Here is a 56,334-nt window from a genome sequence, read left to right as displayed (position 1 = left end):
CCATGCCCGCGAACCACTGCGACGTGGCGCGGTAGATGATCGGCGTCTTGTGACGCCAGCAGTGCATGTAGCTGTGCTCGTACTTGTGCGAGTTGAACAGGTTGCCCGACTCGCGCAGCACCTCGACGATCTTCGGATTGGCATCCCAGATCGACAGGCCGCCGAACAGCGGCAGCGTGCTGGCGTAGACGCCATCGCCCATCACGGGGCTGATGATGTCCGAATCCGGCATGCCGTGCGCCTTGCACGACTGGAAGTCTTCCACGCCGTAGGCCGGCGCCGAGTGGACGATGCCGGTACCGGTGTCGGTGGTCACGTAGTCGCCCAGGTAGACCGGCGACGTACGGACGTAGCCGGCATCCATTTTCGCCAGCGGGTGGTGGAAGCGCACTTCGGTCAGCGCGTCACCGCGCGCGGTGGCAACGATCGTGCCTTCCAGCGCGTAGGTCTTGAGTTGTTCCTCGACGCGATCCTTGGCCAGGATCAGGAAGCCACGCGGCGTGTCGACCAGCGCGTATTCCACCTCCGGGTGCATGTTCAGCGCCTGGTTCGACGGGATCGTCCACGGGGTGGTGGTCCAGATCACGATCCAGCCCGGCTTGCCTTCGAGCTGGGCCAGCGGCACATGGAATGCGTGAGCGATCTTGTCGGTCTCGGCGAACGGGAAGCCGACGTCGATCGACAGGTCGACCTTGTCCTTGTACTCGACCTCCGCCTCGGCCAACGCCGAGCCGCAGTCAAAGCACCAGTTGACCGGCTTCAGGCCGCGGAACACGTAGCCGCGCTCCATGATCTTGCCCAGCGCGCGAAGCTCGTCGGCCTCGTTGCTGAAGTTCATGGTCAGGTACGGGTTCTCCCAGTCGCCGAGCACGCCCAGACGCTCGAAGTCCTTGCGCTGGCGGGCGATCTGCTCGGTGGCGTAGGCACGCGCCTTCGACTGGACTTCCTGCACCGGGAGACCCTTGCCGAACTGCTTTTCGATCTGGATCTCGATCGGCATGCCGTGGCAGTCCCAGCCCGGCACGTAGACGGCGTCCAACCCGGTCAGGCCGCGCGCCTTGATGATCATGTCCTTCAGGACCTTGTTGACTGCGTGGCCGATGTGGATATCGCCATTGGCGTACGGCGGGCCGTCATGCAGCACGAACTTCTTGGCGCCATGGCGGGCGGCGCGGATCTTCTTGTAGAGCTGCTTGTCCTGCCATTGCTTGACCCATTGCGGCTCGCGCTTGGGCAGATCGCCGCGCATCGGGAACGGGGTATCCAGCAGATTGACCGGATACTTGCTTTTTTCAGGCTTGGCGCGTTTGTCGTCGGACATGGTTGATTCTCAAGGCAATTCGGTAGGGCGCGGCGCGTGCATGACCACCGCGCGTGTCATTCGGGGTGAGGCAGGGCGGGTCCCGGCCGCGGCTCGTTGATCGAGCGCGCTGCCGGCCGCTAGCTAATTCGGTCGGTGGCGGAGGTGGCGAAGTCGCGCCGGCCGGCATCCGGCGCGGTCTGGCCAAAGAATGCGCGCGCGTCGGCGGCGTCCTTGGCGATGGCCGCGGTCAGCGCTTCGAGCGTGTCATAGCGCTTCTCGTCACGCAGCTTCTTCATGAATTCCACCCGTATCAGCTTACCGTACAGGTTTTCGTTGAAGTCGAAGAGGTGCACTTCCAGCAGCACGCGGCCGGCGTCCTCGACGGTCGGCCGCACGCCGATGCTGGCCACGCCTTGCACCGGATGGTCGGCAATGCCATGCACCTGCACTACGAAGATGCCGTTCACGGCCGGGCGCTTGTGCGAGATCCGCAGGTTCAGCGTCGGAAACCCGAGGTCACGGCCGAGCTTGCGCCCATGGATCACGTGGCCGCTGATCGCGTAGCCGTGGCCGAGCAGCCGGCGCGCATGTTCCAGGTCGCCACCGGCCAGTGCCTGGCGCACGGCGGAGCTGGAGATGCGGATGCCGCCTTCGGAGACCGATCCCATCTGCTCGACATCGAAACCGAACTGCCGGCCGGCCTCCTGCAGATAAGAGAAGTCGCCGGCGCGCTTGGCGCCGAAGCGGAAGTCGTCGCCAACCAGCACCCATCGGGCGTGCAGGCCGTGCCAGAGCACGTTCTCGACGAAAGCCTGAGGTGACTGGGCGGCGAAATGCGCGTTGAAATGCTCCACCACCACGCGATCCACGCCGTTGCGGCGCAGCGCGTCAAGCTTGTCGCGCAGCAGGGCAATACGGGTGGGAGCGTGCTCGGGGGCGAAGAATTCGCGCGGATGCGGCTCGAATGTCATCACGCACAGCGGCAGGCCGCGTGCATCGGCGGCCGCGCGGGCGCGCGCGAGCAACGACTGGTGGCCGCGATGCACACCGTCGAAATTGCCGATGGTAAGCGCGCAAGGCGCCCGGCTTTCGGCATTGGGCAGACCGCGGAAGACTTTCACGAGGACGGCGGACGAGCGTTTTTGGGAAAGGGGGCATTATAAGGCGAACCACCGGTTTGCCGCCCGAAAAGCCTGCCGGCCGACCAATTTGACGCCGGTCTGGCGCGCGCTTTCGACACACGTCCCCCACAAACGTGGTGCTTTTGACAAATTTGTGGGTTATTGGGGTGCCTCGCAATGGCGCGGCGCCGCAAAAATCGGCATGATATGCCCCACTTGCAACAAAATTGCGCGATTTCTGCAACATCGGCAGACTTGTCTGATGCCAGTTGCAGCGACGAAGTACGTCGCCTTACGTGCCACGCCACACTTGAACGCGCTGCTCAACAAGATCCTGCCCCCGCCCGGGCCGCAACTGGACACCGAAACGCGAGCCAAGCTGCTCGTCACCGTTCATCGTGTCTCCCCCACGGGCATTGCATCCTCGGCCCTGCTGCCGGGACTGACCGCGTACACGTTCTGGAACGAAGCCAACCACGTGGCGCTGGTGATCTGGTGCGCCATCATGCTGCTGCTGACCATCGGCGGGATGTGGTTCTACCTCGGGTTCCAGCGCGATATGGGCAGGTTGAGCCGCTCGGCGCACACGCGCAAGTGGTGGAACAACATGCGCGCCATCGCGTTCCTGACGGGACTGACCTGGGGCAGTTCGGCGCTGCTGCACCTGTATTCGTCGTCCGTGGTGTTTTCGAGCGTGCTGTATCTGCTGACGCTGGGCGTGCTCGCGGGCGGCGCCACGTCGCAGTCGCCCATCCCATCGAACCTGGTCTTTGCCGGCGTGCCGATCCTTGTGCCGAATGTGCTGCTGGCCGACTTTGCCTTTCCGGGCCATGGCACCTATGTGCAATTGCTGCTGGCTATCTATGCGCTGATGCTGGCCCGGCATTCGCTGAATCTGCAGCACACGTTGGTGCGCGCCATCCAGCTCGAATCCGAAAGCCGCCGGCTCGCCAAGCAGTTTCAGGAAGAGAAGGAACGGGCACTTCATGCCAGTGAGGAGAAGTCCCGCTTCCTGGCGGCCGCGAGTCACGACCTGCGCCAGCCTGTTCATGCCCTGGTGATGCTGGTCGAAGCGTTGCGTGCGCGCAACCAATCGAGTTCGCTCCACCCGCTCGTCGAGCAGGTGGCCGCCGGGACGCAGACTATCGATCTGCTGTTCCGGTCCCTGCTTGACCTGTCCAAGCTTGAGGGGCGCAAGGTGTTGCCGACGCTGGAGCCATGCGAACTCAATTCGCTGATCCATGACGTGATGAGCCAGTTCGCTGCTGATGCGCGCGAAAGCGGTCTGACGCTGACGCCACGCGTGCCTGACGAACTGTTCGCCATGGCCGAGCCGGTGCTGTTGCGGCGGGCGCTGTTCAACCTCGTGCAGAACGCGCTGCGCTATACGAAGCGCGGCGGCATTCTGGTGACCGCGCGACAGCGCCGCAAGCACGTGCGGCTGGAGGTCTGGGACACCGGTGCGGGCATCACGCCCGAGCACCTGCCCGAGATCTTCTCGCCGTACTACCAGGTTCACAATCCGCAGCGCGATCCGTCGCAGGGTCTTGGTCTGGGGCTCGCGATCTTCCGGGAGTGCGTGCGTCTGATGCGCGGGACTTACGGCGTGCGCTCGGTGCCGGGCAAGGGATCGGTATTCTGGTTCGCGCTGGCGCCGGTGCCCGAGGAGACCGTAGCCAGTGTTCGGGCGATGCGGGCAAATGCGCAGGCGGAAGAAGCGCGGCACGATCGCTTGCGTGGCACCGTGCTGGTGGTCGATGACGATAGCCAGATTCGCAAGGCGTGGATCGCGTTGATGGAAGCCTGGGGCATTCGCGTGGCATGTGCCGCGCACGGGGGAGAGGCCGACCGACTCTTCGCCAAGGGTCTCAAGCCGGACATCATCTTCTGTGACCTGCGCTTGCCCGGCAACGAGAACGGGCTCGATTTGCTGGAGCGCTGGCAGACCTCGCAGCCTCAGGCTCGCAGTGCGCTGCTGACGGGCGATCTGAAGTCCGCGGCGCTGCAGGCCGCCGAGGAGGCAGGCTACTTTGTCCTGCCGAAACCGGTGGACCCGGCGAACCTGCGCATGTTGCTGCGTCGCTGGTTGCCCACGGCATGAACGCATGAATGACAACGCCGCCCTTGAGGCGGCGTTGTCATTCATGCGTGGCGATGTTCACTGCCTCACTGGCGCAGGCGGAAACGCTCCATGCGCGACATGACCTGCATGCGCGTGCGCACGCCCAGCCGTTGCAGGATGGCCGAGACGTGTTCCTTGACGGTGTTCTCGGTCAGCCCCAGCTTGCGGGCGATGACCTTGTTCGGCAGTCCTTCGAGCACCAGCGCGAGCACCGAGCCCTGGCGCGGCGTGAGGCCGAGTTCGGCCGGCGTGACGGGAATGCCGTGGGCAGGGCCGAACGATTGCGATCGGCCGGACAGGGCCTCATCGGATGGGAAACTGGTGTCGCCGGCCAGGACCTTGCGCACGGCCGCAGTGAACGCGTTGGCGTCCAGATGCTTGCCGACGAAACCGCAGGCCGATAGCGCGCGGGCGCGGCCCACGATCTCGGGTGTGGCCTCCGCCGACATGAAGATGAAGCGGGCGCCCGGGATCACGCTCTTGAACGACTGCATGGCATCGAAGCCAGTACCATCGTTCAGCCAGATGTCGAGCAGCACGATATCGGGACGGAGCCCCTGGTTCAGGGAGTGGAGGGCTTCCTTGGCGCTGCCAGCGGAATGAACGGCGACGTCGGGCATCACTTCCGCCAGGAAGGCGGTTGTGCCCGAGAGCGCCATAGGATGATCATCGACCACCAACAAAGTCGGTGCAGCGTTCAACATGCGTATTCCCGTCTAAGTTCCCATTTCGCCCTTGTTGTCACCGTCTTTTTGTGTCGCGGCGCGTGGGCGTAGGGCCCACTCTAACAGAGCGGGTTGCGCGTCACAATCCATCACACGGGGGTACCGGGATTGGTGGGCGCGCCTGTTTTTGTTGCCCCATGTGCGTTTGGCGGTAATTAAGTACCTAATGCGCATGGTTTGCAAGTGTTTGCACCACAGCTTGGTAGAATCGCGGCGATGAAGAATATTGTGATATTGATTTCCGGGCGTGGCTCCAACATGGAAGCGATCGTCCGGGCCTGCGCCGCCGAGAAATGGCCGGCGCGCGTGGCAGCGGTACTGTCGAACCGCCCCGATGCCTCGGGCCTGCAGTTCGCCTCGCGCCACGGTATTGCCACCGGTGTGGTGGACCACAAGCAGTTTTCCGGACGTGAGAGTTTCGACGCCGCGATGCAGGACGCCATCGACGTCTACCAGCCCGACCTCGTCGTGCTGGCAGGCTTCATGCGGATCCTGACGCCTGGCTTCGTCGAGCATTACGCCGGGCGAATGCTCAACATCCATCCGTCGCTGCTGCCGAGCTTCCCCGGCTTGCATACGCACAGGCAGGCGCTGGAGGCGGGCGTCAAGCTGCATGGCGCGACGGTGCATTTCGTGACGCCAGAGCTCGATCATGGACCGATCGTGTTGCAGGCGGCACTTGATGTTCTGCCTGGCGACACACCGGAGTCGCTGGCCGATCGTTTGCTCGATAGCGAACATGTCATTTACCCGCGCGCTGTGCGCTGGTTCGTCGAAGACCGTCTGCACGTGCAGGACGGTGTCGTTCAAGTAGTTCAACCGGCCGAGCCCCAATGGTTCATGGCCATCTCGCCCCAAGCGGCAGGAAAACAGCCATGAGTCGCAATCCCGCAACTTCCCAGGACAATCGTCAGCGCTCGCGTCCGAGCAAAGGCAAGGCCAGCCCGATCCGCAAGTCGCCCAACGCCCGGCAGCAGGGCGCTGACGGCGCGTCGCGCACGCCCGGCGGCCTGCAGGCTTTCCATCTGCAACATATCGACCGCCTGCTCGGCAAGGTGCTGTTGTTCGCGCGCCCGTCCGACGCGGTGGTCAGCCATTACTTCCGCGAAAATAGCAAACTTGGTCATCGTGACCGGGGCATCATCGCCGAAGCAATTTTTGCAGTGTTGCGCCGACGCGTCGAATTTGGTCAATTTGCCGAAAGTGGCACAGGTTCGGCCACGCGTCGCCTCGGGCTGCTGGGCCTGGCCGCGACGCTCGGCCGCGATGTGCTTTCGCCGTTCCTTCATCCCGACGAAGCTGTCTGGCTCGACCGCCTGACCACGATCGAGCGCTCCAGCCTGGCGCCACGCGTGCGCGCCAACCTGCCCGAGTGGCTGTATGACGATCTGGTGGCGCGTCATGGCGAGGCATTTACTGCTGCGCTTGGCGATGCCTGGCTGCGTCCCGCGCCGCTCGACCTGCGCGTGAACACCGCCAAGCTGTCGCGTGAAGAGGCACTGGCCGAACTCCAGACTGCCGGTATCGCCGCCGAACTGGCCCCGATGGCGCCGGCTGGCATCCGCCTCAAGGGCAAGCCCGCGTTGAACCAGCTCCCGCTGTTCATCAACGGTGGCGTGGAAGTGCAGGATGAGGGCAGTCAGCTGCTGTGCCATCTGCTTGCGCCGCGTCGCGGCGAGATGGTGGTCGACTTCTGCGCGGGCGCTGGCGGCAAGACGCTGGCGCTGGGCGTGGCCATGCGTTCGACTGGGCGGCTCTATGCATTCGATGTGTCGGAGAAGCGCCTGGCCAATCTGAAGCCGCGTCTGGCTCGTAGCGGCCTGTCGAACGTGCACCCGGTGCTGATCGACTCCGAGCGCGATGCCAAGGTCAAGCGCCTGGCCGGCAAGATCGATCGTGTGCTGGTGGACGCGCCTTGCAGCGGCCTGGGTACCCTGCGACGCAATCCCGATCTGAAGTGGCGCCAGACGCCGGAATCGGTTGTGGAACTCACAGCGAAGCAGGCGGCCATCCTCGATGCCGCGGCGAAGCTGGTGAAGGGCGGCGGACGTGTCGTGTACGCCACGTGCAGCGTGCTGGAGGCCGAAAACGAGGCGATCATCCGTGATTTCCTGGCATCCCACGAGAATTTCCGCCTTGTGCCGGTGGGCGAAGTGCTGGCCGAGCAGAAGATCGAGGTGCCGGAGTTGCCGGCGGAAGGCGGCATGTTGGCGCTTTATCCGCATATCCATCAGACCGATGGCTTCTTCGCCGCGGTGTTGGAGCGCACGCGCTGATGGCGGATGGCACGCTGATGAACCCCGATACGCTCGCCGAGCTGAAACGTTCGCACGCGATGTTCGGCAAGATGGTTCAGGACCTGATCCACGATGCGGGCGGCCCGGGGTTTTTCTGGCAGATCGGGGTACTGGCCATTTGCCTGTTGATCGCGTGGCCGCTGTCGCGGCGCGTGGTCAAGCGGCTGGAGGTTCGCCACCAGTCGGCAAGCTTCTCGCTGCGCATGGCCGCGGTCAGTCTGGAGCGGGCGGTGTTCCCACTCATCAGCTGGCTGCTGGTGTCGGTGGCGCGTTTCTCGCTGGAGTCGCTGATCCCGATCAGCGTTCTCCGGCTGGCGCTGGTGCCGCTGTTCGGCATCACCTCGTTGTATGTGACGTTCTACATCCTCCGCCGCGTAATTTCGGGACATGGCCAGCTTCACGGCATGCTTGTGCTGGTGGAGAAGGTACTGACAACCCTGACGTGGATCGCCATGGGTTTGTACGTGCTTGGCGTGCTGCCGGACGTGGTCGCATGGATGCGGGACGTGCGGTTCTCGATTGGCGGCAAGCAACATATCAACCTGGCCGATTCGCTGATGGCAATGGTCTGGATTCTCCTGACCGTGCTGGTGGCGATGTGGTTTGGTTCGTGGCTGGAAGAGCGCCTGATGCGCGCGACCACGCTCGATTCGAATCTGAAGGTCGTGCTGACGCGCATCACCAAGGCGCTGCTGTTGCTGGTGTCGCTGCTGCTGAGCCTGTCGCTGGTGGGCATCGACCTGACTGTGCTCTCGGTGTTTGGTGGCGCACTGGGCGTCGGCCTCGGTCTTGGCCTGCAGAAGATCGCCAGCAACTACATATCGGGCTTCATCATCCTGCTCGATCGCTCGGTCAAGCTTGGCGACCAGATCACGGTCGACAAGTACACCGGCATCGTGTCGCAGATTCGCACACGCTACACCGTTGTGCGCAATGGTGACGGCGAGACGCTTGTGCCGAATGAGCAACTTGTGGCCCAGTCGGTGCAGAACCATTCGTTCTCTGGAACGAATGTGCGCGTGGCCACCCGGGTGCAAGCGGACTATGCCGCCGATCCGGAAATGGTGATCGGATTGCTGCAGGATTGTGTGCGCAATTTGCCACGTGTGCTAGAAACGCCGGCACCCGCCGCGTTCCTGGTGATGTTTGCCGACAGCGGCATCGAGTACGAAACTGCCGTCTACATCGCGGATCCACAGAACGGCAAGCTCGGCGTGCAGTCGGCGATGAATCGGGCCATCTGGCGCGCGTTTCACGAAAATGGCATTTCGATCCCATATCCGCAGCGCGAGGTGCGGATGCTGAATCCGACGACGCCACTTGTCGTGGCGGATGCCGCACAGAATTGAACGTTTCCCGCGCCAGCCTCTCAAAGTCGGGGAAAAAGCGGATGTCTGACCCGCGTCGATCCGGTAGAATATCGGGCTGAACGCGGGTTGCAGACCAACCCGTCAGCCCCACTTCCAGACAACCGCCAGATTGCAGCGGTTCGTGCCTCGGCCCGGCTCCTGCCACCTACGCAGGATTGCGCCAGAAAGCTATCGCAATCGTTGAATTTGCAGTCTTTTTTCTGCGCGTTTGGTGCGTTGCATGGTAGTGCCGCACTGCATCCCTCGTTTTTTAGACGGAGAACACAGTTTGTTCGACTCAATTCTTGATTGGGCCGCCAACGGCCTCGCCAACTGGTCCTGGTGGGAGATCGTGATCTACACGCTCGTGATGACGCACATCACGATCGCCGGCGTGACCATTTTCCTGCACCGCTGCATGGCGCACCGGTCGCTGGACCTGCATCCGATCGCCCAGCATTTCTTCCGTTTCTGGCTGTGGATGACCACGGGCATGGTGACCAAGGAGTGGACCGCGATTCACCGCAAGCACCACGCCAAGTGCGAAACCGAAGACGATCCGCACAGCCCGCAGACCCGCGGCATCCGCAAGGTGCTGCTGGAAGGCGCGGAGCTGTATCGCGCCGAGGCCAAGAATAAGGAAACCATCACCAAGTTCGGCCACGGCACGCCCGATGACTGGATCGAGCGCAATCTGTACTCGCGCTTCTCCTGGCAAGGCGTGGCGCTGATGCTGATCATCGACCTGGCCCTGTTCGGCCTGGTCGGCATGTCCGTGTGGGCAGTGCAGATGCTCTGGATCCCGATCCATGCGGCCGGCATCATCAACGGCCTGGGCCACTACTGGGGCTATCGCAACTACGACTGCGAAGACGCATCGACCAACGTGTCGCCGTGGGGCTTCATCATCGGTGGTGAAGAGCTGCACAACAACCACCACACGTACCCGACGTCGGCCAAGTTCTCGATCAAGTGGTACGAGATCGACGTGGGCTGGTGGTACATCCGCGCGATGCAGTCGGTGGGCCTGGCCAAGGTCAAGAAGACCCCGCCCAAGGCTCGCCTGGTGGAGGCCCGTCCGGTGGATCACAACACGCTGGAAGCGATCATCGCTAACCGCTACGACGTGATGGCCCGCTACGCCAAGACGCTGAAGTCCGCCTACAAGGATGAACTGCGCAAGCACAAGGAAGGCAATACGCCCGAGTACTCGAGCTTCAAGCCGGCCCGCAAGTGGTTCCACCGCGAGGAAACCAAGCTGGCTGCGCCGCAACGTCAGCAATTGGCGACCATCGTCGAGCAAAACAAGATGCTGAGCACGTTCGTGGAAATGCGCCGCGAACTGGCTGTGATCTGGGGCCGCTCGAACCTGACGCGCGAGCAACTGCTGGCTCAGCTGCAGGCCTGGTGCCATCGCGCCGAAGCCAGCGGCATCCAGGCGCTGCAGGAGTTTTCGCTGCGCCTGCGCCGGTACGCCTGATACAATCGCCGACGCGCCCGTCATGGCTATAAAGCCCCGCCCCAGGCGGGGCTTTTCTTTTGGCTAAACTTCTCCATGTGATGGCACAGACCGCGCGTCCACAGCGCGGCAGCCAACGGTGCGCCGAGGAGTACTGCAGAGATGACCCCACAAACGATCAAGAGCGTCGAGTTCGAGAAGCCGAACCTGACGGACCCTGACGCGGCCGCCGGTGGTAGCTGCGTCGCGCACGCCTGGGCCAAGGTGCCCCCGGCGCTGACACCCGATGAGCGCCAGGCGCTCAAGTCCCGCATTCGCAAGTTGCTGAAAGAGCGCAATGCGGTGCTGGTGGCGCATTACTACGTCGATGCCGACCTGCAGGATCTTGCCGAGGAAACCGGCGGCTGCGTGTCCGATTCGCTGGAGATGGCCCGTTTCGGGCGCGATCACGAGGCCAAGACGCTCGTGGTGGCCGGCGTGCGATTCATGGGCGAGACCGCCAAGATCCTGAGCCCCGAGAAGACGATCCTGATGCCGGATCTGGACGCCACCTGCTCGCTGGACCTGGGCTGCCCGGCCGACGATTTCGCGGCATTTTGTGATGCGCACCCGGATCGCACCGTGGTGGTCTATGCCAACACCAGCGCGGCGGTGAAGGCGCGCGCCGACTGGATGGTGACGTCGAGCATTGGCCTGAAGATCGTCGAGCATCTGCACGCGCGCGGCGAGAAGATCCTGTGGGCACCGGACAAGCATCTGGGCAGCTACATCCAGCAGCAGACCGGCGCCGATATGCTGCTGTGGCAGGGCTCGTGCCTGGTGCACGACGAGTTCAAGGGTATCGAACTCGATCTGCTGCGCCGCGAGCATCCGAAGGCCAAGATCCTGGTCCACCCGGAATCGCCGGCCAACGTGGTTGCGCAGGCTGATGTGGTTGGCTCGACCAGCCAGCTGATCGCCGCGGCCCAGCAGTTGGACGCCAACGAATTCATCGTCGCCACCGATAACGGCATCCTGCACAAGATGCGCATGGCCGCGCCGGGCAAGATGTTCATCGAGGCTCCGACCGCCGGCAACAGCGCCACCTGCAAGAGTTGCGCGCATTGCCCATGGATGGCCATGAATGCGCTGACCAACCTGGCCGAAGTCCTCGAGACCGGCCGCAACGAAATTCACGTCGACGCCGACATCGGACGACGCGCCGTAACGTGTATCAACCGGATGCTCGATTTCGCCGCGCAGCAGAAAGCCAATGTTCGCCCCGCAGCCGATCTCGCCAAGGAATCGGCACTGTTCAGCGGAGTCGGCCCGGCATGAGCGTGAACTCTGTATTCGATAGCTACGGCCCTGCGCTGCGTGTGGCGCTGGCCGCCAACGTCAAGGCAGCGATTGCCGAGGATGTGGGGACTGGTGACCTGACCGGTCTGCTGGTGCCGGCCGACAAGCCCGTGCACGCCCGCGTGATTGTTCGCGAAGCTGCGGTGCTGTGTGGTCGCCCGTGGTTCGACGCCTGCATGCAAGCCATCGATGAGAGGCTGCTGGTGACGTGGCAAAAGGAAGAGGGCGCGCGTCTGGCGCCGGACGACGTGGTCTGCGAAATCGCCGGGCCGGCACGCGCGTTGCTGACCGCCGAGCGGCCATCGTTGAATTTCCTGCAACTGCTCTCCGGCGTGGCGTCGGCCACCCGCCGTTACGCCGATCTGATCGCCGATACGCGCGCACGCGTGCTCGATACGCGCAAGACGCTGCCGGGCCTGCGTCTTGCGCAGAAGTATGCGGTGAGGGTCGGGGGTGGGGAGAATCAGCGCCTGGCCTTGTACGACGGCATCCTGATCAAGGAGAACCACATCGCGGCGGCGGGCGGTATCGCGGCGGCGATGGAAGCGGCACTGGCGCTCGGCACCGAGGCTTCAATCCAGATCGAGGTCGAATCGATCGCCGAACTGGAAGAGGCGCTGGCGGCAGGCGCGAAGTCCGTGCTGATCGACAACTTCTCGCTCGAAATGATGCGCGAGGCCGTGACGATCAACCGTGAGCGCGCGCTGCTCGAGGTGTCGGGCGGGGTGAACTACGAAACGATTCGCCGCTTCGCCGAAACCGGCGTCGACCGGATCTCGGTCGGCGCCCTCACCAAGGATGTGCGCGCGACCGATTTCTCGCTGCGCATCGTCGGCTGAGCCTGGTCCTGGGCTGTCGCCGGAGGTTCAGACCTTCCTGCGGCTTGCCGCACGGCCCGTCAGCGGTTGCAGCACGGTAGGCAGCGCCTTCGGCAGCGTTTCCGGATAGTCACGGCTAAAATGCAGGCCACGGCTTTCGTGGCGTGAATAGGCGCTGTCGACGATCAGCGATGCCACTTCCACCAGGTTGCGTAATTCCAACAGATCGCGGGTAACGCGGAAATTCGCGTAGTACTCGGCGATCTCCTCGCGCAGCATGCCGATCCGGTGCTGCGCGCGCTCCAGCCGCTTGTCGGTGCGCACGATGCCGACGTAGTTCCACATCAGGCGGCGCAGCTCATCCCAGTTGTGCGAGACGACGACTTCCTCGTCGGCATCCGATACGCGGCTCTCATCCCAGGCCGGCAGCGTGATGTCCGGCGCGTCGGCCTTGCCTTGCGAGGCAATGTCCGCAGCCGCGGCACGGCCGATCACCATGCATTCGAGCAGCGAGTTCGACGCCAGGCGGTTGGCGCCGTGCAGACCCGTGCAGCCCGTCTCGCCAACCGCGTAGAGATTGCCGAGATCGGTGCGGCCCGCCGTATCGGTGACCACGCCACCACAGGTGTAGTGCGCGGCCGGCACCACGGGAATCGGCTCGCTCGCGATATCGATGCCGAGTTCCAGGCAGCGGGCGTAGATCGTCGGGAAGTGTTCCTTGAGGAACGATACGGGCTGATGCGTGATGTCGAGATACACGCAATCCAGGCCGCGTTTTTTCATTTCGAAGTCGATGGCGCGAGCTACCACGTCACGCGGCGCCAGTTCGGCGCGGTCGTCATGCTCGGGCATGAAGCGCGTGCCATCCGGCAGCCTCAGCAGGCCGCCTTCGCCGCGCACGGCTTCCGAGATCAGGAACGACTTCGCGTAGGGGTGATAGAGGCAGGTCGGATGAAACTGGATGAATTCCATGTTCGACACCCGGCAGCCCGCGCGCCAGGCCATGGCGATGCCGTCGCCGGTAGCCGTGTCGGGGTTGGTCGTATAGAGATAGACCTTGCCCGCGCCGCCGGCGGCCAGCACCGTATGCGTGGCTGTGAGCGTGCGCACTTCGCCCGTTTCCGCATCGAGCACGTACAGGCCATAGCAACGGTTGCCGGGCAAGCCGAGCTTGGCGGACGTGATCAGGTCGACTGCGAACTGGTCTTCGAGGATCGTGATGTTCGGATGCTGGCGGGCCTGCTCGGCCAGCGTGGTCACCACCGCATGGCCGGTGGCGTCGGCAACGTGGATGATGCGGCGACGGCTATGCCCGCCTTCGCGGGTGAGGTGGAAGCCGAGTTCGGCCTGTTCGTCGCGCGTGAACGGCACCCCGCGGTCGATCAGCCATTGGATCGCTTCGCGGCCATGCTCCACGATAAAGCGCGTCGCTTCCTCGTCGCAAAGGCCTGCACCTGCAACCAGCGTGTCCTGCGTGTGTTCGTCGTGACTATCGCCCGAGTCGAGCACCGCGGCGATGCCGCCCTGGGCCCAATCGCTTGCCCCCGTTGTCATGGCGCGTTTGCTGAGGATGACAACCCGGTGGGTATCGGCAAGCTGCAAAGCGACGGTAAGGCCGGCCAGCCCGCTGCCGACGATCGCGACGTCGTAGTTCATGGTGCAGGGATCGCGCGAGCGCGAAAGAGCGTTGGGGGAAAGCTCGCAAGTCTACACCCACCCGCACCAGACTGTTACACCTTCCCCTTGGCCGGCAAGGTTTGGCGGCGATTGCCGGACGGTCGCCCAGAAACAAAAAGCCCCGCAAGTGCGGGGCTTTTGGCTGAAGACCGTAGATCAATTACTTGATCTTGGTTTCCTTGTAAGGCACATGCTTACGGGCGACGGGATCGAACTTCGAGATCTCCATCTTTTCCGGCATGGTGCGCTTGTTCTTGGTGGTCGTGTAGAAATGACCGGTACCTGCGGTCGATTCCAGCTTGATCTTGTCGCGTCCGCCTTTGCTGGCCATGGTGTACTCCTAATTAGACTTCGCCGCGTGCGCGCAGGTCTGCGAGCACGGCGTCGATGCCTTTCTTGTCGATCAGGCGCAGACCGGCGTTCGAGACGCGCAGGCTCACCCAGCGGTTTTCCGATTCAACGAAGAAGCGGCGGTTCTGCAGGTTGGGCAGAAAACGGCGCTTGGTCTTGTTGTTTGCGTGGGAAACGTTGTTGCCGACCATCGGCGCTTTCCCGGTCACTTGACAGACGCGTGCCATGAAGCACTCCTAAATCTTATTCGTGGACAATGTTCGCAACAGATCAACAAAAGGCGCGCGGGCCCGGACTGCAGCGGATTGGTACTTCAGCGAAACGAACATTATAGACCGGAAACGAGCGACGAATCAATGCCTTCCGACAGATTCGGAAGCGGGCCGTTGCATCGTGCTGCTTGCGTCACGTCATGGGCTGACGGATGGGCCGGTCATGTTCTGCCGTCGACCGGAGATCGACGGGGCCCACAATGTAACGGCCCCGGCGAGTGCTGTCCAGTCTCTTCCGGGATGCGCTTCCTCAAGGTTTTCCGAGTTGCCAGCACGAGCAGCCCAACGGCGGATGGTCTAGTCGCATACAATGGCGGCTGTTGACCGGTTGACTCCCATGACTTTGCAATCTACTGCGGCCCAGGCCGAACGTGACGCCGCGCCTGCGCGCAAGACCGTCCAGGCAGACTCCTTCCTGACGCTTCATTACAGCATCGCCCTCGAGAACGGCACCGAAGTGGTGAGCACGTTCGAGGAAAAGCCCGCCACGCTGCTGCTTGGCCAGGGTCAGCTCGTTCCGACGCTGGAACAGGCGCTGCTGGGGATGGCCGAAGGCGAGCGCACCCTCTATCGCCTGGCCCCCGAACAGGCGTTCGGTCCGCGTAATCCCGAACTGCTGCAATGGGTCTCGCTGGCCACGCTGCGCGAGAACAGCTCGTTCGAGGAAGACTACGCGCCGGGCGACCTTGTCGAATTCAACGCGCCTGGCGGCGGCAAGTACGCCGGCGTGCTCAAGGAGTACGGCGAGACCGCCGCGCTTTTCGATTTCAACCACCCGCTGGCCGGACAGGCAATTCTGTTCGATGTTCAGCTGATCGGAATTCTCTGATGTCTGCCGTTGTAACGGAACGCAGCATGACCGAAACCACTGTCCCTGCCGATGCCGAGATCCTGATGGCGCAACCGCGCGGCTTCTGCGCGGGCGTCGATCGTGCGATCGAAATCGTCGAACGCGCGCTGTCGCGCTTCGGCGCTCCCATCTATGTGCGCCACGAAATCGTCCACAACGCCTACGTGGTGGCCGACCTGCGCAAGAAGGGCGCGATCTTCGTCGACGAGCTCGATGAAGTGCCGCAGGGCTCGACGGTCATCTTCAGCGCCCATGGCGTATCGAAGGAAGTGCGCGCCGACGCCACCGCGCGCGGCCTGACCGTTTTCGATGCCACCTGCCCGCTGGTGACCAAGGTGCACGTGGAAGTCGGCAAGATGCGCGGCGAGGGTTGCGAGATCATCATGATCGGCCACCGGGGCCACCCTGAAGTGGAAGGCACCATGGGCCAATCCGAACAAGGGATGCTGCTGGTGGAATCGGTGGACGACGTGAATCGTCTGGTCGTTGCCGATCCGCAACAGCTGGCCTACGTCACGCAGACCACGCTGTCGGTGGACGAGACCGCCGAGATCGTGGCCGCGCTCAAGACACGCTTCCCGCAGATCCGCGAGCCGAAGAAGCAGGACATCTGCTACGCGACGCAGAACCGCCAGGACGCCGTGAAGTTCATGGTGCCGCAGGTGGAAGTGGTGATCGTGGTGGGCAGCCCGAACAGTTCGAACTCGAACCGCCTGCGCGAACTGGCCGACCGTCTGGGCGTGCCAGCGTACATGGTGGACGATCCAGAGCAGCTCAAGCCGGAATGGGTGACTGGCAAGCGCCGTATCGGCCTGACAGCCGGCGCCTCGGCGCCCGAGGCGCTCGCCCAGGCGATCGTCGAGCGTCTGCGGACTTTCGGCGTCAAGAGCGTGCGCGCGCTCGAGGGCGTGGAAGAGAACATGTCGTTCCCGCTGCCGCGTGGCCTGGCCAGCGTGTCGGTCCAGTCCTGATTCTGAAGTCCTGAGTTCCCGAGGCTGGGCGCCCTGCCTGCCTCGTCCCTGTCGGACACCTCACGCGCACGCGTGACGGTGTCCGCACCAAAATCCCTCCCCAGCAATCCGCACCGCGTTTCTCCCGCCCATGATTGGTGCTTGGGTGTCATTCCGCACGTTCGCTGCCGACGCGCATTTGTTCCTCGTCCAATACTTCTGTAATAGCCGTTTCTTTATTAATGCGTTTCTCGCGTGTCTATACACGCAGACAATACAGGGTAATCCCCGATGCTGGGGTTTTCCCTATTTTGGGGCGGCGACATATTCTGCACATTAGAGAGGCAACCTTGCATTTGAAATGAAATGCCTAATTAATAGTTGGTGATTATAGGTGGCTCCGGCAATGCTTATATGGCGGCGCCGCTTGGTCAGGCGGGCGCTGGGCACGATTCTTGTAAGGGTATGTGACGGGTCTGCCAAGTGAGCGGAGATTGCCCCATTTTGTGCATTGGGGAAATTCCCTAGCTCAATTGGCGGGTAAAAGGTTCAGGTTGTTGCGTCGCGTATTGCATCTACAAAGAAAGGGGATACAATTCGCGCGTTTCAAATTGAAACTAAACAAAGGCGGTTCGGGGAATACGTCCGGGAGGCGTGTTTTATTCCCTGTTTTTGTGAATCCTAGGAGATCACTCATGCAATTCACGTTTGCCAAGATTCTGCCGATCGCGGCCGCTGTGGCGCTGGTCGCTGCATGTGGCAAGAAAGAAGAAAAGCCGGTTGAATCGGCCGCACCGGCACCCGCTGCCACGGCGGCAGCCGACACGAGTGGCGGCGAGACCATCGTCAAGATCGGTCACGCGGCGCCCCTGACCGGCGGCATTGCCCACCTTGGCAAGGACAACGAGAACGGCGCCCGCCTGGCCGTGGAAGAGGTCAACAAGGATGGCCTGACCATCAACGGCAAAAAGATCAAGCTGGAACTGGTTGGCGAAGACGACGCGGCCGATCCGAAGACCGGTACCGCCGTGGCCCAGAAGCTGGTGGACGCCAAGGTCGTGGCCGTGGTGGGCCACCTGAACTCGGGCGTGTCGATCCCGGCTTCGAAGATCTACAGCGATGCCGGCATCGTCCAGATCTCGCCGTCGTCGACCAACCCCGACTACACCAAGCAGGGCTTCAAGACCACCTATCGCGTGGTGGCGACCGATGCCCAGCAAGGTCCGGCACTGGCCAACTACGCCGCCAAGACCCTGCACGCCAAGACCGTGGCCATCGTCGACGATGCCACTGCCTACGGCAAGGGCCTGGCCGACGAGTTCGAGAAGACCTCGAAGGCCGATGGCGTGAACGTAGTGGCACGTGAAGCCACCAACGACAAGGCCACCGACTTCAAGGCCATTCTGACCAAGATCAAGGGCAAGAAGCCCGACGTGATCATGTACGGTGGCATGGACGCCACCGGCGGCCCGTTCGCCAAGCAGGCCAAGGAGTTGGGCATCACGGCGAAGATCGTTGGCGGCGATGGTGTCTGTACCGACAAGGTGGCCGAACTGGCTGGCGATGCCGTGGACAACCTCATCTGCTCGGAAGCCGGTCTGGCACTGTCCAAGATGGAGAAGGGCGCCGACTTCGAGAAGCGCTACCAGGCACGTTTCAACTCGCCGGTGCAGATCTACGCGCCGTTCACCTATGACGCCGTCATGGTGATCGTCGACGCGATGAAGCGCGCCAATTCGACCGACCCGGCGGCCATCCTGGCCGAGATGCCGAAGACGAACTACAAGGGCGTGATCGGCAACATCGCCTTCGACGAAAAGGGCGACATGAAGGAGGGCACCATCACGCTGTACGACTACAAGGACAAGAAGAAGTCCGTCCTCGACGTCGTGAAGATGTAATCAGGGCTTACCAGCCCAGACGAACGGCACCGTGAGCACTTTTACGGTGCCGTTCTTTTTAGTCTCGCCAACGTGTTGACAGCATCCTTACCAAGGGTGGAACAGGGCGGGAGGCACACCAGCAGAGCAACACCCATACCTGACCCATCCAACATTACCGTCCCACCCGAGGCATCCACACCATGCCTGCCGGATCGGGGCTGAAGCAGGAGTTTTCATGGATATCTTTATCCAGCAGATCGTGAACGGTCTTGTGCTCGGCAGCATCTACGCGCTGATCGCACTGGGCTACACCATGGTCTACGGCATTCTGGGCATCATCAACTTCGCGCACGGCGATGTGCTGATGATTGGCGCGCTGACCGCTTTGTCGGCAATCATGGGGCTGCAAAAGTTCGCCCCCGGCCTGCCCGAATGGCTGACGCTGGTGATCGCCACGCTGATCGCCATGCCCGTCTGTGCAGTTCTGGCCTATACCATCGAACGCGTGGCCTACCGGCCGTTGCGCAACGCACCTCGATTGGCCCCGCTTATTACCGCGATCGGTGTCTCGATCATTCTCCAGACCATGGGGATGCTGATCTGGTCGCGCAACCCGCTGACGTTCCCGCAACTGCTGCCGTCGAGCCCGATCGACATCGGCTCCACCGGCGCCACGATCACCGGCAAGGAAATCGTCATCATCGGCCTGGCCGTGATGGTGATGGCGGGCCTGCTGGCCCTGGTGAACCGTACCAAGCTCGGCCGCGCCATGCGCGCCACCGCCGAGAACCAGAAGGTGGCGGGCCTGATGGGCGTCAACCCCAACTTCGTGATTTCTGCCACGTTCATGATCGGTGCGGCGCTTGCGGCGCTGGCCGGTGTGATGATGGCCACCAACTACGGCAATGCCCATTTCTACATGGGCTTCATCCCGGGCCTGAAGGCATTCACTGCCGCGGTGCTCGGCGGCATCGGCAACCTGGCCGGCGCAATGGTCGGGGGCATGTTGCTGGGCCTGATCGAGGCGCTTGGCGCGGGCTACATCGGCGACTTGACCAACGGTGTGTTCGGCTCGAACTACCAGGACGTGTTCGCCTTCATCGTGCTGATCATCGTGCTCGTGTTCCGTCCGTCCGGCATCATGGGCGAACGTGTGGCTGACCGCGCCTGAGGGGAGAGAATCCATGAATACTCCGATTCCATCCACAGCCGTGGCGGCGCCGTCGCGCGTGCCGGCCAAGACGCTGGCCGCGCTGGTCGGCTTCCTGGTGGTCGCGCTCTGCGCGCCATTCTTCGTTCAGACCTTCGGCGGCAACTACTGGGTGCGCGTGCTCGACTTCGCGCTGCTCTACATCATGCTGGCGCTGGGCCTAAACATCGTGGTCGGCTTTGCCGGTCTGCTTGATCTGGGCTACATCGCGTTCTATGCGGTAGGCGCCTACATGATGGCGTTGCTCGGCTCGCCTCACCTGTCCAATCAGTTCGAGTGGATCCACCAGCTGTTCCCTAACGGACTGCACCTGTCGATGTGGTTCGTCCTGCCGATAGCGGTGGTGGTGGCGGCCACGTTTGGCGTGCTGCTGGGTGCGCCAACGCTGAAACTGCGCGGGGACTACCTGGCCATCGTGACACTGGGCTTCGGCGAGATCGTCCGCATCTTCATGAATAACCTGGACCGTCCGGTGAACATCACCAACGGCCCCAAGGGCATCACGGCAGTGGATCCGGTCCACATCTTCGGTTTCGACTTCTCGAAGTCGCACGAGATCTTTGGGCTCAAGTTCACACCGGTGTTCATGTACTACTACCTGCTGGTGGCGCTGGTCATTGTCATCGTGTTTATCTGCCTGCGATTGCAGAACTCGCGTATCGGCCGGGCCTTCGTGGCCATCCGCGAAGACGAGATCGCCGCCAAGGCGATGGGTATCAACACGCGCAACATCAAGCTGCTGGCCTTTGCCATGGGCGCCTCGTTTGGCGGTGCGTCGGGTGCGACTTTTGGCGCGTTCCAGGGCTTCGTCTCGCCGGAATCGTTCACGTTGTGGGAATCGATCTACGTCCTGGCGATCGTGGTGCTGGGCGGCATGGGCCACATCCCGGGCGTGATCCTGGGCGGCATCCTTCTGGTGGGCTTCCAGGAGCTGCTGCGCGCCGTGGCGGAACCGATTCAGACCGGCATCTTCGGCCAGGTCATTGTCGATGCCGAAGTGTTGCGCCAGTTGTTGTTCGGTCTGGCCCTGGTGGGCGTGATGCTGTATCGCCCGGCCGGCTTGTGGCCATCACCACGCAAGGAAGACCGTCCGGTTGTGCGTCGTGCCGGCAGTGTCGGTCGTTTCTGAACAGGGGGACAACATGAGCAATTCCGATTTCCTCCTGTCCGTACAGGGGGTCAACAAACGTTTTGGTGGCCTGCAGGCACTGTCCGATGTGGGCCTGCAGATCAAGCCGGGTGAGATCTATGGGCTTATCGGCCCGAACGGCGCCGGCAAGACCACGTTCTTCAATGTGATCACGGGCCTGTACACGCCGGACTCCGGCGAGTTCGTGCTGGGCGGCAAGCCGTACCAGCCGACTGCCGTCCACGAAGTGGCCAAGGCGGGTATCGCGCGCACGTTCCAGAACATCCGCCTGTTCGGCGACATGACCGCGCTGGAAAACGTGATGGTGGGCCGGCACGTGCGCACCAAGGCAGGCCTGTTCGGCGCCATCTTCCGTCCGCCTTCGGTGCGTCAGGAAGAAGAGGCCGTTGAAGACATGGCCCACGATCTGCTCGAGTACGTTGGCATTGGCAAGTACGCCAACTTCACGTCGCGCAACCTGTCGTACGGCCACCAGCGTCGTCTGGAGATCGCCCGCGCGCTGGCCACGGAGCCAAAGCTTCTGGCGCTGGATGAACCCGCCGCCGGCATGAACGCCACCGAGAAGGTGGAGTTGCGTGGCCTGCTGGAGAAGATCAAGAACGATGGCAAGACCATCCTGTTGATCGAACACGACGTCAAGCTTGTGATGGGCTTGTGCAACCGCCTCACCGTGCTGGACTACGGCAAGGTCATCGCGCAGGGCCTGCCGCACGAAGTGCAGAACAATCCTGCCGTGATCGAGGCTTACCTCGGCGCAGCGGCGCACTAAGGCGGGAGAGACGCAAATGACACAGACGATCCTGAAGATCTCGGGCCTGAAAGTGGCCTACGGCGGCATCCAGGCCGTCAAGGGCGTGGACCTGGATATCAAAGACGGCGAACTCGTGACGCTGATCGGCGCCAACGGCGCCGGCAAGACCACCACCATGAAGGCCATCACCGGCCTGCAGGGCTGGGCCGGCGGCGACGTGGAGTACATGGGCAAGTCGATCAAGGGCGTGCCCAGCTATGCGCTGCTCAAGCAAGGGCTGGCGATGGTGCCGGAAGGCCGCGGCGTGTTCGCGCGCATGACGATCACCGAGAACCTGCAGATGGGTGCGTACACGCGCAATGACGAGGCCGGCATCAAGGCCGACATCGACCGCATGTTCGAAACGTTCCCGCGCCTGAAGGAGCGTGCCGACCAGCTTGCCGGCACGATGTCCGGCGGCGAACAACAGATGCTGGCGATGGCCCGCGCGCTGATGAGCCAGCCGAAGCTGCTGTTGCTGGATGAGCCGTCGATGGGTCTCTCGCCGATCATGGTCGAGAAGATCTTCGAGGTGGTGCGCACGGTGTCGTCGCAGGGCGTGACTGTGCTGCTGGTCGAGCAGAACGCGCGCCTGGCGCTGCAGGCGGCCGATCGCGGTTACGTGATGGAGTCCGGCCTGATCACGATGAGCGGCGACGCAAAGCAGATGCTCGACGACCCGAAGGTGCGGGCCGCGTATCTGGGTGAGTAAAAGGCCGATGGTGCTCCTGTCTCCTGCTTGCGGGAGAGGGGAGCAGACACCCGGTGCCTCAAACAAAAAATGCCTCGCGAAAGCGAGGCATTTTTCATTGCGTGGCGTGAAGTCAGGCCAGCTTCTTCAGCAACTCGCGCAGCATGCCGATCATCTGGTCGATCTCTTCGCGGGTCACGTTCAGCGCGGGCATGAAGCGCAGCAGGTTCGGGCGCGGCGCGTTCAGTAGCAGGCCCACCGGCGACATTTCGCGTGCTTCTTCCACGAGTTGCGGGCCGATGTCCTTGCCCAGCACCAGCGCGCGCAGCAGGCCTTCACCACGCTCGCCACCCAGACCGAATTCCTTCGTCAGCACCAGCAGTTGCTCGCGCAGGTATTCGCCCTTGGCTTTCACGTCGTCCAGGAAGCCCGGCGCGGTCAGTTGTTCCATGACCGAGCTGCCCACGGCCGTCATCAGCGGGTTGCCGTTGTACGTGCCGCCCTGGTCGCCGGCTTCGAAGCTGGCGACATCGGCCTTGCACAGCAGCGCGGACAGCGGCACGCCGCCGCCAATGCCCTTGCCGAGCGTCATGATGTCCGGCTCCACACCCGACAGTTCGTACGCGAACAGCGTGCCGCAGCGGCCGCAGCCGGTCTGCACTTCATCGACGATGAACAGCAGCTTGTGCTTGTCGGCCAGCGCGCGCAGGCCCTGCATGAATTCGCGCGTGGCGGGAATCACGCCGCCTTCGCCTTGCACCGGCTCGAGCATGATGCCCACGGTCTTGTCGGTGATCAGCTTTTCCACCGAAGCCAGGTCGTTCAGCTCGGCCTTCGGGAAGCCCGGCACCTGCGGCGCGAAGATCGTGTCCCAGCCGGCCTTGCCCGACGCGCTCATGGTCGCCAACGTGCGGCCATGGAAGCTGTGGTCCATCGTGATGATCTCGTACGCGCCGTTCTTGTGCTTGCGGCCCCACTTGCGTGCGAGCTTGATCGCGCCTTCGTTGGCTTCCGCGCCGCTGTTGGCGAAGAAGACCTTGTCGAAGCAGCTGTTATCGGTGAGCTGCTGTGCCAGCTTCAGCATCGGCTCGTTGTAGAACGCCGGGCTTGGGTTCAGCAGCTTGCGCGCCTGCTTTTCCAGCGCCTGGATCATGCCTTCGTTCGAATGGCCCAGTGCGTTGACCGCCCAACCCTGCACGAAATCGAGATAGCGCTTGCCGTTATGGTCCGTCAGCCACGACCCCTTGCCTTCGGTGAAAACCAGTTCGGGCCGGTTGGTGATGTACATCAGGGATTGGACGGGAAACTCAGCAAATGCCATGGCGGACTCCTGGGGTCGGCATGAAACTAAAAGTCGAAAAAAGCAAAAAGCCACGGGGATTGCCCGTGGCTTGTTGACCTGAACAGACGCTGTTGACGGTCAGCCGCGCGGCACCCCGAATGGGAGCAACGTACGAGCGCGGCGTCGGATGAAGTTGGCGGTGTTCATGGCGGCCAATATAAGACGCATGGGCCCGGGTGTCAAAGCGAAATTTGGCAGGCCCGGGTGCCATTGTTGTGTCAGCGGAACGGCGAGTGGCGTTCTGGGGGCAATGCCCTCAGGCCGCGCCACCCTTGTGCAGGTCTGCTTCTGACGTGAACGAGTCGGCGAAGAACGCGTCCTCGTGCAGCTTGCATTGCGCCGAGAAGTCGCCGCGCGCGGCGTTCACCATCACGGGCGCGCCGCAGGCGTAGACCTCGTGGCCGGACAGGTCCGGATGGTCGGCCATCACCGCCTGGTGAACGAACCCCGTGCGGCCGGTCCAGTTGTCTTCAGCCTGCGCGTCGGATACCACTGGCACGTACTTGAAGTTCGGGAGGTCGCGCGCCCACTGTTCGCACAGCGCGTGCATGTACAGGTCGCGCGGACGGCGTCCGCCCCAGTACAGCGTCATCGGACGGGTGATGCCCGTGTACGCGGCATGTTCGACAATCGCCTTGATCGGGGCGAAGCCGGTGCCGGAGGCCAGCAGGATGATCGGCTTGTCCGATTCCTCGCGCAGGAAGAAGCTGCCGAGCGGGCCTTCGAAGCGCAGGATGTCGCGCTCCTTCATGGCCGGCGCGCCTTCCTTGGCGCCGAATACGTAGTCAGTGAACGCGCCGCCGGGCATGTGGCGGATATGCAGTTCGATCGGGCCTTCCTCGTGCGGCGGCGTGGCGATCGAGTAGCTGCGGCGCTTGCCGTCACGCAGCAGGAACTCCACGTACTGGCCAGCCAGGTACTGCATGCGCTCGGTGGCGGGCAGTTGCAGCTTGATGGCGATGACGTCGTCGGCCAGCCGCTCCACCGAGGTCACGCGGCAGGGGATCTTCTTGATCGGAATATCGCCGGCGCCATGCACCTCGCGGCATTCGATCGTGATGTCGGAAGTGGCGTTGGCGCAGCAGAACAGCGCGCGGCCTTCCGTTTTTTCCTGGGCGGTCAGGGCCGCGGCGGCGTGGTCGCCCTGGTGGATCGTGCCTTCGAGCACGCGGCCCTTGCAGGAGCCACACGCACCGTTCTTGCACCCGTAGGGCAAGCCAATGCTGTGGCGCAGGGCCGCGCCAAGGATGGTTTCATCGGTGGCCACTTCGAACTTGTGGCCGCTGGGCATTACGGTGACTTGATACGCCATAATCGGATCTATGAGCCAAATTCTGTCGCCGCGAACGGCATTGTCTTCCCCACGGGGCGCACGGCGCCTGGGTCGTCCGCGCCTGCTGATCGTCGGTTGCGGCGATGTCGGCACGCGCATCCTGCGCCTGCTGTCCGCGCGTATGCGCGTATTCGCCGTCACTTCACAACCAGAACGCCGGGCCGAGCTTCGCGCAGCCGGCGCGGTGCCGCTGGTGGCGGACCTGGATCGGCCCGCCACGCTGGCGCGTCTGTCGCGGCTGGCGGAGCGGGTGATCGATCTGGCGCCGCCGCCCGGGCAGGGCGAGGGCGATCCGCGCACGCAGGGTTTGCTCGGCGCGTTGCGTCGCACGGCGTGGCGTCGAGCACGCTTCACCCGGCTCCCCACCGGCGCTGGCGAGGCCGCCATTCTACCCGAGCGAGGCTGGCACCGGGCGTTTCAGACATCCCGCCGGCACCAGTCGCACGGGGTGTTCGTCTACGCCAGCACGACCGGTGTCTACGGTGATCGCGGCGGCGCCCGCGTGCGGGAATTCGATGCGGTGCGCCCCCAGACCGCGCGTGCGCGCCGTCGGGTCGCCGCGGAGGCGGCAGTGCGGCGTTTCGGCCGCGACGCCGGCTGGCGTGCCGGTATCGTCCGGATTCCGGGCATTTATGCCGAGGATCGCCTGCCAATCGCGCGTCTGAACAAGCGCACGCCGGCGCTGGCGTCGCAGGATGACGTCTACACGAGCCACATCCATGCCGACGACCTGGCGCGCACGATGATTGCGGCGATGTGGCGTGGCCGCCCGCAGCGCGTGGTCCACGCCAGCGATGACACGGAATTGCGCATGGCCGATTACTTCGACCTCGTGGCAGACCGCAAGGGCCTGCCGCGCCCGCCGCGCATCACGCGGCAGCAGGCGCGCGAGATGATCGAGCCGACGTTGCTGAGCTTCATGAGCGAGTCGCGCCGGATCGACAATCGCCGACTCAAGCGTGAGCTGCGACTGCGGCTGCGATACCCCACCGTCGCGTCGTTCTTCGACCGCTGAACATACCTGCTCCCGCCATCTCGCGGTGGCACGCCGATTGCGTATGCCTTTGTCATCGCTTGTTGTATATACAGCAATGGTGCGGCGTGCCATCCCAGTGGCTTCGGATGTGACCGGCAACGGTGCGCCGCAGCATCCCGGCGCACCGCTATTGCGCATATTTATTGGTATTCCGGCAATCTGATGCGTGCCTGATCTCAGGTAAACCCCGGGTTTGACTTGTATATACAGCGTTGCTAAATTGCCCGTCACGGCGGCAGCGCAGTCAGCGCCGCCCGATCCGGGAGACGGGTCCTGCCCCCACATCTGACGACCATTGGAGCCGACGCATGTCGCTGCAACGCCACGCAGTCACCGCCATTCTTGCCCTCGCGGCTTCCGCCGCCGCCACCGCACATGCGGATAACACGCCGGTTGCGCTCGGCATGAGTGGATGGACCGGCTTTGCGCCGCTGACACTGGCCGACAAGGCCGGCATCTTCAAGAAGCATGGCGTTGACGTGGACATCAAGATGATTCCGCAAAAGGACCGCCACCTTGCGCTGGCGTCGGGCGCGATCCAGTGCGCGGCGACTACGGTGGAAACGCATGTGGCGTGGAATGCCAACGGGGTGCCGATCACGCAGATCGTGCAGCTCGACAAATCCTATGGCGCGGACGGCCTGGCCGTGCGCGGCGACGTCAAGAGCTTCGCGGACCTGAAGGGCAAGACCATCGGCGTCGATGCGCCGGGCACCGCGCCGTATTTCGGCCTGGCCTGGATGCTCAAGAAGAACGGCATGACGCTGAAGGACGTCAAGGTAACCACGCTGTCGCCACAGGCTGCCGCCCAGGCATTCGTGGCCGGCCAGAACGACGGCGCGATGACGTACGAGCCGTACCTGTCGACGGTGCGCGCGAACCCGGACAAGGGCAAGATCCTGGCCACCACGCTCGACTACCCGATGGTGACCGATACGCTCGGCTGCGCGCCGAAGTGGCTCAAGGACAATCCCAAGGCCGCGCAGGCGCTGGTGGACAGCTATTTCGAAGCGCTTGAGATGATCCGCAAGGAGCCGGACAAGGCCAACGAGATCATGGGCGCGGCGGTCAAGCAGACCGGCGAGCAGTTCGCGAAATCCTCGGCGTACCTGCGCTGGCAGGACAAGGATGCCAACCGCAAGTTCTTCAGTGGTGAGTTGGCCAGCTTCAGCAAGGAGGCCGCCGGCGTGCTGATGGACATCGGCGTGATTCGCCAGGTGCCGGATGTGACGGCGATCTATGACGCACGCTTCCTCAAGTAAGACGGAGTCCCCGGCCATGTCGCAAGCCTCCACGCCAACCACCGCGGCCGCTGCCCGCGTGCCCGCGCCGATCGAGGCGCAGGGCGCGCCCGCGCGGCGCGCGCGCCATCCGTGGGCGTCGCCGCTGGTGCCGGTATCGCCCCGCACGCGGTGGCTGCTTGGCATGTCGTTCTTCGTCGTGTTCGTCGCGGTATGGGCTGTCGCCACGTTGGGCGGCTTCGTGTCGCGCACGTTCCTGGCCGATCCGCTGACGATGGCGCATGAAGGCTGGATGCTTTTCACGCAGTACGGCTTCATCGGCGATATCGGCATGACCGTGTGGCGCGTGGTGGGCGGGTTCGTGCTGGCCGCGTTGCTGGCCGTGCCGCTCGGCATCTTCATGGGCGCGTACAAGGCCGCGGAAGCGTTCTTCGAACCGTTCGTCTCGTTCTGCCGCTACCTGCCGGCGTCGGCGTTCATTCCACTGCTGATCCTGTGGGCGGGTATCGGCGAGACGCAGAAGCTGCTGGTGATTTTCATCGGCTCGTTTTTCCAGATCGTGCTGATGGTGGCGGTGACGGTGGGCGGCGCGCGCAAGGATCTGGTGGAAGCGGCCTACACGCTGGGCGCCACGCCGCGTGGCATCGTGCGGCGCGTGCTGATTCCGGGCGCCGCGCCCGATATCGCCGAGACGCTGCGTCTGGTGCTCGGCTGGGCCTGGACCTATGTGATCGTGGCTGAGCTGATCGGCTCGTCGTCAGGCATCGGCCACATGATCACGGACAGCCAGGCACTGCTGAATACCGGACAGATCATCTTCGGCATCATCGTCATCGGCTGCATCGGGCTGGTGTCGGACCTCGTCTTCAAGCAGGCCAACCAGCGCCTGTTCCCGTGGAGTTCGATCAAATGAGCGCGCTGTCGATCCAGCAGGTCTCCCGCACGTTCGAGAATCCGCGCGGAGGCTCCACGCAGGCGCTGCTGCCCGTGGATTTCGAAGTACGCGACAACGATTTCGTGACGATCCTCGGCCCATCGGGCTGCGGCAAATCCACGTTGCTGCGCATCGTGGCAGGGCTTGATACGCCCAGCGGGGGTCGCGTGCTGCTCGATGGCCAGCCGGTGGCCGGCCCGGGCGCGGACCGTGGCATGGTGTTCCAGTCTTACACGTTGTTTCCGTGGCTGACGATCGAGCAGAACGTGCGCTTCGGGCTGCGTGAGCGCGGCATGAGCGAGGCCGCGCAGAAGGAGCGCAGCGACTTCTTCATGGCGCGCGTGGGGCTGCGCGGCTTCGAGCATCACTATCCGAAGCAGCTCTCCGGCGGGATGCAGCAACGCACGGCAATCGCGCGGGCGCTGGCCAACGATCCAAAGATCCTGCTGCTCGACGAGCCGTTCGGCGCGCTCGACAACCAGACCCGCGTGCTGATGCAGGAACTGCTGCTGGGCATCTGGGAGTCCGCACGCAAGACGGTACTATTCGTCACGCACGATATCGACGAGGCCATCTTCATGGCCAACCGGGTGGCGGTGTTCTCCGCGCGGCCGGGTCGGATCAAGAGCGAAATCGCGGTGGACTTCCCCCATCCGCGCCACTACACGATCAAGACCTCTCCCGAGTTCTCCGCGCTGAAGGCACGGCTGACCGAGGAGATTCGCGCCGAAGCCATGGCCTCGGCCGAGCATTGAGACCATGAACCAGTCCGCCAGCCAGGCACCCACCCCGAGCAATGCCACCGCGCCTGCCGCGCTGTATCGGCAGGTCAAGGAATACATCGCGCGCCAGATCCAGAGCGGCGTGTGGAAACCCGGTGACCGCGTCCCGTCCGAGCAGGAACTCGTGAACCGCTTCTCGGTATCGCGGATGACGGTCAATCGCGCGCTGCGCGAATTGTCGGAGCAGGGCAGGGTGGTGCGCGTGGCTGGTGTGGGGACGTTCGTAGCCGAGCAGAAGCCGCAGTCGACGCTGCTTTCCGTGGTCAACCTGCAGGACGAGATCCGTATGCGTGGGCATGACTACGCGTGCGACGTGATCCTGGTGGAGCGCGTCTCCGCGCCGATCGAGGTCGCCGCCGCGCTGGAACTGCACACGGGCGAGTCGGTGTACCACTCGGTTTGCGTGCATCGCGAGGACGGCGTGCCAGTTCAACTCGAAGACCGCTACGTGAACCCGCGCGTGGCGCCAGAGTTCATCAACCAGGATTTCAGCGGCACCAAGCCCGGCGAATACCTGCTGCGCAATGTGCCGTACGACCAGGTGGAGCATGTGGTCGATGCGATCTCCGCCACGCCCGAGCAGGCGGCGCAGCTTGAGATGCCCCCGACGCAGCCGTGCCTGCTGCTGACGCGCCGCACATGGACCAACGGCGTGCCGGTGACATTCGTGCGTTGCCTGCACCCGGGCAACCGCTACCGGCTTGGCAGCCGCTTCCGTGCCGACGGCAATCCTGCCTTCGGCTGATATTTGCGCCTGAGGCCAGCAACAGCTGGTCATCGGGCTTATTTTTCGACTAACCTGTATAGACAGGCCCATACAAGGTCTTTATCCAAGACCGACAAGCAAGCAGAGAATGACGATGACCCAAGATTCCCGACCGCTCCTGACGCTGAACCCCGGCCACGTCTCGCTGGACGATCTGCGCCGCATCCATCGTGGCGAAGTGCGACTGGCTATGGCGGAGTCGGCGTGGGCCGGCGTGCGTGCCGCGCAGGCCACCGTGCAGGACATCATCGACGCCGACGCGGTGGTCTATGGCATCAATACCGGCTTCGGCAAGCTTGCCCAGTCGCGCATCGCGCACGACAAGCTCGCCGAACTGCAACGCAATCTGGTGCTCTCGCACAGCGTGGGCACGGGCTCCGACCTGTCCGTCGATACCGTGCGGCTGATCCTGGCCATCAAGGCTGTCAGCCTCGCGCGTGGGCATTCGGGCGTGCGCCCGGAACTGATCGAAGCGCTGCTGGCGCTGGCCAACTACGGCGTGACGCCGTGCATCCCTGCCAAGGGCTCGGTCGGCGCATCGGGCGATCTGGCGCCGCTGGCCCATATGTCCTGCACGCTGATCGGCGTGGGCGATGTGTATGTCGACGGCCAGCGCGTGCCGGCCGCGCAGGGTCTGGTCCATGCGGGGCTCGCCGCCTTCACGCTAGGCCCGAAGGAAGGTCTGGCGCTGCTCAACGGCACGCAGGTTTCCACCGCTCTGGCCCTGGCCGGCCTGTTCGCCGCGGAGGACGCCTTCGCGGCCGGGCTGGTGGCTGGCGCGCTGTCGCTCGAAGCGATCAAGGGATCGGTCAAGCCGTTCGATGCTCGCATTCACGCGGCACGCGGCCAGGCGGGCCAGATCGCCGTGGCCGGCGCGGCACGCGCGATGCTTGATGGCAGCGAGATCGTCGACTCGCACAAGATGTGCGGCCGGGTGCAGGACCCATACTCGATCCGCTGCCAGCCGCAGGTGATGGGCGCATGCCTGGACAACCTGACCCATGCCGCCCGCATCCTGCGCATCGAAGCCAATGCGGCATCCGACAATCCGCTGGTGTTCTCCGAACAGGGTGATGTGGTCTCCGGCGGCAACTTCCACGCGGAGCCGGTGGCCTTTGCCGCCGACATCATCGCGCTGGCGATCGCCGAGATCGGCGCGATCTCGGAACGCCGCCTTGCGCTGCTGCTCGACACCGGCCTGTCGGGCCTGCCGCCGTTCCTGGTGCGCGACGGGGGCCTGAACTCCGGATTCATGATCGCGCAGGTCACGGCAGCGGCGTTGGCGTCCGAGAACAAGTCGCTGGCCCATCCGTCCAGTGTGGACAGCCTGCCCACCTCGGCCAACCAGGAGGACCATGTGTCGATGGCCACCTACGGCGCGCGCCGCCTGGGCGATATGGCGGCCAACACCGCTGTGATCGTCGGCATCGAGGCGATGGCCGCCGCGCAGGGTATCGAATTTCATCGACCGCTCAAGTCGTCGCCGCTGGTGGAGCAGGAACTGGCGCGTATCCGCGCGCGTGGCGTTCGTCGAAGCCGATCGCTATCTCGCGCCGGACATCGAGGCCATGAAGCAGTGGGTCGTTCAAGGCGATGCGGGCGCGGGCTGGCCTGACGCCGTGCGGGCGATCTTGCCGACGAACGTCGGCGCATGAGCTTCGTGAACCGCTAGTCCATTCTCCATTCTCCATTCGAGCAGCCTTCATCCATCCCGGGACCGATCATGAACGCCAACGAACACCAATTCACCCAGACGCTGCGTGGCCCGCGCGAGATCCGCGCGCCGCATGGCAGCCAGCTTCACTGCAAGAACTGGCTGATCGAAGCCGCCTATCGCATGATCCAGAACAACCTCGACCCCGACGTGGCGGAGCGCCCGCAGGATCTGGTGGTTTATGGCGGCATCGGCAAGGCCGCGCGCAACTGGGAGTGCTTCGACGCGATTCTCGACTGCCTGCGCCGTCTGGGCGAAGACGAGTCGCTGCTCGTGCAGTCTGGCAAGCCCGTCGGGGTATTCCGCACCCATGCCGATGCGCCGCGTGTGCTGATCGCCAACTCGAACCTGGTGCCGCACTGGGCCAACTGGGACAAGTTCAACGAACTCGATCGCGCCGGGCTGATGATGTACGGTCAGATGACTGCCGGCTCGTGGATCTACATCGGCACGCAGGGCATCGTGCAGGGCACGTTCGAGACCTTTGCCGAAGCCGGCAACCAGCACTACAACGGCGACCTGACCGGCAAGTGGATCCTGACCGCGGGCCTGGGCGGGATGGGTGGCGCGCAGCCGCTGGCCGGCGTGCTGGCCGGTGCTTGTGTGCTGGCGATCGAATGCCAGGAATCGCGCATCGATTTCCGCATCCGTACGCGCTATCTCGACAAGAAGGCCACCACGCTCGATGAAGCGCTGGCGATGATTGCCGAGGCCACGAAAAATGGCCAGGCGATCTCGGTGGGGCTGCTCGGCAATGCCGCCGAGATCGTGCCGGAACTGGTGCGTCGCGCGCAGGCCGGCGGTATGCGGCCGGACATCGTCACCGACCAGACTTCCGCCCATGATCTCGTCAACGGCTACCTGCCCGAGGGCTGGACCGTGGCGCAATGGGAGGACCTGCGCCAGCGCGATCCGAAGGCCGTGGAAGCGGCCGCGCGTACGTCGATCGTCAAGCATGTGGAGGCGATGCTCGCGTTCCAGCAGATGGGCGTGCCCACGCTCGACTATGGCAACAACATCCGTCAGGTGGCGTTCGACGAAGGCGTGAAGAACGCCTTCGATTTCCCCGGCTTCGTGCCCGCGTATATCCGTCCGCTGTTTTGCCGCGGCAAGGGACCGTTCCGCTGGGTGGCGCTCTCGGGCGACCCCGAGGACATCTACAAGACCGACGCCAAGATGAAGGAACTGTTCCCGGAGGACAAGCACCTGCACCGCTGGCTCGACATGGCGCGCGACCGCATCGCGTTCCAGGGCTTGCCCGCGCGCATCTGCTGGGTTGGTCTCGACGAGCGCCATCGCGCGGGCCTGGCCTTCAATGAAATGGTGAAGTCTGGCGAACTGAAGGCGCCCGTTGTGATCGGCCGCGATCACCTCGACTGCGGCTCGGTGGCATCACCGAACCGTGAGACCGAGGCGATGCGTGACGGCTCCGACGCCGTGTCTGATTGGCCACTGCTCAACGCGCTGCTGAACACGGCTGGCGGCGCCACATGGGTCAGCCTGCATCACGGCGGCGGTGTCGGCATGGGCTTCTCGCAACACGCTGGCGTGGTGATCGTTTGCGATGGTACGGACGCCGCGGCCAGGCGCATCGAACGCGTGCTGTGGAACGATCCCGCCACCGGTGTGATGCGTCATGCCGATGCCGGCTACGAAACCGCCATCGAATGCGCGAAGGAAAAGGGACTGAATCTGCCGATGGTGAACCGTACATGAAGTTTGGACTCGACAGGATCGTGCCGACGCCGTGGAAGAACGGTGGCGGCACCACACGCGAAATCGCCGTATGGCCGCCGGGTGCGGGCATGGATACGTTCGACTGGCGCATCAGCGTGGCCGACATCGCCATGGACGGGCCGTTCTCGGCGTTTCCGGGTATCGACCGACAGATCGTGCTGATCGACGGGGCTGGCGTGCATCTGCAGGCTCAAGACGATTCGTTTTGCCACAAGCTCAGGCACCTCGGCGAGCCGTTCGCATTCTCCGGCGATAGCGCCGTCCACGCGACGCTGGTTGACGGCCCGACGCGCGACTTCAATGTCATGACGCGTCGCGGCGTTTGCCGCGCGGAGGTTCGACTGATGCGTCAGGCGTTCACCGCTGACCCCACCGACGCCACGGTGCTGATCCTGGTGCTGCGCGGCGCATGGGATTGCGGCGACGGCCAGCACATGACGGCTGGCGACGGCATCGTGATGGTGCCCGGAGCGCCGGCTGTCACGATGATTCACGATGAGATGTCCGCGCTGTGTCTGCGCGTGGCCTTGCATAAGGAACCGGTCCGATGAATTTCAACGAAGCGCCGTCAGCCGACGGCGTCTGGCATCACTGCCATCTGCTGCCCGCCGCCGATCCGGCGCACGCGATTCATGATGGCGCCATCGTCGTCGAGCAAGGCCGCATCGCATGGCTCGGCGCATTCGCCGCGCTGCCCGACGTCTATCGCCATTTGCCGCGGCACGACGCCAACGGCGCGTGGATCACGCCAGGACTGGTCGATTGCCATACCCATCTGGTCTATGGCGGGCAGCGTGCCGACGAGTTCGCGATGCGGCTGGCCGGCGCAAGCTACGAAGAGATTGCGCGCGCGGGAGGCGGCATTGTGTCCACGGTGCGCGCCACGCGCGAGGCGGACGAAGCCACGCTGTTCGCGCAGGCGGCCGCGCGGCTTGAGCCGCTGCTCGCGGAAGGCGTGACCGCGATCGAGATCAAGTCGGGCTATGGTCTGTCGCTGGAAGCCGAACGCAAGCAGTTGCGTGTGGCGCGCCAGCTTGGCGAGACCTATGGCGTCGCCGTCCACACGACGTTCCTTGGCGCCCATGCGCTGCCACCCGAGTACGCCGGCCGCGCCGACGCGTACATCGAGCTGGTCTGCGAGACGATGCTGCCGGCGCTGGCTGCGGAAGGGCTTGTCGATGCCGTCGACGCGTTCTGTGAAGGCATTGGCTTTTCGATCGCGCAGACCACGCGCGTGTTCGAGGCCGCCGCGCGCCACGGCCTGCCGGTCAAGCTCCATGCCGAGCAACTGAGCAACCTGGGCGGCGCGACGCTGGCAGCGCGCCACAAGGCGATCTCGGCCGATCACCTCGAGCATCTCGACGAGGCCGGTGTGGTGGCGATGGCCGAAGCGGGTACCGTGGCCGTGCTCCTGCCCGGGGCGTATTATTTCCTGCGTGATACGCAACTGCCGCCGCTGGCGCTGCTGCGCAAACATGGCGTGCCGATGGCGATCTCGACCGATCACAATCCAGGTACGTCGCCCACCACCTCGCTGCTGCTGATGATGAACATGGGCTGCACGATATTCCGCATGACAGTGCCCGAGGTGCTGGCCGGTGTGACGACACACGCGGCGCGCGCACTCGGCGCGGCCGACCGGCATGGCCTGCTGGCCGTGGACCGCGCCGCTGATTTCGTGCTGTGGCAGGTCGCGTCGCCGGCCGAGCTTGCGTACTGGTTCGGCCGCAACCCATGCGCCGCCGTCGTGCGGCGAGGGCGGGTATTCCGCAAGGGAGAAGGTTGGCAACGATGACCGCAGTGACAAGCTTGTTTGCGCCGCACGCGTTGCTGCCCGGCGGGTGGGCACGCAATGTACGGCTGCAATGGGGTGCCCACGGGGTGCTTACGTCGGTGACGACGGATGTGGCACCTGCCCCCGGAGAATCGCAAGCGGCAGGCCCGGTATTGCCCGGGATGCCGAATCTCCATTCCCATGCATTCCAGCGCGGATTCGCGGGGCTCACCGAGTACCGCAGTGTCAGCCAGACCGCTGACCCGGCCGGCGGCGATTCGTTCTGGAGCTGGCGGACGCTGATGTACCGTTTCGCGCTGCGCGTGTCACCCGATGCGCTGGAGGCCATCGCAACCCAGCTTTACATCGAGATGCTGAGCGCGGGCTATACGAGCGTGTGCGAGTTTCACTACGTCCATCGTGATGCCGATGGCAAGCCGTATGCCGATCCGGCGGAGATGTCGCTGCGGCTGTTGCGCGCGGCGCAGACGGCGGGCATCGGCATGACGCTGCTGCCGGTGCTGTATCAGACAGCCGGCTTCGGCGGAAAGCCTCCGCAGGATGACCAGCGACGCTTCCTCAACGATACCGATGCGATGCTGGCGCTGCTGGAAAAGCTCGCGCCCCACTGCGCGGCCTATGGGGCGCGACTCGGCCTCGCGCCGCATTCGCTGCGTGCCGTGCCGCCGCACAGCCTGGCCCAGGCCGTCGCGCACCTGCATGCGATGGACGCGACGGCGCCCGTGCATATCCACATCGCCGAACAGCAGAAAGAGGTGGATGAATGCCTGGCGACCACGGGCGTGCGTCCGGTGCAGTGGCTGCTCGATCACGCGCCGGTGGATGCGCGCTGGTGCCTGGTCCATGCCACGCACATGGACTGGGACGAACGCCGGCGCCTGGCGCACAGTGGCGCGGTGGCGGGCATCTGTCCGACCACCGAGGCGAACCTTGGCGATGGCGTGTTCGACGCGGCGCCGTACCTCGCGCAGAACGGCGCATGGGGCATCGGCTCGGACAGCCATGCCAGCGTGAGCGTGGCCGAAGAACTACGCCTGTTCGAGTATGGCCAGCGCTTGGCCATGCAGCGGCGCAATGTGCTGGCATCGGCGCGCCATCCGCAGGTGGCGGACCTGCTCTGGCTCGATGCGGTGGCTGGCGGCGCGCGCGCGTCGGCGCGTCCGGTGGCCGGGCTGGCAGTGGGGCAGCGTGCCGATTTCGTCGTGCTGGATGGCAATCATCCGACGCTGGCCGGCCTGGACGGCTCGCGGGCGTTGGCCACGCACGTGTTCGCCAGCCACGGACATGAGACACTAGCGGAAGTCCGCACTGGCGGCATGTGCCGCGTGCAGCATGGCGTGCATCCGCAACAGGCGGAGGCAGGCCGGTTGTTCGCCGAGGCGCGTGCTCACCTGCTGGCCGACTGAGCCAGGCCGACCGAGCCTGGACTGCAATCCCGAAGCCCCAGAGACAACGATGTCCTTCACCACCGATATCCCCGCTTTCACCCTGCATCGCGGCACACGCCCGCTGCTGGTGTCGATGCCGCACGTTGGCACCCATCTTCCCGCGAAACTGGCGGAGCGCCTGACGCCCGAGGCCCGCACCGTGCCCGACACCGACTGGCACATGGATCGCGTCTACGAATGCGCGCGCGAACTGGGCGCGTCGATCCTGATGGCCACGCATTCGCGCTATGTCATCGACCTGAACCGTCCGCCCGATAACCAGAACCTGTACCCGGGCCAGGACACCACGGGCCTGTGCCCGGTCGATACGTTCGACAAGACGCCGATCTACGCCGATGGCACGAACGGGCCGGACGATGCGGAAGTCGCGCTGCGCCGTGGGGCAGTCTGGCACCCGTACCACAACGCGTTGCAGGAAGAGCTGGCGCGTCTGCGTGCCGAGCACGGGACGATCGGCCTCTGGGAAGCGCATTCGATCCGCTCGATGCTGCCGCGCTTCTTCGAAGGCAAGCTGCCGGATTTCAATCTGGGCACGGCCGATGGCAAGAGTTGCGACGCTGGCCTGGCCGCCGAACTGATCGCGATCGCCGATGCGGTGCCGAACCATACCGCAGTGCTCAATGGCCGCTTCAAGGGCGGGTATATCACGCGCCAGTATGGCAACCCGGCACAGGGCGTGCACGCGGTCCAGCTCGAGCAGACGCAGTCGTCCTACATGGAAGAGGTGTACCCGTTCGCGTACAGCGAGGCCAAGGCCGCCGCGATCCAGCCCGCTATCCGCAAGATGCTGGAGACGATGCTGGCGTTTGTCGAAGCGCGCTGATGCGCCTACGGCCCCCGCTCCTCTCCCACTTGCGGGAGAGGAGCGGGGGCCAGCGGTTCAACATGCCATCCGTCGCATCCTGAACCGCCACATCCGCTCCCGCGCCTGGGAGCGCGAGACTACTTCCCGCTGGCGATCCGGTCCTGAATATGCTGCGCGCGCGCAGCCGAACCGGGGTGCGAACTCAGCATGCTCGACTGGCCGCCATCGAGCTTGGCCAGTTTCTGGAATGCCGTGACAAGCGCCTGGCGGTTGGCGCCGTTCTTGGTGAGCAGGTCGAACGAGTAATCATCGGCCTGGCTCTCCTGCCGCTGCGAGAACTGCGCATTGACGAGCTGCTCGCCGAGCGCACCCAACTGCGACGACGACAGCGCGGTCAACGTGGCGTTGCCCGTCGAACCGAGCAGTCCGCGCGCGGCGGCGGTGGAATAGGCCACTTGCATTGCCGACTTGGTATGGCCCAGCGCCACGTGGCCGATCTCGTGGCCGAGCACGCCGCGCACTTCGTCGTCACTCATCATGTCCATCAGCCCGCTATAGACCCGCACGCAACCATTGGCCATGGCCCACGCGTTGACATCCTTGGTCATGTAGACCTTCGCATCGAGCGGCAGCCCGGTGTTCTGCAGACCGCTCATGATTTTCACGAGCCGTTTCGAATAGGTGCTGTCCGGCGTGGCCAGCGCGTTCTGCTTGTCCATCTGGGTGCAGGACTGGTCGGACAGTTGCTTGACGTTGGCATCGCTGAGTGTGGCGGCCGAGAACATGCTGGTGCCAGCCTGGGTGAGGCTATCCATATTGGCGCCGGCGCAGCCAGCCAGTAGTGTGGCGCAGGCGACGGCCGCGGTTGTGGCGGTAAGTCGGATCATCTTCATTCCCTGTGTTGCAGTTATCGAGGATTGTTCGTGCCGGCGGGTCTTCGACGGGCCCGCTCGATCGCACGGTAGAAGAATAAGCAACGGATGCGCCTTTGCGCCAGCGGGCGATGTCTTACGTATTCGTGCGCAGGCTGCACGATCGGCTCGGTGAGCCGCAGTACGCCGAAGTGCAGGGCTTCGACCGGGCCAGTGACAAGCCGGGCTCCGTCTGGCTATGCGCGGATGGCGAGGGGGAGGGCAGCAAGACCGCCACGGATTCCTTCCTGCTGCATGGCGGCGCCGAGCGGGCCAAGCGGAAGGTATCTGGAATCGAGGGCACGGACCGGGGGCACCCGGGTCCGAGGGGCAGCGATGGTTACTCAAGCACCGATGCCGGCGCCAGGGGCAACCCGTTCAATGCCGAGGGCAAGGTCGAAGACTGGAGCGTGGGTTTCGCCATGCCTGAATCCCTCCACGCGGGCGGTGGATAGGGTGGCAAGGGAATCGTTGGGGGAGTTGGTGCCCGGGGTCGGACTCGAACCGACACGCCTTGCGGCGGGGGATTTTGAGTCCCCTGCGTCTACCTGTTTCACCACCCGGGCTGGGTATCTGGCGACGGGCGAGAATGCCTGTCGCACTGCGATGAATCGCGGATTATGCCGGAAATCGCCCAGTCAGACAACCCGGGCGGGTTTGATGTCAGCGTCCGCGCCGGGCGTTGGTGGCGCGGCTGCGGTCGTAGAAGCCGGGCGGCTTGCGGGCGATCCAGCGGATGAAATCGGCGATGGCTGGGTGGGCGCGCAGCGCGTTCCAGTCATGGTAGGTCGTGGCCAGTTCCGCCTCGGTGAAGACCGAGTGGATTTTCTGGTGGCAGACGCGGTGCATTGGCACGACGGCGCGGCCGCCGTGGCTGCGTGGCACAGGGTGGTGGAGGTCGGTTGTGGCGTCGTCCAGCAACCTGCGGCCGCATAGCGGGCAGAGCGATCCGGCTGCGGTTGGCGCTTCGGGGGGCGGGCCGAGTTGGCCATCGTGGCCTTCTCGCAGACGGCGCTTGACGACCATTGGTATTCCTGTGGAGTCAGGGAGGGGCGGCAGTTGCGGTAGGATAGCGCGCAACCGCGTCTTGCGGTGCCCCCCCCGAGATGCCACTGGAGCCGAGTGCCATGTCAGTCCAGCCGCCCCTGGATGTTGCCCCTGCCGCCACGTTTGCCGCATTGGCTGAACTCCCTTCGCAGGACCCCGCGTTTTACGCGCAGCAGTACAACAATCGCGCGAACGTGCCCGAGAATCCCGTACACATGGCGCGCTGGGCGGCGGATTCGGCGCTGGCGCGGGCCGGTGCGATCGAGTATTTCGAGGACCTGTCCTACGGAGAGGCGGATTCGCCACTGGTCGCCACCGAGACATACGACTATTTCCCGGCCATGCACGTGCCGGATGGCACGCGTCCGCCATTGCTGGTATTCCTGCACGGTGGCTACTATCGGGCGCTGGACAAGCGCGATCACAGTTTTGTGGCCAGCGTGCCGACTCGGCGCGGCGTGTCGGTGGCGGTTGTCAACTATGCGCTGTGTCCGGACGTGACCGTTGAAACGATTGTGCGTCAGGCACTGGAGGCGGTGGCATGGCTGTATCGCCAGGCTGATGCGCTGGGCCATGACCCGGATCGCATCTTCCTGGCCGGACATTCGGTGGGTGGCCATCTAGTGACCATGCTGATGACGGCGCTGTGGCCGCAGGTCGGCGCCGATCTGCCGGTGGATCTGGTCAAGGGTGGCCTGTCGATCAGCGGTTTGTATGATCTGGAGCCGCTGCGTCGCGCCAAATTCCTGCAGGCCGATCTGAAGCTTACGGACTCGGACATCGCGCGCATGTCGCCGGCATTCATGCCGCCGGCCACGCGCGCGCCGCTGATCACGGCGGTGGGCGAACTGGAGTCGAGCGAGTATCACCGCCACAACGCGCTGATTCGCGCGGCATGGCCCGACAATGTGCGCGAGCCGATCGCGCTGCCGGGCCGCCATCATTTCAATGCGATGGATGACCTGATGCGCGACGACAGTCCGATGATGCGCGCGCTGCTGGGGATGATCGCGGGGTTTTGAACGGCTTGGTGGGGCCGAGGGTGAGCGGACGCCAGTCGCTCGCCTACTGGGTGACCCCACAGGGTGACTTTCGTCAGCCCTTCAGTTCCAGCACCTTCAGCAGCGACGACGTATCGTCCTTGCCCCAACCCTGGTCCATCAACTCGCCGAGTTGCGCCGACGTGGCGCGCATCGCTGGCAACTCAAGCCCGATCTCGGTGGCGATGTCGGCCGCGAGTCCGAAATCCTTGGCATGGAGCCGCGACTCTATGCCGGCGGAGAAATCGCGCGTCACCATCTTCGGGCCGAGCATGTCGAGCATACGGCTGCCGGCCATGCCGGTGGCCATTGCCTGGAACACCTTGGCAGTGTCCACGCCCTGCGCGCCGGCAAAGCGCATGGCTTCGGCGATGCCTTCGATATTAACCACCTGGGCGATCTGGTTGCACAGCTTGGCCACCTGGCCTGCGCCGCTGTCGCCGATATGTGTGATGGTCTTGCCGATCTGCTCCAGCAGCGGACGCACCTTTTCCAGCACCTCGGCCTTGCCGCCGACCATGATCGTCAGCGTGGCGGCCTGCGCTCCCACCGTGCCGCCCGATACCGGACAGTCCAGCGCCTCGATGCCGCGCGCTGCCAGCGCTTGCGCGATCTCGCGCGTGACGATCGGCGAGATCGTGCTGTGGTCGACGCAGATCGTGCCTGGCGCGGCGCCTTCCACTACGCCGTTCTGGCCGAGCAGCACTTCGCGCACGTCCTCGGACGATGTCACGTTGGTGAAGACGACGGCCGCTCCTTGCGCGGCTTCCGCGGGCGTGAAGAACGGTTCGGCGCCCAACTGGCGCGCGGCATCGGCCGCTTCGGGTCGGCGCACAAAGGCGCGCACGGTATGGCCGGCGCGGATCAGGTGGCCCACCATCGGCGCGCCCATCGCGCCCAGGCCAATAAATGCTACGGTGGTCATGAATGCTTCCTCGAACTTGTCTTACTTGTCGCCTGCGTAGGCGAACTTGCCATTGCGCACCACGCCCATCACGCGGGCACGCTGGTCGAAACCTTGATGATCCTGCGCGCTCAGGTTGAGCACGCCATTGGGCACGGTCAGGTTGTGCGTCGATTCGATCGCGTCACGCAGCGCGGCGCGGAACGCTGGCGTGCCAGGCTGCGCGCCGCTCTTGAGCGCGCGTCGGCTGGCATCGTCGAGCAGCAGCCATGCGCCCCATGCATCGCCAGCGAACTGCGTCACCGTATCCGGGCCGTACTTCGCTTCATAGCGCGTGACGAAATCCAGTGCCACCTTCTTCACCGGATGGCTATCGGGCAACTGCCGCGCCACCACCACCGGCCCGGTCGGAAAAAGCGTGCCTTCGACGTCCTTGCCACCCACGCGCAGGAAGTCCCACGACGCAATGCCGTGGGTCTGGTAGATGCGGCCCTTGTAGCCGCGCTCGCCGAGTGCCTTCTGAGGCAGCACCGCCGGCGTGCCCGAGCCCGCGATCAGGATGGCATCGGGATTCGCCGACATCAGCTTCAGTATCTGCCCGGTCACCGACGTATCGGTGCGCCCGAAGCGCTCGTTGCCCACCACGCGCAGGCGACGGATCTCGGCCATCTTCGAAAACTCGCGCCACCAACTTTCGCCGTAGGCATCGTTGAAGCCGATGAAGCCCACCGTCTTCACGCCCTGGTTGGTCATGTGCTCGGTCAGGATCGTCGCCATCAGGGCGTCGTTCTGCGGCATCTTGAATGCCCAGCGGCGGCGTGCGTCGCCGGGCGGCTCGATGATCGAAGCCGAGGCGGCCAGCGCCACCATCGGCGTCCCGCTCTCGGCAATGGCGTCGAGCGCGGCAATCGCGTTTGGCGTGATGTTGGGGCCGACGATCACATCGACCTTGTCCTCGGCGATGAGCTTGCGCACGTTGCGCACGGCAGCAGCCGGGTCAGTGGCGTCGTCGAGCACGATGTACTGCGCGCGCTGGCCGCCAAGCGTCTGCGGCCACATCTGCACCGTGTTGCGCGACGGGATGCCGATCGCGGCGGCGGGGCCTGTGGTCGACAGGTCGACGCCGACGCGGATATCGGCATGGGCCGACCCCGTGGCGACACCAAAAGACAACATGGACATCACTGGCAGCAGCAGCTTGCGCAGACGCATCGGCGAACTCCCGGACGAGACAGGATCGTGAAGATGGCAGCTTTGGAGACGACTAGGTGGATGACCTCGCAGCCAGTCTCCACAGCGACGTAATCTCGGCCTTGCGCGCGGCGAAGAGCGGGTCGTCGGCATCGGCGGCCTTCGGGTGGCGCGGGCGGATGTCAGAGCGGCCAAGCACCTTGAGCCCCGCCGCATCGATCCAGCCAAGCAGTTCGTCGCGCGTGCGCAGGCCCAGATGTTCGGCAAAGTCCGACAGGATCAGCCAGCCCTGGCCATCCGGCGTCAGATGCGCGGCCAGGCCGTTCAGGAAGCCGCGCAGCATCCGGCTGTCCGGGTCGAACACGGCGTGCTCGATCGGCGAACTCGGGCGTGCGGGTACCCATGGCGGATTGCAGACCACGAGCGGCGCGCGGCCTTCGGGGAACAGGTCGGCTTCGATGATCTCGACGTCGCCCGTCAGTCCAAGCCGCTCGATGTTGGCGCGGGCGTTGCCGAGCGCGCGGGCGTCCTGGTCGGTGCCCACCACGCGCTTCACGCCGCGCTGGGCCAGCAGCGCCGCGAGCACGCCGGTGCCGGTGCCAATGTCGAACGCCAGGGTGCCCGATGGCAGCGGTTCTTTCGCCACGAGGTCGATGTACTCGCCGCGCACAGGCGAGAACACGCCATACCACGCGTGGATGCGGTCGCCGAGCGCGGGGATTTCGACGCCTTTCTTGCGCCACTCGAATGCGCCGATCAGGCCGAGCAGTTCACGCATCGACGCCACGTACGGCGTGTCGGACGGACCGTAGACCTGCTCGCAGGCTTCATGCACATCGGGCGCGCGGCGCAGCGGCACCACGTGGCCGGCCTCGAACGGCAGCAGCAACATGCCCAGCGTGCGGGCCCGCTGCGACTGGGCGAGCCGGTGCTTGTGGAACGCCTCGGTGAGGCTGGCGGGCGGCATCGGCGCCTTCTTCGGCTTGCGATCGACGCGCCGCGCCATCGCCTGCAGCAACTGGCGTGCGTTCTGGAAGTCGCCGCGCCAGAGCAGGGCGGTGCCTTCGCTGGCCAGACGGAACGCGGTATCGGCCGGCGTCTGGTCGTCGGCGATCACCACGCGTTTCGGCGGGGGCAGGCCGGCTTCGGAACGCCACATCGCGCTGCGCTCGGCGCCGTCTTCGGTCCAGTGGATCGTCGGGAGGGAATCAGTGACTGACATATATATAGGGCAGGGTGCTTCGAGCGATGCTCAGAGTTCGTAGGCTTCGTGGTCGCCCGACATCGCCTGTTCCACCAGCTTGCGGTTCAGGGTCGGCGAGAACAACTCGATGAATGTATAGACGAAGCTGCGTAAATAGGCCCCCTGCTTGACGGCCAGGTGGGTGACATTGGTGCCGAACAGGTGGCCGGCGGGAAGGCCGCGCAGGTTGCGGTCACGTTCGGGGTCGTAGGCGAGGCCGGCCACGATGCCGACGCCCAGGCCAACCTCGACGTACGTCTTGATGACGTCGGCGTCGATGGCCTCCAGCACGATGTCCGGCTGGAGATGGCGCAACTCGAACGCCTTGTCGATCTTGGGCCGGCCAGCAAAGTTCACGTCATAGGTGATCAGCGGAAAGGTGGCCAGGTCTTCCAGCGTCAGGTGCTTTTTCTCCAGCAGTGGATGGTCAGGTGGCGTAATCACCATGTGCTGCCACTGGTACCCGGGCAGCGACACCAGGCTCTTGTCGCCCGAGATGCCCTCGGTGGCGATGCCCAGATCGGCCTGGTCATGCAAGATCATGTCGGCGATCTGCGCCGGATTGCCCTGCTGGATCGACAGCCGCACCTTCGGGTAGCGCTTGGTGAACTCGCTGATCACGCGCGGCAGCGCGTAACGGGCCTGGGTATGGGTGGTGGCGATGGTGAAGTTGCCCTGATCCTGTGCCGCATAGTCCTTGCCTACGCGCTTCAGGCTTTCCACTTCCTGCAGGATCTTCTCTACCGAGGTCAGGATGCGCCGCCCCGGTTCGGTCAGGCTGCGGATCCGTTTGCCGTGTCGTGTGAAGATATCGACACCTAGCTCCTCTTCCAGTTCGATAATCGCCTTGGAAACGCCGGGTTGTGACGTATAGAGCGCCTTTGCGGCCTCTGTCAGGTTGAAATTCTGACGGACAGCCTCACGCACAAAGCGGAATTGATGAAGGTTCATATAACTGCGTCCGTATAAACAAACAACTTCTTATTAGTTTGAGGTATGAGGCGAGTTTATTACGATTCTCGAACTTTGTTAAACGTTCGGCCTGTCCGTATTCCGTCCAGCCCCCAGCCTGTATAGGTGACGCGGACGAGGGGAAAGCCGGGCAACTCGAGAATCCCCCCCGATGTCCCTTGCCTATACCGTTTCCGGTCTGCTGGTAGGTCTCCTGGTCGGTCTGACCGGAGTCGGCGGGGGTTCGCTCATGACGCCGCTGCTGACGCTGCTGTTCGGCTTCTCGCCGGCCACCGCAGTGGGCACCGACCTGGCGTTTGCCTCGATTACCAAGGGCTTCGGCACGCTGGCCCACCGCGCGCACGGCCATGTGCAGTGGCAGGTGGTGCGCCGCCTGTGCGTGGGCAGCCTGCCGGCCGCCGTGGCCGCCATCCTCGTGCTCAAGAGCGCGGGTGAGCTCAATGCGCAGTGGCTCCACGCGATCCGCGTGACGATCGGTGTGTCGGTTCTGCTGACCGTGCTGTCGCTGCTGTTCCGCAAGCAGATGCTGGCGTGGCTGGCGCGCAACCCGCGCTTCCAGCTCGAAGGCCGCAAGCAGGTGGTGGCCACCGTGCTGGTGGGCGCCGTGATCGGCGTGCTGGTGACGGTGTCGTCAATCGGTGCTGGCGCCGTGGGCGCGACCCTGATCCTGCTGCTGTATCCCCATATGAAACCGGCCGAGGTGGCCGGTACCGATATCGCCTACGCCGTGCCGCTCACGGCCGTGGCAGGTCTGGGCCATGTGTGGCTCGGCACGGTGGACTGGAATTTGTTGCTGGCGCTGCTGGTGGGCTCGATCCCCGGCATCTGGCTCGGTGCGCAACTGTCGCGGGCACTGCCCGAGCGGATCGTGCGCGCCGCACTTGCCACGACGCTGACGCTCGTGGCCATCAAGCTCGTTTCATGAGACCGGTTATGAATGATTCAGGCGTCGTTACGCGGCCTTGCCAGAACCGCTTCGCTTCATTCCTGACCAACCTCCCTACAGTTACCGAATACTGAACGGACCCACACCATGTATCAGTACGATCAATATGACCAGCGTATCGTCCAGGAGCGCGTTGCCCAGTTCCGTGACCAGGTGCGTCGCCGCCTGTCCGATGAGCTGACCGAGGAAGAATTCCTGCCGCTGCGCCTGCAGAACGGCCTGTACATGCAGCGTCACGCCTACATGCTGCGCGTGGCGATTCCGTACGGCCTGCTGGCCTCGAAGCAGATGCGCATGCTGGCCCATATCGCCCGCACCTACGACCGCGACTACGGCCATTTCTCTACACGTCAGAACATCCAGTACAACTGGATGGACCTGGAGCGCGTGCCCGACGTGCTGGACGACCTCGCCAGCGTCGAGATGCACGGCATCCAGACCTCCGGCAACTGCGTGCGCAACATCACCACCGACCAGTTCGCCGGCGTAGCGCCGGACGAGACGGTGGACCCGCGCGTGCTGGCCGAACTGCTGCGCCAGTGGAGCACGTTCCAGCCCGAATTCGCGTTCCTGCCGCGCAAGTTCAAGATCGCCATCTCGTCGTCGGCCGATGACCGCGCCGTGGTGCAGATGCACGATATCGGCATCTATGCGTACAAGAACGCCGCTGGCGAGACGCGCCTGCGCATCCTGGCTGGTGGAGGTCTGGGTCGCACGCCGATTCTGGGCACGATCATCAAGGAAGATCTGCCGTGGCAGCACATGCTGACCTATGTGGAGTCCGCGATCCGTGTGTACAACCGCTACGGCCGCCGCGACAACAAGTACAAGGCCCGCATCAAGATCCTGGTGAAGGCCATCGGCGCCGAGAAGTTCGCCGCCGAAGTGGAAGAGGAGTGGAAGTTCAGCAAGGACGGCCCTGGCACGCTGACGCAGGCCGAGTTCGACCGCGTGGCGCAGTACTTCCAGCCGCCCGCCTACGAAAAGCTGCCCGACACCGACGCATCGTTCGAAAAGCACCTGCTTGAGAACAAGGCGTTCGCACGCTGGGTCAACCGCAACGTGCACGCGCACAAGGTGCCGGGCTATGCATCCGTGACGCTGTCGACCAAGCCGGGCCCGGTGTCGCCCCCGGGCGATGCCACGTCCGCGCAAATGGACACGGTTGCCGATTTCGCTGATCGCTATGGCTATGGCGAACTGCGCGTGGCGCATGAGCAGAATCTGGTGCTGCCCGACGTGAAGAAGCGCGACCTGTTCGCGCTGTGGGAAGACGCGAAGAAGGCCGGTCTGGCCACGGCCAACATCGGCCTGCTGACCGACATCATCGCCTGCCCGGGCGGCGACTTCTGCTCGCTGGCCAACGCCAAGTCGATTCCGATCGCGCTGGCGATTCAGGAGCGTTTCGACAACCTCGACTACGTCTACGACCTTGGCGACATCTCGCTGAACATCTCGGGTTGCATCAACGCCTGCGGCCACCACCACGTCGGCAATATCGGCGTGCTGGGCGTCGACAAGGATGGCGCCGAGTGGTACCAGGTCACGATCGGCGGCGCCCAGGGCAATGACACGGCGCTGGGCAAGGTGATCGGCCCGTCGTTCAGCGCCCACGAGATGCCTGATGTGGTGTCGCGCATCATCGAGACATTCGTGGCCAACCGCGTTGGCGACGAGCGCTTTATCGAAACCGTTGGCCGGATTGGCATCGCGCCGTTCAAGGAACGGGTGTACGCGGACAAGCAGCGCGAAGAGCGCGCCGAAGCCTGACGAACGGAGTTACCGAACATGGCAAAGATCATTCAACTGCAACGCGACGCCGCCGAATTCCGTCCTGTCATCGTCGACGATAGCTGGACCGTGCTGCGTGCCACCGAAACCGAACCGCTCGACGAGGCAAAGATCGCTGCCGTCGCGCAAGGCACCGACGCCGTGCTGTTCCCGCTGTCGGTGTGGAAGGCGAACGAAGCCCTGCTGGCTGGTCGCGACAAGGCCATCACCGGCGTGTGGCTGGCGCCGGAAGACGAGCCGGGCGACGTCGAAGCGCTGTTCGATCGCGTATCGGTCGTGGCCGTGGACTTCCCGGTGTTCCGCGATGGCCGCGGTTTCTCGTCGGCCTATCTGCTGCGCACGCGCTACCACTGGGCAGGCCAGTTGCGCGCGATCGGCGACGTGCTGCGCGATCAGCTCAACTTTATGAAGCGCTGTGGCTTCGACACTTTCGCGGTGCGCGCCGACAAGAACATCGACGACGCGCTGAAGGGCTTCACCGAGTTCACGGTGGCCTACCAGGCTTCGGTGGACGAGCCGCTACCGCTGTTCCGCCGCGCACGCGCTGACGTGACCGCCCGGGGCGCGGCATGAGCGCCGTGATCTCCGAGATCCCCATCGTCGACGGTTCGGTGTCGTCGCTGCGCCCCCCAGCGCTGTGGACGAAGCCGGCGTACACCGGCACGATCGAGGCGCTCGAAGTGAAGGAACGTGAACTGGCCGAACGCCTGTCCGGCATCGCGGCACGTTTCTTCCGCGCGCGCTTCGCCACGAGCCTGGCCGCCGAAGACATGGTGCTGACCGACGCGATCCTGCGCGGCAGCCCGGCCGTGCGTGCCGGCATCCGCGTGTTCACGCTGAACACCGGCCGCCTGCATGCCGAGACGCTGGCAGTGCTGGACAAGGTCGAGACGCACTACGGCTACACGATCGAGCAGTTTACGCCCGACCAGGAAGCCGTGGAGAACTACCTGAAGAAGAATGGCCTGAACGCCTTCTACGACAGCGTGGACCTGCGCAAGAGCTGCTGTGGCATCCGCAAGGTGGAACCGCTCAATCGCGCGCTTTCGCACGCCGATGCGTGGATGACGGGCCAGCGCCGCGAGCAGGCCGTGACGCGCGCCGAACTGCCGTTCGAGGAAACGGACGAGTCGCGAGGCATTCCCAAGTTCAATCCGCTGGCCGACTGGGCCGAGGCCGAAGTGTGGGCGTACCTGTCGCGCCACAACGTCCCGGTCAACGCGCTGCACGAGAAGGGCTATCCGAGCATCGGTTGCGAGCCCTGTACGCGGGCGGTCAAGGCCGGCGAGGATGTGCGCGCCGGACGGTGGTGGTGGGAGAGCAAGGACTCGAAAGAGTGCGGGCTCCACGAACAGAACGTCAAGCACTGAACAGAATATTTGAGGCCGAGAACGATATGGGCATCATGAACGACATCGCAAGCGCAGGCATCCCCGCCAACGTGGAACACCTGCTGCAGGTCCAGAACGACCACCTCGACCGGCTCGAAGCCGAATCGATCTACATCATCCGCGAGGTGGTGGCCGAGTGCCACAACCCGGCGCTGCTGTTCTCCGGCGGCAAGGATTCGATCGTCATGCTGCATCTGGCGCTCAAGGCCTTCCGCCTGGGCGACCGCAAGGTGGAGCTGCCGTTCCCGCTGGTCCACATCGACACCGGCCACAACTATCCGGAAGTGATCCAGTTCCGCGACCAGCGCGTGGGCGAACTGGGCGCGCGCCTGGTGGTGGGCCACGTCGAGGATTCGATCAAGCGCGGCACCGTGCGCCTGCGCAAGGAAACCGATTCGCGCAACGCCGCACAGGCTGTGACGCTGCTGGAAACGATCGAGGCTCACAAGTTCGACGCGCTGATGGGCGGTGCCCGTCGCGATGAAGAAAAGGCTCGCGCCAAGGAACGCATCTTCTCGTTCCGCGACGAGTTCGGCCAGTGGGACCCGAAGGCCCAGCGCCCGGAACTGTGGAGCCTGTACAACGCCCGCATGGCCCAAGGCGAGCAGATGCGCGTGTTCCCGATCTCGAACTGGACCGAACTCGACGTGTGGCAGTACATCGCCCGCGAAAACCTGGCCCTGCCGCCGATCTACTACGCGCACGAGCGCGAAGTGGTGCGCAAGAACGGCCTGCTGGTGCCGGTGACGCCGATTACGCCGAAGCAGGATGGTGATGTGAGCGAAGTGCTGTCGGTCCGCTTCCGCACCGTGGGCGACATCAGCTGCACGTGCCCGGTGGCTAGCACCGCGGCCACGCCGGTGGAGATCATCGCGGAGACCGCGGTGACCGAGATCACCGAGCGCGGCGCCACCCGCATGGACGACCAGACGAGCGAAGCGTCGATGGAACGCCGGAAAAAAGAAGGCTACTTCTAAATCGACGCAGCAGAGGAATACGACAATGTCTCACCAATCCCAACATCAAGGCCTGCTGCGTTTCATCACCGCGGGCTCCGTGGACGACGGCAAGAGCACGCTGATCGGCCGTCTGTTGTTTGACAGTAAGGCAGTGCTGTCCGACCAGCTCACCGCGCTGGCCAACGCCAAGAACAAGCGCACCGCTGGCGAGCAGATCGACTTCTCGCTGCTGACCGACGGCCTCGAGGCCGAGCGAGAGCAGGGCATCACGATCGACGTGGCTTACCGCTATTTCTCGACCGCGCGCCGCAAGTTCATCATTGCCGATACGCCGGGCCACGAGCAGTACACGCGCAACATGGTGACGGGCGCCTCGACCGCGCACGCCGCCATCGTGCTGGTGGATGCCACGCGTGTCACGGTCAAGGACGGCCGCGCCGAGCTGCTGGCCCAGACCAAGCGTCACTCGGCCATCCTGAAGCTGCTGGAACTGCAGCACGTGATCGTCGCCGTGAACAAGATGGACCTGGTTGACTACAGCGAGCAGCGCTTCAACGAGATCCGCGCCGCCTACATCGAACTGGCCGCGCAACTGGGCCTGAAGGATGTGACCTACGTGCCGGTGTCGGCACTGCGTGGCGACAACATCGTCCATGCCAGCGACGCCATGCCGTGGTACCAGGGCGAGCCGCTGCTGCCGCTGCTGGAATCGCTGCCGGTGGAAGATGTGGCGCCGGTAGGCGATGCCGCGCTGCGCTTCCCGGTGCAACTGGTGGTTCGCCAGGACGGTTCCGCCGCCGACGACTTCCGTGGCTACGCTGGCCGTGTGGAAGCCGGCACGGTCCGCGTGGGCCAGAAGCTGCGCGTGCTGCCCGCCAATCGCGAAGCCGTGGTGGCCGAAGTGCTGACGCCGAATGGATCGGCCGATTCCGCCAGCGCCGGCGACACCGTCACGGTGCGTCTGGCCGAAGACGTCGATGTATCGCGTGGTGACATGTTCGTGTCGGCCGATACCGCCGCCGAATCGGCGAAGAAGCTGACGGCCGACCTGTGCTGGTTCGACGACGAGTCGCTGAACCCGTCGCGCAAGTACGTGCTCAAGCACACCACGGCCAGCGTGTTCGCGCGCGTGTCGGCGGTGGATCGCGTGCTGGATGTGCATACGCTGTCGCACGAAACCGGCCGCCACGAGATCAACCTGAACGACATCGGTTCGGTGCAGATCTCGCTGCAGAAGCCGATCGTCTGCGATACGTACGGCGACAATCCGGCGACGGGCGCGTTCGTGCTGATCGACGAAGCCACCAACCACACGGTGGCGGCGGGCATGATCCGTGCGTATGCCTGATATCGTCTGAGTCGGGTATTTCATACAGCGAGGGTCAGGATGGACAGGCAGCACGGCAAGGCCACGGGCAAGGTGTATCTGATTGGTGCGGGTCCCGGCGCGGCCGATCTCATTACGGTGCGCGGCGCACGACTGTTGGGCGAGGCGCAGGTCGTGCTGCACGATGCACTCGTATCGCCCGAGATGCTGGCGTGGTGTCCGCAGGCCGAACTGGTCGAGGTGGGCAAGCGCTGCGGCCAGCGTTCCACGGCGCAACTCTTCATCAATCGCCAGATCGTCGACCTGGCCACGAAGTACGAGCGCGTGGTGCGGCTCAAGGGCGGCGACCCGATGCTGTTTGGTCGCGCCGACGAGGAGTTGCAGGCGCTGGAAGCGGCCGGTATCGAGTACGAGGTGGTGCCCGGCATCACTGCGGCGCTCGCGGCGGCCAGCGCGATCGGCCGGCCCTTGACCAAGCGTGGTGTGTCGCGCAGCGTGGCGTTCGCTACCCAGGCCAAGGCGGCCGATGCCGTCGACGTGGAGGCCGATGTGAAGGCCGACACGATCATCTACTACATGGGCCGTGATCAGGCAGCGAACATTGCGGCGCAGTTGATCGCTCGCGGCAAGCCGGCGTCGACACCCGCATGGGTAGTGGAAGCCGCTACGACGCCGCGCCAGCGCAGCCACCAGTTCACGCTGGGCCAGATGGCGGCAGGCGAGGCGGCACGCTGGATGGACCCGGTGCAGCCCAGCCTGCTGATGATCGGCGAGGCCCTGGGGAGCAGGGCGACGGAGTACGTGGAAGCCGAACGCGCGGCGTGATCGGTTTGCCCGATGGAAAAAAGGCCAGAGGTTGACTCTGGCCTTTTTGCATTTTGTGTCCCGGGCTATTGTTCAGGGGCGGGAGCGGGAGCGGGGGAAAGGGTCAGCGCGCAATATGCCGCGATGGCATCGAGCACGCTGTCGACTTCGCCGACCGCATCCGAGGCGCGAATCTCCACCCCCGGATACTTCACCCGGCACGCGTCGATCAGCAGCGGAAAATCGCGCCGCAGATGCCCACCCTGGCCGAAGAACACCGGCACGACCGTGATCGCGCCAACGCCAGCCGCCGCCAGCTCGTCGATGGCGTCCTCCAGCGACGGCGTCATCAGTTCCAGGAAAGCCAGTCGAACAGCACAGTCCGGCAGCAACGCCACGAGCTTTTCGTGAAGCCGGTCGAACGGGTCGCGCCAGCGCGCGTCGCGCGCGCCGTGCCCGAACAGGATGAGTCCTTGTCGCCCAGCGCCCATGATCAGTGGCGATCGACCCAGCGCAGCGCGCCGAGCGCAATCATCAGGTAGAGCGTGCCGGGCACCAGCGCGGAGACGATCGGCGGCCAGGTATGCAGCAGGCCCACGTGCGAGAACAGCGTGTTGGACAGGTGGAACGACAGGCCCAGCATGATGCCGCCGAACACCTTCACGCCTACCGCGCCCGCACGGGCATGGAGGTATGCGAACGGCAGCGCCAGCGCGACCATCACGAACAGCGTCAGCGGATACACCACCTTCTTCCAGAACGCGATTTCGTAGCGCTGCGTGTCCTGCTTGTTGTCGCGCAGGTGCCGGATGTAGCGGAACAGGTTGACCGTCGACATGTTCTCCGGCTGCACCAGCAGCACCGACAGGATCTGTGGCGTCAGCTCGGAGTGCATCAGGATGTTCGGGAACTGCACCTGCTCGCCGCGGAAGTCGGGCGCCAGCGCGTCACGATTGGCAGCCGGCTGGCCGTCACGCAGCTCGATGAAGCGCGTCTCGTTGACGTCGTTGAGCTGCCAGGACTGCCCGCCCTGGTATTTGCCTTCCTTGGCCACGCGGATCACGCGCAGGCGGTAGTCCTTGTCGAATTCGTAGATCGTGACGCCGGTAATCGACTGGTCGGGCCGCAGGCCTTGCACGTTCACGAAGCGGGTGATTTCTCCCGCGCCTTTCTCCTCGGGATCGCGATCGCGGTCCTTGACCCAGACGCCCGAGCGGAAGCCCGATGACACGGTGGCGCCGATTGCCTCGAGCTTGATCTTCTGCGCGTACTGCTCGGCCGCCGGGCCGATGAACTCGCCGAAGATGAACGTCGCCAGCGCCAGCGGCACCGCCAGCTTGAACAGCGAGAACAGCGCCTGCCGCGTGTTCAGGCCGGCCACGCGGAAGATCGTGTACTCGGACTGGCTGGCAAGTTGCGAGAAGACGTAGATCGCGCTGATCAGCACCGCGATCGGCAGCACCTCGTAGATACGGGTCGGCGCCTCCAGCATGACGTGGAAGAACGCGATCAGCGACGTGTACTTGCCCTGGACGCTTTCCAGTTCGCTGAGCATGTCGAAGAACACGAACAGGGCCAGCACCGCGAACAGGATGAAGGCGAAAACCCCATAGATCAGGCGAGCGAAGTAGCGCTCGTAGACGCTCAGCACCCTCATGCGCGGCCCCCGGTGGTCTTGCGGCGCAGGCCGAATACGGCACGCCAGCCTCCCAGGCTACGGTTGGCGCGGTAGCGGAACATCACCAGCGCGCACAGGAACACGGTCAGGTGGATCGGCCAGATGGCCATCCAGAACGACATCGCGCCGGAGCGGACCCAGGCCTGCGCCAGGTTGATCAGGTTGCTGTAGGTCAGGTAGATCAGCACGGCGAAGACAAGCGGGGTGTAGCGGCCCAGACGCGGATTCACGTAGGCCAGCGGGATCGCGATCATCACGAAGTTGAACGCCAGGATCGGCAGGGAGATCCGCCAGAGCAGTTCGCCCAGGTTCTCGCGGGTCGGGTCACGGATCAGGTCGATCGTGTCGCGGCTCTTGGTCGGCAGGTCGGCGGCGGCGTCCTGCGGCTTGTTGTCGACCTTGACCGCGTACTTGTCGAACTCGACGATCCGGTAATTGAGCTGGCCGGGAATGCCGGCGTAGCGGCGGCCATGTTCCATGACCACCAGACGGTCGCCGTTGGGCATCGTCTCGAACTGGCCCTGATGCGCCAGCGCCACACCGATCTTGCCCGATTCGGCATTGGCCACGAAGACGTTGCGCGCGTGCTTCATGTCGGCGTCGATGCCTTCGATGAACAGCACGTAGTTGCCATTGGCCGGCTCGATGAAGCGGCCCGAGGCGATCATCGAGAGCACGCCGCGCTGCTCGAAGCGGTCGCGGAACAGCGCGCTCTGCTGGTTGGCCCACGGCCACGCGAACAGGCCCAGCAGCAGCGCCATGACAAAGAACGGCGCGGCGAACTGCAGCACCGGCTTGACCAGATCGCGCAGGGAGACGCCGGCCGAGAACCACACCACCATCTCGGAGTCCTTGTACCACCGGGTCAGGACGATCAGCGTCGAGATGAACAGCGTAGCCGACAGCAGGATCGACAGATAGCCGATCGTCGCCAGGCCGATGAGCATCAGCACGTCGTTGGGGCTGGCCTTGCCGTTGGCGGCCATTCCCAGGATGCGGATCACGAGCGACGTCAGCATGAACGTCAGCATCACCAGGAACACCGCACCGGCGGTGTAGGCGAGTTCGCGCCGCAGGGCTTGTTGGAAGATCATGCAAGACACGCTTCCGGCTGCCGGCCGGAGCGGGCGATGCGCCGGGGGCCGATGGACTGGCAGGACCGCGGGCTGTCAGCTTTCTGGATCGGCGGCGGCGGATCGCGGATGAAAATCGCGGATAATGGGGGTTTCTTTTCGACGAGCCCCTGGAAGGAAGCGCGATGGAATTTAGCACAAAAGCCCTGGATCTGAGCAAAGCCGGCCAAAATGGTTTTCTGGCCACGAAGACTGACTGTCTGGTGGTTGGCCTGTTCGAGGGCCAAAGTCTGGCCGGCGTGGCCAAGGCGCTGGACGTTGCCACCAAGGGGCTGGTGGCGCGTCTGGTCAAGCAAGGCGACTTCGAAGGCAAGCGCGGCACGCAACTGATGCTGCACGAGGTGGCCGGCATTGGCGCCGCCCGCGTGCTGCTGGTGGGCCTGGGCAAGGAAGCCGATTTCAACGACAAGGCCTTTGCCGAAGCCGTGCGCACCGCCACGCGTGCCCTGGGCGGCACGCGCGCCGCCTCGGCGCTCTGGTGCCTGGTTCAGCAGCCGCCGCAGCCGCGCGACGTGGCCTGGGCCATCATCACCACGATCACGCTGGTCCGGGAGGCCGGTTATCGCCTGCTGGAGCGCCATCCCGAGCTCAAGCGCGCTCCCCGGGGCGCTGGCGCCATCGACAAGGCGTCGCTGCGCAAGATCGTGCTGGCCGTGGACGTGGGCGACGCCAAGGCCGCCTCGCAGGCCGCCGTGCGTGGCACCGCCATCGCCAACGGCATGGAACTGACCCGCGACCTGGGCAACCTGCCGTCCAACATCTGCACGCCGACCTATCTGGCCAATACCGCCCGTGGCATCGCCAAGCGCCACAAGCTCAAGGTGGAGATCCTGGGCCGCAAGCAGATCGAGGCGCTCAACATGGGCGCCTTCCTGGCCGTGACCAAGGGCAGCGTCGAGCCGCCGCAGTTCATCGTACTGCGCTATGACGGCGCGAGCGCCAAGCAGGCGCCGGTGGTGCTGGTGGGCAAGGGCATCACGTTCGATACGGGTGGCATCTCGCTGAAGCCGGGCGAGGGCATGGACGAAATGAAGTACGACATGTGCGGCGCGGCATCGGTGCTGGGCACGATCCAGGCCGTGGCCGAAATGGGCCTGAAGCAGAACGTGATCGCCGTGGTGCCGACCTGCGAGAACATGCCGAGTGGCATCGCCACCAAGCCGGGCGACGTGGTGACCAGCATGTCCGGCCAGACCATCGAAATCCTCAATACCGACGCCGAAGGCCGCCTGATCCTGTGCGACGCGCTCACCTACGTGGAGCGCTTCAAGCCGGCTGCCGTGATCGACGTGGCCACGCTGACCGGTGCCTGCATCATCGCGCTCGGCCACGTCAACAGCGGCCTGTACGCCCGCAGCGACGCGCTGGCGGACCAGTTGCTGGGTGCCGGCCGCAAGGCCATGGATACGGCCTGGCGTCTGCCGCTGGACGATGACTACCAGGACCAGCTCAAGTCGAACTTTGCCGACATGGCCAATATCGGTGGCCGTCCGGCCGGCAGCGTGACCGCGGCCTGCTTCCTGGCGCGTTATACCGAGAAGTACGACTGGGCCCACCTCGACATCGCCGGCACGGCGTGGAAGAGCGGCGCGGCCAAGGGCGCCACGGGCCGTCCGGTGCCGTTGCTGACGCAGTTCCTGATGGACCGCGCGGCGTAATCGGGCGTATCGGGCGGATATTAGGTTCAGGGAAAGGTAGCCGGGATGAC

52 protein-coding genes, 1 tRNA gene and 1 pseudogene (2 of these 54 running past the window's edge) are annotated in these 56,334 nt (G+C 64.5%); 36 read left to right on the top strand and 18 right to left on the bottom strand.

Annotated features, from left to right (window positions below; translation table 11 throughout):
• Both ileS and K6G35_RS13065 read right to left on the bottom strand, forming a co-directional pair.
• Positions 1-1,321: the beginning of an isoleucine--tRNA ligase gene (gene ileS / locus K6G35_RS13070; protein ID WP_035884680.1), read on the bottom strand. It extends 1,559 nt beyond the left edge of the window; only the first 1,321 of its 2,880 coding nucleotides appear in the window; the start codon lies at positions 1,319-1,321; its stop codon lies off the left edge, out of view.
• 119 nt (positions 1,322-1,440) lie between these two features.
• Complete coding sequence (locus tag K6G35_RS13065) at positions 1,441-2,424, bottom strand: bifunctional riboflavin kinase/FAD synthetase (RefSeq protein WP_008644925.1); 984 nt, start codon at positions 2,422-2,424, stop codon at positions 1,441-1,443.
• 262 nt (positions 2,425-2,686) lie between these two features.
• Between K6G35_RS13065 and K6G35_RS13060 the strand changes: the two genes are divergently transcribed.
• Positions 2,687-4,525, top strand: coding sequence for an ATP-binding response regulator (locus tag K6G35_RS13060; protein ID WP_234818944.1), 1,839 nt, complete (start codon positions 2,687-2,689; stop codon positions 4,523-4,525).
• A gap of 65 nt (positions 4,526-4,590) precedes the next feature.
• Here K6G35_RS13060 and K6G35_RS13055 read toward each other — a convergent pair whose 3' ends face one another.
• Positions 4,591-5,250, bottom strand: a complete 660-nt coding sequence (locus K6G35_RS13055) for a response regulator (protein ID WP_008644919.1) — start codon at positions 5,248-5,250, stop codon at positions 4,591-4,593.
• Positions 5,251-5,487: 237 nt separating this feature from the next.
• On the opposite strand from K6G35_RS13055, the gene purN reads away from it, so the two are divergent.
• The 6 genes from purN (at position 5,488) to nadC (ending at position 12,553) form a co-directional block, all read left to right on the top strand.
• Positions 5,488-6,150 (top strand): phosphoribosylglycinamide formyltransferase, encoded by a 663-nt coding sequence (gene purN / locus K6G35_RS13050; RefSeq protein WP_008644917.1) that lies wholly within the window; start codon positions 5,488-5,490, stop codon positions 6,148-6,150.
• Entirely contained in the window at positions 6,147-7,547 is a 1,401-nt protein-coding gene (locus tag K6G35_RS13045; protein ID WP_008644915.1) for an RsmB/NOP family class I SAM-dependent RNA methyltransferase, read from the top strand. The genes purN and K6G35_RS13045 overlap by 4 nt, the downstream gene beginning before the upstream one ends.
• Positions 7,547-8,917 (top strand): mechanosensitive ion channel family protein, encoded by a 1,371-nt coding sequence (locus K6G35_RS13040; protein ID WP_186424767.1) that lies wholly within the window; start codon positions 7,547-7,549, stop codon positions 8,915-8,917. The genes K6G35_RS13045 and K6G35_RS13040 overlap by 1 nt, the downstream gene beginning before the upstream one ends.
• A 289-nt stretch (positions 8,918-9,206) precedes the next feature.
• Positions 9,207-10,397, top strand: a complete 1,191-nt coding sequence (locus tag K6G35_RS13035; RefSeq protein ID WP_008644913.1) for a DesA family fatty acid desaturase — start codon at positions 9,207-9,209, stop codon at positions 10,395-10,397.
• Positions 10,398-10,538: 141 nt separating this feature from the next.
• Positions 10,539-11,693, top strand: a complete 1,155-nt coding sequence (gene nadA / locus K6G35_RS13030) for a quinolinate synthase NadA (protein ID WP_017514131.1) — start codon at positions 10,539-10,541, stop codon at positions 11,691-11,693.
• A complete protein-coding gene (gene nadC / locus K6G35_RS13025; protein WP_008644911.1) occupies positions 11,690-12,553 on the top strand; it encodes a carboxylating nicotinate-nucleotide diphosphorylase in 864 nt (287 codons plus the stop codon). The genes nadA and nadC overlap by 4 nt, the downstream gene beginning before the upstream one ends.
• Before the next feature lie 27 nt (positions 12,554-12,580).
• Here nadC and nadB read toward each other — a convergent pair whose 3' ends face one another.
• The 3 genes from nadB to rpmB form a co-directional block, all read right to left on the bottom strand.
• Entirely contained in the window at positions 12,581-14,188 is a 1,608-nt protein-coding gene (gene nadB, locus K6G35_RS13020) for an L-aspartate oxidase (RefSeq protein ID WP_008644910.1), read from the bottom strand.
• A gap of 181 nt (positions 14,189-14,369) precedes the next feature.
• Positions 14,370-14,540 (bottom strand): 50S ribosomal protein L33, encoded by a 171-nt coding sequence (gene rpmG / locus K6G35_RS13015; protein ID WP_008644909.1) that lies wholly within the window; start codon positions 14,538-14,540, stop codon positions 14,370-14,372.
• A 13-nt stretch (positions 14,541-14,553) separates the two neighbouring features.
• Entirely contained in the window at positions 14,554-14,787 is a 234-nt protein-coding gene (gene rpmB / locus K6G35_RS13010) for a 50S ribosomal protein L28 (RefSeq protein WP_008644908.1), read from the bottom strand.
• A gap of 382 nt (positions 14,788-15,169) precedes the next feature.
• On the opposite strand from rpmB, the gene K6G35_RS13005 reads away from it, so the two are divergent.
• From K6G35_RS13005 to K6G35_RS12975, 7 genes are all read left to right on the top strand, one after another.
• Entirely contained in the window at positions 15,170-15,661 is a 492-nt protein-coding gene (locus K6G35_RS13005; protein WP_008644907.1) for an FKBP-type peptidyl-prolyl cis-trans isomerase, read from the top strand.
• Positions 15,661-16,653, top strand: a complete 993-nt coding sequence (gene ispH / locus K6G35_RS13000) for a 4-hydroxy-3-methylbut-2-enyl diphosphate reductase (RefSeq protein ID WP_008644906.1) — start codon at positions 15,661-15,663, stop codon at positions 16,651-16,653. The genes K6G35_RS13005 and ispH overlap by 1 nt, the downstream gene beginning before the upstream one ends.
• Positions 16,654-17,327: 674 nt before the next feature.
• A complete protein-coding gene (locus tag K6G35_RS12995) occupies positions 17,328-18,533 on the top strand; it encodes a branched-chain amino acid ABC transporter substrate-binding protein (RefSeq protein WP_008644905.1) in 1,206 nt (401 codons plus the stop codon).
• A 217-nt stretch (positions 18,534-18,750) separates the two neighbouring features.
• On the top strand, positions 18,751-19,686 hold the full coding sequence (locus K6G35_RS12990; protein ID WP_008644904.1) for a branched-chain amino acid ABC transporter permease: 936 nt from the start codon (positions 18,751-18,753) through the stop codon (positions 19,684-19,686).
• A 13-nt stretch (positions 19,687-19,699) separates the two neighbouring features.
• A complete protein-coding gene (locus K6G35_RS12985; protein WP_008644903.1) occupies positions 19,700-20,854 on the top strand; it encodes an ABC transporter permease subunit in 1,155 nt (384 codons plus the stop codon).
• 13 nt (positions 20,855-20,867) lie between these two features.
• Positions 20,868-21,644 carry an ABC transporter ATP-binding protein gene (locus K6G35_RS12980; RefSeq protein ID WP_008644902.1) on the top strand — a complete coding sequence of 259 codons (777 nt, stop codon included), beginning with the start codon at positions 20,868-20,870 and terminating at the stop codon, positions 21,642-21,644.
• Positions 21,645-21,660: 16 nt separating this feature from the next.
• Entirely contained in the window at positions 21,661-22,377 is a 717-nt protein-coding gene (locus K6G35_RS12975) for an ABC transporter ATP-binding protein (RefSeq protein WP_008644899.1), read from the top strand.
• A 112-nt stretch (positions 22,378-22,489) separates the two neighbouring features.
• Here the strand turns inward: K6G35_RS12975 and K6G35_RS12970 are convergent, their stop codons facing one another.
• Both K6G35_RS12970 and K6G35_RS12965 read right to left on the bottom strand, forming a co-directional pair.
• Entirely contained in the window at positions 22,490-23,677 is a 1,188-nt protein-coding gene (locus K6G35_RS12970) for an acetylornithine transaminase (protein ID WP_008644896.1), read from the bottom strand.
• A gap of 277 nt (positions 23,678-23,954) precedes the next feature.
• A complete protein-coding gene (locus tag K6G35_RS12965) occupies positions 23,955-25,010 on the bottom strand; it encodes a CDP-6-deoxy-delta-3,4-glucoseen reductase (RefSeq protein ID WP_008644894.1) in 1,056 nt (351 codons plus the stop codon).
• Positions 25,011-25,020: 10 nt separating this feature from the next.
• Between K6G35_RS12965 and K6G35_RS12960 the strand changes: the two genes are divergently transcribed.
• From K6G35_RS12960 to hutG, 11 genes and pseudogenes are all read left to right on the top strand, one after another.
• Entirely contained in the window at positions 25,021-26,046 is a 1,026-nt protein-coding gene (locus K6G35_RS12960) for an NAD-dependent epimerase/dehydratase family protein (RefSeq protein WP_495675813.1), read from the top strand.
• Positions 26,047-26,375: 329 nt separating this feature from the next.
• Positions 26,376-27,329: an ABC transporter substrate-binding protein gene (locus K6G35_RS12955; protein WP_008648957.1), complete on the top strand. Its 954-nt coding sequence runs from the start codon at positions 26,376-26,378 to the stop codon at positions 27,327-27,329.
• A gap of 16 nt (positions 27,330-27,345) precedes the next feature.
• Positions 27,346-28,221 carry an ABC transporter permease gene (locus K6G35_RS12950; RefSeq protein ID WP_186424773.1) on the top strand — a complete coding sequence of 292 codons (876 nt, stop codon included), beginning with the start codon at positions 27,346-27,348 and terminating at the stop codon, positions 28,219-28,221.
• Positions 28,218-28,997 (top strand): ABC transporter ATP-binding protein, encoded by a 780-nt coding sequence (locus tag K6G35_RS12945; protein WP_008644773.1) that lies wholly within the window; start codon positions 28,218-28,220, stop codon positions 28,995-28,997. Before K6G35_RS12950 ends, K6G35_RS12945 begins: the two co-directional genes overlap by 4 nt.
• Before the next feature lie 4 nt (positions 28,998-29,001).
• On the top strand, positions 29,002-29,769 hold the full coding sequence (hutC, locus tag K6G35_RS12940) for a histidine utilization transcriptional repressor HutC (RefSeq protein WP_008644774.1): 768 nt from the start codon (positions 29,002-29,004) through the stop codon (positions 29,767-29,769).
• A gap of 109 nt (positions 29,770-29,878) precedes the next feature.
• Positions 29,879-31,445: pseudogene (gene hutH / locus K6G35_RS12935) on the top strand (histidine ammonia-lyase).
• 68 nt (positions 31,446-31,513) lie between these two features.
• The gene (gene hutU, locus K6G35_RS12930; protein ID WP_317915290.1) at positions 31,514-33,220 is read left to right on the top strand and encodes a urocanate hydratase; all 1,707 of its coding nucleotides are present in this window, start codon (positions 31,514-31,516) and stop codon (positions 33,218-33,220) included.
• On the top strand, positions 33,217-33,792 hold the full coding sequence (locus tag K6G35_RS12925) for a HutD/Ves family protein (protein WP_008644782.1): 576 nt from the start codon (positions 33,217-33,219) through the stop codon (positions 33,790-33,792). Before hutU ends, K6G35_RS12925 begins: the two co-directional genes overlap by 4 nt.
• The gene (gene hutI, locus K6G35_RS12920; RefSeq protein WP_495675812.1) at positions 33,789-35,036 is read left to right on the top strand and encodes an imidazolonepropionase; all 1,248 of its coding nucleotides are present in this window, start codon (positions 33,789-33,791) and stop codon (positions 35,034-35,036) included. The genes K6G35_RS12925 and hutI overlap by 4 nt, the downstream gene beginning before the upstream one ends.
• Positions 35,033-36,442, top strand: a complete 1,410-nt coding sequence (locus tag K6G35_RS12915) for a formimidoylglutamate deiminase (RefSeq protein ID WP_495675811.1) — start codon at positions 35,033-35,035, stop codon at positions 36,440-36,442. Before hutI ends, K6G35_RS12915 begins: the two co-directional genes overlap by 4 nt.
• Before the next feature lie 49 nt (positions 36,443-36,491).
• Positions 36,492-37,307, top strand: a complete 816-nt coding sequence (gene hutG / locus K6G35_RS12910; protein WP_008644124.1) for an N-formylglutamate deformylase — start codon at positions 36,492-36,494, stop codon at positions 37,305-37,307.
• 119 nt (positions 37,308-37,426) lie between these two features.
• Here hutG and loiP read toward each other — a convergent pair whose 3' ends face one another.
• A complete protein-coding gene (loiP, locus tag K6G35_RS12905; protein ID WP_495675810.1) occupies positions 37,427-38,176 on the bottom strand; it encodes a metalloprotease LoiP in 750 nt (249 codons plus the stop codon).
• A gap of 116 nt (positions 38,177-38,292) precedes the next feature.
• On the opposite strand from loiP, the gene K6G35_RS12900 reads away from it, so the two are divergent.
• Positions 38,293-38,655, top strand: coding sequence for a hypothetical protein (locus K6G35_RS12900; RefSeq protein ID WP_008644122.1), 363 nt, complete (start codon positions 38,293-38,295; stop codon positions 38,653-38,655).
• A gap of 26 nt (positions 38,656-38,681) precedes the next feature.
• Here the strand turns inward: K6G35_RS12900 and K6G35_RS12895 are convergent.
• Positions 38,682-38,766 (bottom strand) — tRNA-Leu (locus K6G35_RS12895).
• A gap of 97 nt (positions 38,767-38,863) precedes the next feature.
• Positions 38,864-39,226, bottom strand: a complete 363-nt coding sequence (locus tag K6G35_RS12890) for an HNH endonuclease (protein WP_008644121.1) — start codon at positions 39,224-39,226, stop codon at positions 38,864-38,866.
• A 101-nt stretch (positions 39,227-39,327) separates the two neighbouring features.
• Here K6G35_RS12890 and K6G35_RS12885 point away from each other — a divergent pair, with 101 nt between their 5' ends.
• Positions 39,328-40,269 carry an alpha/beta hydrolase gene (locus K6G35_RS12885; protein WP_008644120.1) on the top strand — a complete coding sequence of 314 codons (942 nt, stop codon included), beginning with the start codon at positions 39,328-39,330 and terminating at the stop codon, positions 40,267-40,269.
• A gap of 73 nt (positions 40,270-40,342) precedes the next feature.
• On the opposite strand, the gene K6G35_RS12880 is transcribed toward K6G35_RS12885, so the two are convergent.
• The 4 genes from K6G35_RS12880 to K6G35_RS12865 are packed head-to-tail and all read right to left on the bottom strand — an operon-like array spanning position 40,343 to position 44,576.
• On the bottom strand, positions 40,343-41,212 hold the full coding sequence (locus K6G35_RS12880; protein ID WP_008644119.1) for an NAD(P)-dependent oxidoreductase: 870 nt from the start codon (positions 41,210-41,212) through the stop codon (positions 40,343-40,345).
• A gap of 21 nt (positions 41,213-41,233) precedes the next feature.
• The gene (locus tag K6G35_RS12875; RefSeq protein ID WP_495675809.1) at positions 41,234-42,403 is read right to left on the bottom strand and encodes an ABC transporter substrate-binding protein; all 1,170 of its coding nucleotides are present in this window, start codon (positions 42,401-42,403) and stop codon (positions 41,234-41,236) included.
• 52 nt (positions 42,404-42,455) lie between these two features.
• Entirely contained in the window at positions 42,456-43,604 is a 1,149-nt protein-coding gene (locus tag K6G35_RS12870) for a methyltransferase (RefSeq protein ID WP_495675808.1), read from the bottom strand.
• Between the two features lie 30 nt (positions 43,605-43,634).
• Complete coding sequence (locus K6G35_RS12865) at positions 43,635-44,576, bottom strand: CysB family HTH-type transcriptional regulator (protein WP_008644116.1); 942 nt, start codon at positions 44,574-44,576, stop codon at positions 43,635-43,637.
• Positions 44,577-44,748: 172 nt separating this feature from the next.
• On the opposite strand from K6G35_RS12865, the gene K6G35_RS12860 reads away from it, so the two are divergent.
• The 7 genes from K6G35_RS12860 (at position 44,749) to cobA (ending at position 51,836) form a co-directional block, all read left to right on the top strand.
• The gene (locus K6G35_RS12860; protein ID WP_008644115.1) at positions 44,749-45,522 is read left to right on the top strand and encodes a sulfite exporter TauE/SafE family protein; all 774 of its coding nucleotides are present in this window, start codon (positions 44,749-44,751) and stop codon (positions 45,520-45,522) included.
• A gap of 108 nt (positions 45,523-45,630) precedes the next feature.
• Positions 45,631-47,313 (top strand): nitrite/sulfite reductase, encoded by a 1,683-nt coding sequence (locus K6G35_RS12855; RefSeq protein ID WP_008644114.1) that lies wholly within the window; start codon positions 45,631-45,633, stop codon positions 47,311-47,313.
• 18 nt (positions 47,314-47,331) lie between these two features.
• Positions 47,332-47,907: a DUF934 domain-containing protein gene (locus K6G35_RS12850; RefSeq protein WP_495675807.1), complete on the top strand. Its 576-nt coding sequence runs from the start codon at positions 47,332-47,334 to the stop codon at positions 47,905-47,907.
• Positions 47,904-48,704: a phosphoadenylyl-sulfate reductase gene (locus K6G35_RS12845; protein ID WP_495675806.1), complete on the top strand. Its 801-nt coding sequence runs from the start codon at positions 47,904-47,906 to the stop codon at positions 48,702-48,704. The genes K6G35_RS12850 and K6G35_RS12845 overlap by 4 nt, the downstream gene beginning before the upstream one ends.
• Before the next feature lie 26 nt (positions 48,705-48,730).
• The gene (gene cysD / locus K6G35_RS12840) at positions 48,731-49,702 is read left to right on the top strand and encodes a sulfate adenylyltransferase subunit CysD (RefSeq protein WP_008644109.1); all 972 of its coding nucleotides are present in this window, start codon (positions 48,731-48,733) and stop codon (positions 49,700-49,702) included.
• A 25-nt stretch (positions 49,703-49,727) separates the two neighbouring features.
• Positions 49,728-51,032: a sulfate adenylyltransferase subunit 1 gene (locus tag K6G35_RS12835; RefSeq protein ID WP_008644107.1), complete on the top strand. Its 1,305-nt coding sequence runs from the start codon at positions 49,728-49,730 to the stop codon at positions 51,030-51,032.
• Between the two features lie 39 nt (positions 51,033-51,071).
• Positions 51,072-51,836, top strand: a complete 765-nt coding sequence (cobA, locus tag K6G35_RS12830) for a uroporphyrinogen-III C-methyltransferase (RefSeq protein WP_008644105.1) — start codon at positions 51,072-51,074, stop codon at positions 51,834-51,836.
• A gap of 65 nt (positions 51,837-51,901) precedes the next feature.
• Here cobA and K6G35_RS12825 read toward each other — a convergent pair whose 3' ends face one another.
• From K6G35_RS12825 to lptF, 3 genes are read right to left on the bottom strand one after another with little or no spacing between them, the layout of a single operon-like run.
• Positions 51,902-52,306: a sirohydrochlorin chelatase gene (locus K6G35_RS12825; RefSeq protein WP_495675805.1), complete on the bottom strand. Its 405-nt coding sequence runs from the start codon at positions 52,304-52,306 to the stop codon at positions 51,902-51,904.
• A 2-nt stretch (positions 52,307-52,308) separates the two neighbouring features.
• The gene (gene lptG, locus K6G35_RS12820) at positions 52,309-53,472 is read right to left on the bottom strand and encodes an LPS export ABC transporter permease LptG (RefSeq protein WP_008644103.1); all 1,164 of its coding nucleotides are present in this window, start codon (positions 53,470-53,472) and stop codon (positions 52,309-52,311) included.
• Positions 53,469-54,587, bottom strand: a complete 1,119-nt coding sequence (gene lptF / locus K6G35_RS12815; RefSeq protein WP_008644102.1) for an LPS export ABC transporter permease LptF — start codon at positions 54,585-54,587, stop codon at positions 53,469-53,471. The genes lptG and lptF overlap by 4 nt, the downstream gene beginning before the upstream one ends.
• 164 nt (positions 54,588-54,751) lie before the next feature.
• Here lptF and K6G35_RS12810 point away from each other — a divergent pair, with 164 nt between their 5' ends.
• Together K6G35_RS12810 and K6G35_RS12805 are read left to right on the top strand one after the other, a co-directional pair.
• The gene (locus K6G35_RS12810) at positions 54,752-56,284 is read left to right on the top strand and encodes a leucyl aminopeptidase (protein WP_008644101.1); all 1,533 of its coding nucleotides are present in this window, start codon (positions 54,752-54,754) and stop codon (positions 56,282-56,284) included.
• Between the two features lie 45 nt (positions 56,285-56,329).
• On the top strand, positions 56,330-56,334 hold the 5' end (the start) of the coding sequence (locus K6G35_RS12805; protein ID WP_008644100.1) for a DNA polymerase III subunit chi. It continues 430 nt past the right edge of the window; the window shows 5 of its 435 coding nt (coding positions 1-5); its start codon is at positions 56,330-56,332; its stop codon lies beyond the right edge, outside the window.

Source organism: Cupriavidus sp. HY129 (assembly GCF_059492215.1).
Note: the sequence above shows the minus strand (reverse complement) of the source record. Positions and strands in the feature narration are given on the sequence as shown.

What these genes read in the sequence shown, in the direction of transcription:
- K6G35_RS13060 (WP_234818944.1), top strand. Translation starts at nt 2,687, where the DNA reads ATGCCAGTTGCAGCGACGAAGTACGTCGCCTTACGTGCCACGCCACAC.
- K6G35_RS13055 (WP_008644919.1), bottom strand. Translation starts at nt 5,250, where the DNA reads ATGTTGAACGCTGCACCGACTTTGTTGGTGGTCGATGATCATCCTATG.
- purN (WP_008644917.1), top strand. Translation starts at nt 5,488, where the DNA reads ATGAAGAATATTGTGATATTGATTTCCGGGCGTGGCTCCAACATGGAA.
- K6G35_RS13045 (WP_008644915.1), top strand. Translation starts at nt 6,147, where the DNA reads ATGAGTCGCAATCCCGCAACTTCCCAGGACAATCGTCAGCGCTCGCGT.
- K6G35_RS13040 (WP_186424767.1), top strand. Translation starts at nt 7,547, where the DNA reads ATGGCGGATGGCACGCTGATGAACCCCGATACGCTCGCCGAGCTGAAA.
- nadA (WP_017514131.1), top strand. Translation starts at nt 10,539, where the DNA reads ATGACCCCACAAACGATCAAGAGCGTCGAGTTCGAGAAGCCGAACCTG.
- nadC (WP_008644911.1), top strand. Translation starts at nt 11,690, where the DNA reads ATGAGCGTGAACTCTGTATTCGATAGCTACGGCCCTGCGCTGCGTGTG.
- nadB (WP_008644910.1), bottom strand. Translation starts at nt 14,188, where the DNA reads ATGAACTACGACGTCGCGATCGTCGGCAGCGGGCTGGCCGGCCTTACC.
- rpmG (WP_008644909.1), bottom strand. Translation starts at nt 14,540, where the DNA reads ATGGCCAGCAAAGGCGGACGCGACAAGATCAAGCTGGAATCGACCGCA.
- rpmB (WP_008644908.1), bottom strand. Translation starts at nt 14,787, where the DNA reads ATGGCACGCGTCTGTCAAGTGACCGGGAAAGCGCCGATGGTCGGCAAC.
- K6G35_RS13005 (WP_008644907.1), top strand. Translation starts at nt 15,170, where the DNA reads ATGACTTTGCAATCTACTGCGGCCCAGGCCGAACGTGACGCCGCGCCT.
- ispH (WP_008644906.1), top strand. Translation starts at nt 15,661, where the DNA reads ATGTCTGCCGTTGTAACGGAACGCAGCATGACCGAAACCACTGTCCCT.
- K6G35_RS12995 (WP_008644905.1), top strand. Translation starts at nt 17,328, where the DNA reads ATGCAATTCACGTTTGCCAAGATTCTGCCGATCGCGGCCGCTGTGGCG.
- K6G35_RS12990 (WP_008644904.1), top strand. Translation starts at nt 18,751, where the DNA reads ATGGATATCTTTATCCAGCAGATCGTGAACGGTCTTGTGCTCGGCAGC.
- K6G35_RS12985 (WP_008644903.1), top strand. Translation starts at nt 19,700, where the DNA reads ATGAATACTCCGATTCCATCCACAGCCGTGGCGGCGCCGTCGCGCGTG.
- K6G35_RS12980 (WP_008644902.1), top strand. Translation starts at nt 20,868, where the DNA reads ATGAGCAATTCCGATTTCCTCCTGTCCGTACAGGGGGTCAACAAACGT.
- K6G35_RS12975 (WP_008644899.1), top strand. Translation starts at nt 21,661, where the DNA reads ATGACACAGACGATCCTGAAGATCTCGGGCCTGAAAGTGGCCTACGGC.
- K6G35_RS12970 (WP_008644896.1), bottom strand. Translation starts at nt 23,677, where the DNA reads ATGGCATTTGCTGAGTTTCCCGTCCAATCCCTGATGTACATCACCAAC.
- K6G35_RS12965 (WP_008644894.1), bottom strand. Translation starts at nt 25,010, where the DNA reads ATGGCGTATCAAGTCACCGTAATGCCCAGCGGCCACAAGTTCGAAGTG.
- K6G35_RS12960 (WP_495675813.1), top strand. Translation starts at nt 25,021, where the DNA reads ATGAGCCAAATTCTGTCGCCGCGAACGGCATTGTCTTCCCCACGGGGC.
- K6G35_RS12955 (WP_008648957.1), top strand. Translation starts at nt 26,376, where the DNA reads ATGTCGCTGCAACGCCACGCAGTCACCGCCATTCTTGCCCTCGCGGCT.
- K6G35_RS12950 (WP_186424773.1), top strand. Translation starts at nt 27,346, where the DNA reads ATGTCGCAAGCCTCCACGCCAACCACCGCGGCCGCTGCCCGCGTGCCC.
- K6G35_RS12945 (WP_008644773.1), top strand. Translation starts at nt 28,218, where the DNA reads ATGAGCGCGCTGTCGATCCAGCAGGTCTCCCGCACGTTCGAGAATCCG.
- hutC (WP_008644774.1), top strand. Translation starts at nt 29,002, where the DNA reads ATGAACCAGTCCGCCAGCCAGGCACCCACCCCGAGCAATGCCACCGCG.
- hutU (WP_317915290.1), top strand. Translation starts at nt 31,514, where the DNA reads ATGAACGCCAACGAACACCAATTCACCCAGACGCTGCGTGGCCCGCGC.
- K6G35_RS12925 (WP_008644782.1), top strand. Translation starts at nt 33,217, where the DNA reads ATGAAGTTTGGACTCGACAGGATCGTGCCGACGCCGTGGAAGAACGGT.
- hutI (WP_495675812.1), top strand. Translation starts at nt 33,789, where the DNA reads ATGAATTTCAACGAAGCGCCGTCAGCCGACGGCGTCTGGCATCACTGC.
- K6G35_RS12915 (WP_495675811.1), top strand. Translation starts at nt 35,033, where the DNA reads ATGACCGCAGTGACAAGCTTGTTTGCGCCGCACGCGTTGCTGCCCGGC.
- hutG (WP_008644124.1), top strand. Translation starts at nt 36,492, where the DNA reads ATGTCCTTCACCACCGATATCCCCGCTTTCACCCTGCATCGCGGCACA.
- loiP (WP_495675810.1), bottom strand. Translation starts at nt 38,176, where the DNA reads ATGATCCGACTTACCGCCACAACCGCGGCCGTCGCCTGCGCCACACTA.
- K6G35_RS12900 (WP_008644122.1), top strand. Translation starts at nt 38,293, where the DNA reads ATGTCTTACGTATTCGTGCGCAGGCTGCACGATCGGCTCGGTGAGCCG.
- K6G35_RS12890 (WP_008644121.1), bottom strand. Translation starts at nt 39,226, where the DNA reads ATGGTCGTCAAGCGCCGTCTGCGAGAAGGCCACGATGGCCAACTCGGC.
- K6G35_RS12885 (WP_008644120.1), top strand. Translation starts at nt 39,328, where the DNA reads ATGTCAGTCCAGCCGCCCCTGGATGTTGCCCCTGCCGCCACGTTTGCC.
- K6G35_RS12880 (WP_008644119.1), bottom strand. Translation starts at nt 41,212, where the DNA reads ATGACCACCGTAGCATTTATTGGCCTGGGCGCGATGGGCGCGCCGATG.
- K6G35_RS12875 (WP_495675809.1), bottom strand. Translation starts at nt 42,403, where the DNA reads ATGCGTCTGCGCAAGCTGCTGCTGCCAGTGATGTCCATGTTGTCTTTT.
- K6G35_RS12870 (WP_495675808.1), bottom strand. Translation starts at nt 43,604, where the DNA reads ATGTCAGTCACTGATTCCCTCCCGACGATCCACTGGACCGAAGACGGC.
- K6G35_RS12865 (WP_008644116.1), bottom strand. Translation starts at nt 44,576, where the DNA reads ATGAACCTTCATCAATTCCGCTTTGTGCGTGAGGCTGTCCGTCAGAAT.
- K6G35_RS12860 (WP_008644115.1), top strand. Translation starts at nt 44,749, where the DNA reads ATGTCCCTTGCCTATACCGTTTCCGGTCTGCTGGTAGGTCTCCTGGTC.
- K6G35_RS12855 (WP_008644114.1), top strand. Translation starts at nt 45,631, where the DNA reads ATGTATCAGTACGATCAATATGACCAGCGTATCGTCCAGGAGCGCGTT.
- K6G35_RS12850 (WP_495675807.1), top strand. Translation starts at nt 47,332, where the DNA reads ATGGCAAAGATCATTCAACTGCAACGCGACGCCGCCGAATTCCGTCCT.
- K6G35_RS12845 (WP_495675806.1), top strand. Translation starts at nt 47,904, where the DNA reads ATGAGCGCCGTGATCTCCGAGATCCCCATCGTCGACGGTTCGGTGTCG.
- cysD (WP_008644109.1), top strand. Translation starts at nt 48,731, where the DNA reads ATGGGCATCATGAACGACATCGCAAGCGCAGGCATCCCCGCCAACGTG.
- K6G35_RS12835 (WP_008644107.1), top strand. Translation starts at nt 49,728, where the DNA reads ATGTCTCACCAATCCCAACATCAAGGCCTGCTGCGTTTCATCACCGCG.
- cobA (WP_008644105.1), top strand. Translation starts at nt 51,072, where the DNA reads ATGGACAGGCAGCACGGCAAGGCCACGGGCAAGGTGTATCTGATTGGT.
- K6G35_RS12825 (WP_495675805.1), bottom strand. Translation starts at nt 52,306, where the DNA reads ATGGGCGCTGGGCGACAAGGACTCATCCTGTTCGGGCACGGCGCGCGC.
- lptG (WP_008644103.1), bottom strand. Translation starts at nt 53,472, where the DNA reads ATGAGGGTGCTGAGCGTCTACGAGCGCTACTTCGCTCGCCTGATCTAT.
- lptF (WP_008644102.1), bottom strand. Translation starts at nt 54,587, where the DNA reads ATGATCTTCCAACAAGCCCTGCGGCGCGAACTCGCCTACACCGCCGGT.
- K6G35_RS12810 (WP_008644101.1), top strand. Translation starts at nt 54,752, where the DNA reads ATGGAATTTAGCACAAAAGCCCTGGATCTGAGCAAAGCCGGCCAAAAT.